General features: G+C 71.2%; 53 protein-coding genes and 1 tRNA gene (2 of these 54 running past the window's edge). 28 read left to right on the forward strand and 26 right to left on the reverse strand.

Features of this window, described 5'->3' with window-relative positions:
• Positions 1 to 760 carry the 5' portion of a purine-nucleoside phosphorylase gene (locus N553_RS0116500; protein ID WP_028047446.1) on the reverse strand. The gene continues 83 nt to the left of window position 1, outside the view, so 760 of the gene's 843 nt are visible here — the first part of the coding sequence; its start codon is at positions 758 to 760; the stop codon falls past the left edge of the window.
• Between the two features lie 54 nt (positions 761 to 814).
• Here N553_RS0116500 and N553_RS0116505 point away from each other — a divergent pair, with 54 nt between their 5' ends.
• Positions 815 to 2,257 (forward strand): NAD(P)H-quinone dehydrogenase, encoded by a 1,443-nt coding sequence (locus tag N553_RS0116505; protein ID WP_028047447.1) that lies wholly within the window; start codon positions 815 to 817, stop codon positions 2,255 to 2,257.
• 19 nt (positions 2,258 to 2,276) lie between these two features.
• Here the strand turns inward: N553_RS0116505 and N553_RS0116510 are convergent, their stop codons facing one another.
• The 10 genes from N553_RS0116510 to N553_RS0116555 form a co-directional block, all read right to left on the reverse strand.
• Entirely contained in the window at positions 2,277 to 4,631 is a 2,355-nt protein-coding gene (locus tag N553_RS0116510) for a glycoside hydrolase family 31 protein (RefSeq protein ID WP_028047448.1), read from the reverse strand.
• Between the two features lie 37 nt (positions 4,632 to 4,668).
• Positions 4,669 to 6,606, reverse strand: a complete 1,938-nt coding sequence (locus N553_RS0116515; protein ID WP_231505302.1) for an endonuclease/exonuclease/phosphatase family protein — start codon at positions 6,604 to 6,606, stop codon at positions 4,669 to 4,671.
• 51 nt (positions 6,607 to 6,657) lie between these two features.
• On the reverse strand, positions 6,658 to 8,037 hold the full coding sequence (efeB, locus tag N553_RS23235) for an iron uptake transporter deferrochelatase/peroxidase subunit (protein ID WP_051640292.1): 1,380 nt from the start codon (positions 8,035 to 8,037) through the stop codon (positions 6,658 to 6,660).
• A gap of 37 nt (positions 8,038 to 8,074) precedes the next feature.
• Positions 8,075 to 9,277, reverse strand: coding sequence for an iron uptake system protein EfeO (gene efeO, locus N553_RS0116525; RefSeq protein ID WP_028047450.1), 1,203 nt, complete (start codon positions 9,275 to 9,277; stop codon positions 8,075 to 8,077).
• 38 nt (positions 9,278 to 9,315) lie between these two features.
• A complete protein-coding gene (efeU, locus tag N553_RS0116530; protein WP_028047451.1) occupies positions 9,316 to 10,191 on the reverse strand; it encodes an iron uptake transporter permease EfeU in 876 nt (291 codons plus the stop codon).
• A 113-nt stretch (positions 10,192 to 10,304) separates the two neighbouring features.
• Positions 10,305 to 10,790 (reverse strand): NUDIX domain-containing protein, encoded by a 486-nt coding sequence (locus tag N553_RS0116535; RefSeq protein ID WP_028047452.1) that lies wholly within the window; start codon positions 10,788 to 10,790, stop codon positions 10,305 to 10,307.
• Between the two features lie 15 nt (positions 10,791 to 10,805).
• Positions 10,806 to 12,599 carry a biotin carboxylase N-terminal domain-containing protein gene (locus tag N553_RS0116540; RefSeq protein ID WP_028047453.1) on the reverse strand — a complete coding sequence of 598 codons (1,794 nt, stop codon included), beginning with the start codon at positions 12,597 to 12,599 and terminating at the stop codon, positions 10,806 to 10,808.
• Between the two features lie 166 nt (positions 12,600 to 12,765).
• Positions 12,766 to 13,407 carry a nucleoside triphosphate pyrophosphatase gene (locus N553_RS0116545; protein ID WP_028047454.1) on the reverse strand — a complete coding sequence of 214 codons (642 nt, stop codon included), beginning with the start codon at positions 13,405 to 13,407 and terminating at the stop codon, positions 12,766 to 12,768.
• Positions 13,408 to 13,431: 24 nt separating this feature from the next.
• Entirely contained in the window at positions 13,432 to 14,556 is a 1,125-nt protein-coding gene (locus N553_RS0116550; protein ID WP_231505303.1) for a LacI family DNA-binding transcriptional regulator, read from the reverse strand.
• A gap of 53 nt (positions 14,557 to 14,609) precedes the next feature.
• Complete coding sequence (locus N553_RS0116555; protein ID WP_156043872.1) at positions 14,610 to 14,825, reverse strand: hypothetical protein; 216 nt, start codon at positions 14,823 to 14,825, stop codon at positions 14,610 to 14,612.
• Between the two features lie 217 nt (positions 14,826 to 15,042).
• On the opposite strand from N553_RS0116555, the gene N553_RS0116560 reads away from it, so the two are divergent.
• Positions 15,043 to 15,759, forward strand: coding sequence for a vitamin K epoxide reductase family protein (locus N553_RS0116560; RefSeq protein WP_081844725.1), 717 nt, complete (start codon positions 15,043 to 15,045; stop codon positions 15,757 to 15,759).
• A gap of 12 nt (positions 15,760 to 15,771) precedes the next feature.
• Here the strand turns inward: N553_RS0116560 and N553_RS0116565 are convergent, their stop codons facing one another.
• Genes N553_RS0116565 through N553_RS0116580 form a run of 4 tightly spaced genes read right to left on the reverse strand, consistent with a single transcriptional unit; the run spans position 15,772 to position 19,941 of the window.
• Positions 15,772 to 17,484 carry a DUF885 domain-containing protein gene (locus N553_RS0116565; RefSeq protein ID WP_028047458.1) on the reverse strand — a complete coding sequence of 571 codons (1,713 nt, stop codon included), beginning with the start codon at positions 17,482 to 17,484 and terminating at the stop codon, positions 15,772 to 15,774.
• Between the two features lie 50 nt (positions 17,485 to 17,534).
• Entirely contained in the window at positions 17,535 to 17,774 is a 240-nt protein-coding gene (locus N553_RS0116570) for an acyl-CoA carboxylase subunit epsilon (RefSeq protein ID WP_028047459.1), read from the reverse strand.
• Positions 17,771 to 18,343, reverse strand: a complete 573-nt coding sequence (locus N553_RS0116575; RefSeq protein WP_028047460.1) for a hypothetical protein — start codon at positions 18,341 to 18,343, stop codon at positions 17,771 to 17,773. The genes N553_RS0116570 and N553_RS0116575 overlap by 4 nt, the downstream gene beginning before the upstream one ends.
• The gene (locus tag N553_RS0116580) at positions 18,340 to 19,941 is read right to left on the reverse strand and encodes an acyl-CoA carboxylase subunit beta (protein ID WP_051640268.1); all 1,602 of its coding nucleotides are present in this window, start codon (positions 19,939 to 19,941) and stop codon (positions 18,340 to 18,342) included. Before N553_RS0116580 ends, N553_RS0116575 begins: the two co-directional genes overlap by 4 nt.
• 103 nt (positions 19,942 to 20,044) lie before the next feature.
• Between N553_RS0116580 and N553_RS0116585 the strand changes: the two genes are divergently transcribed.
• From N553_RS0116585 to N553_RS0116595, 3 genes are all read left to right on the forward strand, one after another.
• Positions 20,045 to 20,908 (forward strand): biotin--[acetyl-CoA-carboxylase] ligase, encoded by an 864-nt coding sequence (locus N553_RS0116585; RefSeq protein WP_028047462.1) that lies wholly within the window; start codon positions 20,045 to 20,047, stop codon positions 20,906 to 20,908.
• 14 nt (positions 20,909 to 20,922) lie between these two features.
• Complete coding sequence (locus tag N553_RS0116590; RefSeq protein WP_231505304.1) at positions 20,923 to 22,002, forward strand: adenylate/guanylate cyclase domain-containing protein; 1,080 nt, start codon at positions 20,923 to 20,925, stop codon at positions 22,000 to 22,002.
• Positions 22,003 to 22,093: 91 nt separating this feature from the next.
• The gene (locus tag N553_RS0116595) at positions 22,094 to 22,678 is read left to right on the forward strand and encodes a DUF2867 domain-containing protein (RefSeq protein ID WP_034622938.1); all 585 of its coding nucleotides are present in this window, start codon (positions 22,094 to 22,096) and stop codon (positions 22,676 to 22,678) included.
• Positions 22,679 to 22,741: 63 nt separating this feature from the next.
• Here N553_RS0116595 and N553_RS0116600 read toward each other — a convergent pair whose 3' ends face one another.
• Positions 22,742 to 23,476, reverse strand: coding sequence for an SOS response-associated peptidase (locus N553_RS0116600; protein ID WP_028047465.1), 735 nt, complete (start codon positions 23,474 to 23,476; stop codon positions 22,742 to 22,744).
• Positions 23,477 to 23,597: 121 nt separating this feature from the next.
• On the opposite strand from N553_RS0116600, the gene N553_RS23240 reads away from it, so the two are divergent.
• Positions 23,598 to 24,890 (forward strand): multidrug effflux MFS transporter, encoded by a 1,293-nt coding sequence (locus N553_RS23240; protein WP_051640269.1) that lies wholly within the window; start codon positions 23,598 to 23,600, stop codon positions 24,888 to 24,890.
• A gap of 262 nt (positions 24,891 to 25,152) precedes the next feature.
• The gene (locus N553_RS0116610; RefSeq protein ID WP_028047466.1) at positions 25,153 to 28,233 is read left to right on the forward strand and encodes an Ig-like domain-containing protein; all 3,081 of its coding nucleotides are present in this window, start codon (positions 25,153 to 25,155) and stop codon (positions 28,231 to 28,233) included.
• Here N553_RS0116610 and N553_RS0116615 read toward each other — a convergent pair.
• From N553_RS0116615 to adhE, 4 genes are all read right to left on the reverse strand, one after another.
• Positions 28,224 to 29,471 carry a pyridoxal phosphate-dependent aminotransferase gene (locus N553_RS0116615; RefSeq protein WP_028047467.1) on the reverse strand — a complete coding sequence of 416 codons (1,248 nt, stop codon included), beginning with the start codon at positions 29,469 to 29,471 and terminating at the stop codon, positions 28,224 to 28,226. The two genes, N553_RS0116610 and N553_RS0116615, sit on opposite strands and share 10 nt — an antisense overlap.
• Positions 29,472 to 29,563: 92 nt before the next feature.
• Positions 29,564 to 29,692 carry a hypothetical protein gene (locus N553_RS0116620; protein ID WP_028047468.1) on the reverse strand — a complete coding sequence of 43 codons (129 nt, stop codon included), beginning with the start codon at positions 29,690 to 29,692 and terminating at the stop codon, positions 29,564 to 29,566.
• Between the two features lie 152 nt (positions 29,693 to 29,844).
• Positions 29,845 to 30,342, reverse strand: a complete 498-nt coding sequence (locus N553_RS0116625; RefSeq protein ID WP_028047469.1) for a hypothetical protein — start codon at positions 30,340 to 30,342, stop codon at positions 29,845 to 29,847.
• Between the two features lie 159 nt (positions 30,343 to 30,501).
• Positions 30,502 to 33,312: a bifunctional acetaldehyde-CoA/alcohol dehydrogenase gene (gene adhE, locus N553_RS23245; protein ID WP_255347031.1), complete on the reverse strand. Its 2,811-nt coding sequence runs from the start codon at positions 33,310 to 33,312 to the stop codon at positions 30,502 to 30,504.
• Between the two features lie 184 nt (positions 33,313 to 33,496).
• On the opposite strand from adhE, the gene N553_RS0116635 reads away from it, so the two are divergent.
• The 8 genes from N553_RS0116635 to N553_RS0116670 all read left to right on the forward strand — a co-directional run bounded on the left by N553_RS0116635 (position 33,497) and on the right by N553_RS0116670 (position 39,102).
• On the forward strand, positions 33,497 to 34,087 hold the full coding sequence (locus tag N553_RS0116635) for an isochorismatase family protein (protein WP_028047470.1): 591 nt from the start codon (positions 33,497 to 33,499) through the stop codon (positions 34,085 to 34,087).
• Between the two features lie 18 nt (positions 34,088 to 34,105).
• Positions 34,106 to 34,774, forward strand: a complete 669-nt coding sequence (locus N553_RS0116640; protein WP_028047471.1) for an AIM24 family protein — start codon at positions 34,106 to 34,108, stop codon at positions 34,772 to 34,774.
• Between the two features lie 99 nt (positions 34,775 to 34,873).
• Complete coding sequence (locus N553_RS0116645) at positions 34,874 to 35,362, forward strand: toxin-antitoxin system HicB family antitoxin (protein ID WP_028047472.1); 489 nt, start codon at positions 34,874 to 34,876, stop codon at positions 35,360 to 35,362.
• Positions 35,363 to 35,443: 81 nt separating this feature from the next.
• Positions 35,444 to 36,289: a DUF4097 family beta strand repeat-containing protein gene (locus N553_RS0116650; RefSeq protein ID WP_028047473.1), complete on the forward strand. Its 846-nt coding sequence runs from the start codon at positions 35,444 to 35,446 to the stop codon at positions 36,287 to 36,289.
• Between the two features lie 34 nt (positions 36,290 to 36,323).
• Positions 36,324 to 37,112, forward strand: a complete 789-nt coding sequence (locus N553_RS0116655; RefSeq protein WP_028047474.1) for an ABC transporter ATP-binding protein — start codon at positions 36,324 to 36,326, stop codon at positions 37,110 to 37,112.
• The gene (locus tag N553_RS0116660; protein ID WP_028047475.1) at positions 37,109 to 37,873 is read left to right on the forward strand and encodes an ABC transporter permease; all 765 of its coding nucleotides are present in this window, start codon (positions 37,109 to 37,111) and stop codon (positions 37,871 to 37,873) included. The genes N553_RS0116655 and N553_RS0116660 overlap by 4 nt, the downstream gene beginning before the upstream one ends.
• Positions 37,874 to 37,974: 101 nt before the next feature.
• The gene (locus N553_RS0116665) at positions 37,975 to 38,646 is read left to right on the forward strand and encodes an ArsR family transcriptional regulator (protein WP_028047476.1); all 672 of its coding nucleotides are present in this window, start codon (positions 37,975 to 37,977) and stop codon (positions 38,644 to 38,646) included.
• 30 nt (positions 38,647 to 38,676) lie between these two features.
• Positions 38,677 to 39,102 carry an arsenate reductase ArsC gene (locus tag N553_RS0116670; RefSeq protein ID WP_028047477.1) on the forward strand — a complete coding sequence of 142 codons (426 nt, stop codon included), beginning with the start codon at positions 38,677 to 38,679 and terminating at the stop codon, positions 39,100 to 39,102.
• Positions 39,103 to 39,129: 27 nt separating this feature from the next.
• On the opposite strand, the gene arsM is transcribed toward N553_RS0116670, so the two are convergent.
• Positions 39,130 to 39,882, reverse strand: coding sequence for an arsenite methyltransferase (arsM, locus tag N553_RS0116675; protein WP_028047478.1), 753 nt, complete (start codon positions 39,880 to 39,882; stop codon positions 39,130 to 39,132).
• A 100-nt stretch (positions 39,883 to 39,982) separates the two neighbouring features.
• Between arsM and N553_RS0116680 the strand changes: the two genes are divergently transcribed.
• From N553_RS0116680 to N553_RS23250, 4 genes are all read left to right on the forward strand, one after another.
• Positions 39,983 to 40,348: a metalloregulator ArsR/SmtB family transcription factor gene (locus N553_RS0116680; RefSeq protein WP_028047479.1), complete on the forward strand. Its 366-nt coding sequence runs from the start codon at positions 39,983 to 39,985 to the stop codon at positions 40,346 to 40,348.
• Complete coding sequence (locus N553_RS0116685) at positions 40,345 to 40,845, forward strand: GNAT family N-acetyltransferase (RefSeq protein ID WP_028047480.1); 501 nt, start codon at positions 40,345 to 40,347, stop codon at positions 40,843 to 40,845. Before N553_RS0116680 ends, N553_RS0116685 begins: the two co-directional genes overlap by 4 nt.
• 174 nt (positions 40,846 to 41,019) lie before the next feature.
• Positions 41,020 to 41,733 (forward strand): hypothetical protein, encoded by a 714-nt coding sequence (locus N553_RS0116690; RefSeq protein WP_028047481.1) that lies wholly within the window; start codon positions 41,020 to 41,022, stop codon positions 41,731 to 41,733.
• Between the two features lie 73 nt (positions 41,734 to 41,806).
• Positions 41,807 to 42,577: a L,D-transpeptidase family protein gene (locus N553_RS23250; protein ID WP_034622944.1), complete on the forward strand. Its 771-nt coding sequence runs from the start codon at positions 41,807 to 41,809 to the stop codon at positions 42,575 to 42,577.
• Positions 42,578 to 42,955: 378 nt separating this feature from the next.
• Here N553_RS23250 and N553_RS0116700 read toward each other — a convergent pair whose 3' ends face one another.
• The gene (locus N553_RS0116700; protein WP_028047482.1) at positions 42,956 to 43,918 is read right to left on the reverse strand and encodes a right-handed parallel beta-helix repeat-containing protein; all 963 of its coding nucleotides are present in this window, start codon (positions 43,916 to 43,918) and stop codon (positions 42,956 to 42,958) included.
• Positions 43,919 to 44,298: 380 nt separating this feature from the next.
• The gene (locus tag N553_RS0116705; RefSeq protein WP_028047483.1) at positions 44,299 to 45,723 is read right to left on the reverse strand and encodes a PLP-dependent aminotransferase family protein; all 1,425 of its coding nucleotides are present in this window, start codon (positions 45,721 to 45,723) and stop codon (positions 44,299 to 44,301) included.
• Between the two features lie 81 nt (positions 45,724 to 45,804).
• On the opposite strand from N553_RS0116705, the gene N553_RS0116710 reads away from it, so the two are divergent.
• From N553_RS0116710 to cydB, 6 genes are all read left to right on the forward strand, one after another.
• Positions 45,805 to 46,791, forward strand: coding sequence for an aldo/keto reductase (locus tag N553_RS0116710; RefSeq protein ID WP_028047484.1), 987 nt, complete (start codon positions 45,805 to 45,807; stop codon positions 46,789 to 46,791).
• A 9-nt stretch (positions 46,792 to 46,800) separates the two neighbouring features.
• Positions 46,801 to 46,938, forward strand: a complete 138-nt coding sequence (locus N553_RS25155) for a hypothetical protein (protein WP_156043873.1) — start codon at positions 46,801 to 46,803, stop codon at positions 46,936 to 46,938.
• Positions 46,935 to 47,543, forward strand: coding sequence for a DUF5709 domain-containing protein (locus tag N553_RS23255; protein ID WP_197030107.1), 609 nt, complete (start codon positions 46,935 to 46,937; stop codon positions 47,541 to 47,543). Before N553_RS25155 ends, N553_RS23255 begins: the two co-directional genes overlap by 4 nt.
• A 176-nt stretch (positions 47,544 to 47,719) precedes the next feature.
• Complete coding sequence (locus tag N553_RS0116725) at positions 47,720 to 48,094, forward strand: hypothetical protein (protein WP_156043874.1); 375 nt, start codon at positions 47,720 to 47,722, stop codon at positions 48,092 to 48,094.
• Between the two features lie 179 nt (positions 48,095 to 48,273).
• Positions 48,274 to 49,674, forward strand: coding sequence for a cytochrome ubiquinol oxidase subunit I (locus N553_RS0116730; RefSeq protein WP_028047486.1), 1,401 nt, complete (start codon positions 48,274 to 48,276; stop codon positions 49,672 to 49,674).
• Positions 49,675 to 49,686: 12 nt separating this feature from the next.
• Positions 49,687 to 50,742, forward strand: coding sequence for a cytochrome d ubiquinol oxidase subunit II (gene cydB, locus N553_RS23260; RefSeq protein WP_051640270.1), 1,056 nt, complete (start codon positions 49,687 to 49,689; stop codon positions 50,740 to 50,742).
• A 136-nt stretch (positions 50,743 to 50,878) separates the two neighbouring features.
• On the opposite strand, the gene N553_RS23265 is transcribed toward cydB, so the two are convergent.
• From N553_RS23265 to N553_RS0116750, 3 genes are all read right to left on the reverse strand, one after another.
• Entirely contained in the window at positions 50,879 to 52,168 is a 1,290-nt protein-coding gene (locus N553_RS23265; RefSeq protein WP_051640271.1) for a YibE/F family protein, read from the reverse strand.
• 127 nt (positions 52,169 to 52,295) lie between these two features.
• Positions 52,296 to 52,371, reverse strand: a tRNA-Arg gene (locus N553_RS0116745).
• Between the two features lie 75 nt (positions 52,372 to 52,446).
• A complete protein-coding gene (locus N553_RS0116750) occupies positions 52,447 to 53,103 on the reverse strand; it encodes a FadR/GntR family transcriptional regulator (RefSeq protein WP_028047487.1) in 657 nt (218 codons plus the stop codon).
• A gap of 133 nt (positions 53,104 to 53,236) precedes the next feature.
• On the opposite strand from N553_RS0116750, the gene N553_RS23270 reads away from it, so the two are divergent.
• The 3 genes in view from N553_RS23270 to lysA are tightly spaced (at most 42 nt apart) and all read left to right on the forward strand, a layout consistent with a single transcriptional unit that may run on beyond the window.
• Entirely contained in the window at positions 53,237 to 54,514 is a 1,278-nt protein-coding gene (locus N553_RS23270; RefSeq protein ID WP_051640294.1) for an MFS transporter, read from the forward strand.
• Positions 54,515 to 54,556: 42 nt separating this feature from the next.
• Entirely contained in the window at positions 54,557 to 56,236 is a 1,680-nt protein-coding gene (gene argS, locus N553_RS0116760) for an arginine--tRNA ligase (protein WP_028047488.1), read from the forward strand.
• Positions 56,233 to 57,065 carry the 5' portion of a diaminopimelate decarboxylase gene (lysA, locus tag N553_RS0116765; protein WP_028047489.1) on the forward strand. The gene runs 511 nt beyond the window's last position, so the window shows 833 of its 1,344 coding nt (coding positions 1–833); it begins with the start codon at positions 56,233 to 56,235; the stop codon falls past the right edge of the window. Before argS ends, lysA begins: the two co-directional genes overlap by 4 nt.

The following is a 57,065-nucleotide window of genomic DNA, read 5'->3' on the forward strand; positions in this document are numbered from 1 at the left end:
AGAGCGGGTCAGGGCTGATCCCGGCAGCGAGGTTCGTGACCAGCGAGATGCCGAGCACCTCCAACCCGGCGTGCCGGGCCGCGATGGCCTCCAGGCTCGTCGACATGCCGACGAGGTCACCGCCGAGCCTGCCGGCCATCTGCACCTCGGCCGGCGTCTCGTAGTGAGGTCCGGGGAACTGCACGTACACGCCCTGGTCGAGAGTCGGGTCGACCTCGCGAGCGATCGCCCGCAGCCGCGACGAGTACAGGTCCGTCAGGTCGACGAACGTCGCGCCCTCGAGGGGGGACGTCGCGGTGAGGTTGATGTGGTCGCTGATCAGCACCGGGGTACCGGGACCCCACGCGAGGTTCAGCCCGCCGCACCCGTTGGTGAGCACGACGGTCTTCGCGCCGGCGGCGGCCGCAGTACGCACCCCGTGCACCACGCGCCGCACGCCGCGGCCCTCGTACAGGTGCGTCCGGCTGCCGAGAACCAGCGCGTGCGTGGCGGGTGATCCGGACGGTCCTGCGATGCGGATCGAGCGGATCGTCCCCACGTGGCCGACGACCGCGGGTGCCGAGAAGCCCGGCACGTCGTGGCTCGCGAGCTCGGCGACCGTCTCGCCGAGCAGCTCGGCAGCGCCGCCCCAGCCCGAGCCGAGCACGAGCGCGACGTCGTGCGTCGGCACCCCCGTGGCGCGTGCGATGTAGGCCGCCGCGGCACGCGCGACGTCGAACGGGTCGGTGGTCGGGTCGTCCAGGGATGTGACGTCGCTCATGATCGAAGGCTAACGCCCTGGCCAGGATGCGACCGAGCGGCAGAATGGTTCTCCGTGAGCACCCCGTCGCAGGAATCCGCCAACCCCCGAGTCGTCATCATCGGCGGTGGGCCGGGCGGCTACGAGGCGGCGCTCGTCGGCCGCCGGCTCGGGGCGGACGTGACGGTGGTCGAGGCCGCGGGCCTCGGCGGTTCGGCCGTCCTGACGGACGTCGTGCCCTCCAAGACCCTGATCGCGACCGCCGAGTGGATGACCATCGCCGACCGGGCCCCCGAGCTGGGGATCAGGCTCGACGGCACGCCGCTGGACACCAGCGGGCTCGACCTGCTGCGGCACCGCATCGACCTCGCGGCGGTCAACACCCGCGTCAAGGCGCTCGCGGCCGCCCAGTCCGCGGACATCCGCGCCCGGCTCGAACGCGAAGGTGTGCGGATCATCCTCGGCCACGGCAGGCTCGACGGAGCCTCCCGCGTGCTCGTCTCCACCCCTGCCGGTTCCGACGACCTGGCGCTCGACGCGGACGTCGTCCTCGTCGCGACCGGCGCCACGCCGCGCGCGCTGCCCGAGGCCCGGCCCGACGGCGAGCGGATCCTCACCTGGACCCAGCTGTACGACCTGTCCGAGCTGCCCAAGAAGCTCATCGTGGTGGGCTCGGGCGTCACGGGGGCCGAGTTCGCGGGTGCCTACACGTCGCTCGGTGCCGAGGTGGTCCTGGTGTCCAGCCGGGAGCGGGTGCTGCCCGGGGAGGACGCCGACGCGGCGCAGCTGCTCGAGGACGTGTTCAAGACGCGTGGCATGACGGTCATGTCGCGGTCGCGTGCGTCCGGGGCCCGGCGGACCGCCGACGGGGTCGAGGTCACGCTCGCGGACGGGCGGGTCGTCGAGGGCACGCACGTGCTGTTCGCCGTGGGCTCCCTACCGACCTCGCGTGACCTGGGACTGGAGGAGGCCGGCGTCCGGCTGACCGCCTCGGGCCACATCGAGGTGGACAAGGTGTCGCGCACGAACGTGCGCGGCGTCTACGCGGCCGGCGACGTGACCGGTGTCCTGCCGCTCGCCTCGGTCGCGGCCACGCAGGGCCGGTTGGCCATGGCGCACGCGCTCGGGGACGCCGTCGCGCCGCTGTCGGTGCGGGGGGTGTCGTCCAACATCTTCACGCTGCCCGAGATCGCCACCGTCGGGCTGTCCGAGGCGCAGATGCAGGAGAGCGGGCTCAAGTACTCGGTCAGCATGCTGCCGATCGCCCGCAACCCGCGCGCCAAGATGCTGGGCGTCCGCGACGGGTTCATCAAGATCTTCGCCCACGCAGGTTCCGGCGTCGTGGTCGGTGCGGTCATCGTCGGCCCGCGCGCGAGCGAGTCGATCTTCCCGTTGAGCCTCGCGGTCAACTACCGGCTGACCACCGACCAGATCGCCGAGACGTCCACGGTCTACCCGTCGTACTCGGGCACGATCGCCGAGGTCGCGCGGATGCTCCACCACCGCATCGAGGACTGATCGGCTCGGGGTCCGCGGCCTACGCGCGGGCCAGGAGGATCTCACCGACCGCCGTGGCCAGAGCCTGGTCGAGTGCGAGCGACTGCAGGTGCGACACGCGGACGGCCAAAGGTGCGTCCGACGTGGCGATCGCCTGGATGCGGGACTTGAGGTCGTACGCGATCTGAGCCCGGTCGAGCAGGGCGAACAGGCGCGCAGGGACGTCGTTCGGGGAGAGCTCTGGGTGCGACCTCAACCGGACCGTGAGCGCCGATCCCACAGGCACGTCGTCGACCACGACGGACAACCGGCCACCGGCACGGACCACGTGGGCGGGCAGGGCGTCGACCACCGGGTCGTCGCCGTCGAACGACACGAACGTCACCGTCCAGCGTCGGGTGGCCGGCAGGCACTCGGTCGCGCCGGTCGCCGGCGAGATGGTGAGCGTGCCCGTCTCCTGGTCGAACGCGAGCCGCGTCGAGGCGGTGCCGGCGTCCGTGCCGTCGTCCTCGAGCAGCGTGAAGGCGCCGTCCGCGCCCACGACCACGAGCACCTCCAGCCGGGACGGGCTGACGGGGTCGTTGCCGGGAACCTCGTCGCCGTCGAGGACCACGAGCGCTCCGGCGCGGGCCAGCACCGGGATCGTGGCGAGATCACGGTGCAGGATCACCTGCCGCCCACCCTCGTAGGCCAGGCCGGTGAGCACGTCGACCCAGGTACCCGCGGGCAGCCACGCCCGCACCGCGCCGGTGCGGGTGCGGGCGTCGGCGGGCTCGGTGATCGCGGCCACCATGAGCTCGCTGCCGAAGAGGAACTGCCCCGGGGCGTCGTAGGCCTCCGGTGCGTCGGGCCACTCGTGGTAGAGCGGTTCGACCAGGGGCCGCCCCTCGTGCGCGGCTCGGTGGTTCATGGAGTGCAGGTAGGGGACGAGCCGGTGCCGGAGCCGCAGGTGCGCGGTCATGGCCGCGCGGGCGGCCGGCTCGAAGGTCCACGGCTCCTTCGTGGTGAAGGCGTCCGCCGAGGAGTGCAGGCGCAGGATCGGGGAGAACACGCCGAGCTGGACCCAGCGGGTGGCCAGCTCGTCATCCTTGGACCCGAACATGTGGCCGCCGATGTCGTGGCTCCACCAGCCGTAGCCGATGTTGGCGGCGGTGGCGGTGAAGTACGGCTGGAACGCGAGCGACGCCCAGGAGATCAGGGTGTCGCCCGAGAAGCCGACGGGGTAGCGGTGGCTGCCGGGGCCGGCGTACCGGGAGAAGGTCAACGGCCGTCGCCCGTCACGTGCGGAGTCGAGGAAGTGGAAGTGGTTCAGCATCCACAGCGGGTCGATGCCCACGACGCGCGAGTGCGGTCCCGACTGCCAGTCGAGCCACCAGAAGTCCACGCCGTCGGCCTCCAGGCCGCGGTGCAGCACGTCGAAGTAGGCGTCGAGGAACGCGCGGTCGGTCACGTCGAACGAGATGGGGTCGCCGGACTCCACGGACCGACCGAGTGCCCGGGCCATCTCCGGGTAGGCGTCCTCGTGCGCGCGTACGCCGTCGGCCGGGTGGACGTTGAGCGTCACGCGCAGGCCGCGATCGTGCAGCGAACCGAGGAAGGCGCCAGGGTCGGGGAAGAGCTCGCGGTTCCAGGTGTAGCCCGTCCAGCCGCTGCCGATCGCCGGGTCGACGTCGGTGACGTGCCAGTCCATGTCGAGGACCGCGACGGAGAACGGGATGCCCTCTGCCGCGAACCGGTCCAGCAGGGCGGCGTAGCTCTCGGCCGTGTAGCGGTGGAAGCGGCTCCACCAGTTCCCTAGGGCCCAGCGCGGCAGCACGGGCGCAGGACCGGAGACCGCGTAGAAGGCCTGCAGCGCCGCTCGGTAGTCGTGGCCGTACGCGAACAGGTAGAGGTCGGTGCGTGAGCCGTCGCGGGGGGCCACCCAGCCGTCCGCCTCCAGCAGCATGGAGCGGGAGTCGTCCAGGACGGCGAAACCGTCCCGCGAGACCACACCGGGCTCGAGCGGGATCGCACCGTCCGCCAGGTCGAGGGTCCGAGCCGTGCCACCGAGGCCGTCGCCGTCCTCGCCGTACCGCCAGACCGAGTGGTACGCGCTGATACCTCCGCGCACCGAGACGCTGAGCCCGCTGGTGCTGAACGGTCCCCGGTCGTAGACGAGGTGCAACCGGTCGGTCAGCACCTCCAGGTGGGTCGGCGTCGAGATCACCCGGAACTCGGGCACGGGCAGCTCGCGGTTCAGCGCGAACGTCGACGCGCGGTCCTCGAAGCCGCCGTCGGGGGAGTGCTCCAGGCGCAGCAGACCGTCGGCGAGGACGCTGATGCGGAAGTTCTCCCCGACGACGGTCGCGCGCTGGTCCGCCACGGGGCGCGACGGCAGGGGCTGTCGTGAGCTCATGGGACCCAGGATCCTCTCGAGAGGGACGGATCGTCGGTCAGCCGTGGGGCGTGAGCCGTGCGACGACCGGGAGGTGGTCGGACTCGGTCTGGCCGAGGAGGACATCGGCCGAGTCGAAGGTCACGCCCTGCCCGAAGACCCAGTCGATGCGTCGGGTCGGGTCCAGGCTCGTGGACGTCTTCGCGTCCGGGTCGCCGACGGCGTCGATCGCACTCTGCCAGCCGGCGTCCGTGAGGAACGTGATCTCCGGGGAGCCGGGAGTCGCGTTGAGGTCTCCTGCCAGCACGGCCGGCGGAACCACGGGCTCGGCCGACGCGAGCGTCTCCAGCTGCTCGAGCCGGGTGGCGGTGTTCGACGCGCGGTGCTGCAGATGCACCGACGTGACCCGGATCGACTGGCCCGAGGCCGTGGTGACCGTGGTCGCCAGCGCGGAGCGGTCCTGCGGCCCGTCTCCGTAGGGCAGGTCGTGGATCGCCACCTCGGTCAGGGCTGAGCGGGACAGCACCGCGTTGCCGAGCTGGCGGTCCGCTGCGGGTGCGAACCGGACCGTCATGCCCAGCCGGCGGGACAGCCAGGTCGCCATGTCGGCGCCGCCGCCGAGGAGCCACCCGCGCTCCACCTCCTGCAGCGTGACGACGTCGGGGTGCTGCGCCTCGATCGTCGACGCGATCCCTTCGAGGTCGACACCGGTCAAGGGCGAGACCCCGTAGTGCAGGTTCCAGTCGACGACCGTCAGGGTCTCGTCGGCGCTGCGCTCGGGTACGGACGGCGTCGAGAGCGCGACGAGCCCGATCGAGGCCATCACCAGCGCGGGCAGCAGGAGAAGTCGGACGGAGGCCATGCTGCGCGGCAGCCGGTCGGAGCGACCCACCAGCGGAGTCCGGCGGCGCAGACCCGCCAGGCCCAGCCCGGCCGCGGTCAGCACGAGCACCCAGGCGTTGTCGACGTGCAGGGGCACGTCGTAGTCGAGCATGTACACCAGCAGCGGTCCGATGGTCAGCACACCGACCGCGACGGTCACCGCCGCGGTGCGGGGGATGCCGCGGGGAGCCGGGCGGTGGGCGCTCAGCGCACCGGCGAGGACGACGCCGACCGCCAGGACCAGCACGGCGAGTGCCGCCAGCGCCCAGAATCCGCTGGTCCAGAGGGCACCGGCGACGCCCAGGACGACGAGGACGGCCGCTCCCACGCGCCAGGGAGCCGACCACTGCGCAGGACGCAGGAGCAGCCCGGCGCCGAGGAAGTTCGCCGCGACCAGCACGATCCCGGCAGTGCGCAGCGACGAGCCGGCCTGCGACGCGGCGAAGGCGGGGTTCGCGACGAGCATCGCCGCGATGGCCAGGAACGCTCCGAGCGCCCAGAGGCGTCGGGGGCGTCCTGTGGGCTGGGTGCCGGGCGTGGTGAACGCCGCGAGCCCGCGCGCCGTGCCGATCACCAGCAGCCCGAGCGCCACGGCCACGATCCACCCCGACCACCCGGGCTGCCAGAGTGCGTCCCACGTCCCGAGCAGGAGCTGCAGCCCGACGGAGAGCCCGCACCCGATCATGAGTCCGACGGCAGCCTGTCGACCGCCCGCGGGGCGTCCCGCGACGAAGGTGACGGCCAGGGTGAGCACGCCTACCGCCACGGCGACGGTGACCAGGCCGACGACGTTCAGCGCCAGCCCGTCCAGGCCTTGGATGACGACTCGCAGGACCGCGAGGGCCGCGGAGCCGACCAGCAGCGCGCGGGCGTCGGGGGTGCCGCCCGAGCACCGGCAGGCCACCAGGACGACCGCCGCGACGAGGCCCGCGCCCGCGTAGGCACCCAGGGAGGCGACCGCCACGTCCAGCGTGCCGGCGGCGAACGCCCGGTCCAGCAGCGGACCGCTCGCCCGGATCATGTCGATGGCCATGACCGTCACGAGCGCGACGAGCCACACCCGCGTGGGCGTCCCGGCGTCGAGCGGGGTGCGCGCGGGCTGCTCAGTCGTCACGCGCGGCAGAGTACCGCTGCGGCGTCGTCAGGCGAGGCGGCCGACCTCCGGTCAGGCGAACAGCGCCTGACCGATGTACGGGCTCTTCGGGGTGGTGACGGGCGTGCCGTCGGTGCCCAGGACGAGCGTGCCGTCGGGGATCCCGGCCGGCACCGCGAAGAGCCCGGACGCCGTGTGCGTGAGGTACTCCATCAGCCCGTCGTGGCTCGAGAGCGACGTCTGCATCGGGATGTAGTGCGTGCGGGGGTCCTTCACGAACGCGAGGAAGAACAGGCCCGCGTCGAGCCGGCCGAGGCTGTCGTTGCCGTCGGTGAAGTTGTACCCGCGGCGCAGCATCCGCACGCCGTCGTTCTGGGTGGGGTGCGCGAGACGGACGTGGGAGTCCACGGCGATCAGCGGCTTGCCGTCGCCGCCCGTCGCGGCGAAGTCGGGCTCGGTGAACTCGGTGCCGCCGGACAGCGGTGCGCCCGCACCCTTGGTGCGCCCGACCAGACCTTCCTGCTCGCGCAGCGACGTGCGGTCCCATGTCTCGATCCGCATGCGGATGCGGCGTGCGACGAGGAACGACCCGCCGGCGAGCCACTCCGAGGAGGGGGTCAGGTCCTCGGCAGGCACCCAGACGTGCTTCTCGAGGTCGGCGGTCTCCTCGGCCTTGACGTTGGCCGTTCCGTCCTTGAACCCGAACAGGTTCCGCGGTGTCAGCTGTGCTGTGCTCGTCGAGGAGGTCCGGCCGTAGCCGAGCTGCGTCCACCGGATCGTCGCGGTGCCGAACGCGGCGCGGGACAGGTTCCGGATGGCGTGGACCGCGATCTGCGGGTCGTCGGCGCAGGCCTGGACGATGAGGTCGCCGTCGCTGCGGGCGGGGTCCAGGTCGTCTGCCGCGAAGTGCGGCAGGTCGACGAGGCCCTCGGGCAGCCGGTCGGCGAGGCCGAACCGGTCCTGGCCGGGCGTACCGTCGGGCGAGGTGGTGCCGACGAACATCGAGCGGCCGAACCCGATCGTGATGGTCAGGCCGGCGGGCAGCAGGTCCGCGGCCTCGCCGGTGTCGTCCGGCGGTGCGTCGTAGGGGCCGGACGCGGGCCCGAACGGTCCCGCGGACATGCCCTGGGTGAGCCTGGCCGCGATGGTGGTCCACGTCTGCAGCAGGGTGATCAGCTCGTCGCGCGACGTGGTCGTCAGGTCGAACGCGGCGAGGTAGAGCCGGTCCTGCGCAGGCGTGACGATCCCGGCCTGGTGCACCCCCGTGAAGGGGTAGGTGCCTGCCACCGCTGATGGTGCGGCGGCAGCGGGCGCCGTCGCGCGGCCGGCGCCGAAGCCGGTCGCGGCGGCGAGCCCCACGGCGAGCCCGCCGCTCAGCCCGAGGAACCCTCGCCGCGAGAGGCGGGAGCGCTCCGGCTGGTCGGCGACCTCCTGAGAGGTCCCGTCCGGGATGGTCGGTGGGTCCGTGGGCGCTGACACAGGAGTCCTGTCAGCTGTTGGTGACGGTCGTGGTCAGCGTGGAGAGCGGCTCGGCGAGAGCGTCGACCGCGGCGGCGAGGGCCTTGACCTGAGCGTCCGACAGCTGGTCGTAGGACGTGAAGCCGGACTCGACGGAACCCTGCTCGGTGAGGAGGGTCTGCAGCTCGGCGAACCGGCTCTCGAGCTCCTTGGCCAGGTCGGCGTCCTGCGCCTCGACCACGTCGGCCAAGACCTCGTAGCCCACGCGGGCGCCGTCGACGTTGGCCTGGAAGTCCCAGAGGTCGGTGTGCGACCAGATCTCCTCCTCGCCGGTGACCTTGCCGGTCGCGACCTCGTCGAGGAGCTCCTTCGCGCCGTTCGCGATCTGGAAGGCCTCGAACGTGAAGCCGGGGGCGTTGACCTCGTCGACGAGCTTCTGGGTGTTGGCGACCATGTCGGAGGCGACCTGCGCGCGCTGCTCCGGAGTCAGCGGCACGTACGCGACACCCTTGTTGGCGTCGGGCTGCGGCTGCCACAGGTCCTTCTCGGCCATGTGCCACCCGCTCCAGGTGGCGCCGTCCTCGACGTCGGCCTCACGCAGGTCCAGCAGCGGGTCCAGGTCGCCGAACGACTCGGCGACGGGCTCGACCCGCTCCCAGTGCACGCGCGTGTCGGCGTACAGCTCCCGCGCCCTCTCGTCGTCGCCCGACGTGTACGCGTCCGCGAACTCCTGCGTGCCGGTGATCAGCGCGCCGACCTGGTCCTTGACGTACGCGACGTACTGGGCCTCGGCTGCGGCGAGCTGGTCGGCGGTGTCGCCGGTGGGTCCCACCGCGTTGCCGGAGTCCGTGACGGTGAACTCGGCCCGGATGCCGTCCCCCACCATGCCCGGCTTGCACGCGGTGTAGTAGGTGCCGGGCTCGACCTGCGCGACGAGGTCGCGGCTGAGGCCAGGACCGACGTTCTCGACCTCGGCGATGACCCGCAGACCGTCCGAGTCGAGCAGGTAGAACTCCGTCACGTCGTCGCCCGCGTTCGTGACCGCGAAGGTCACCGTCCCGGACGGGATGGACGTCGTGGAGACGTCGCACGCGTCGGCCGTGGACGAGACGGAGATCGCTCCGGCCGACGAGGTTGGCGTCGAGCCGGCCGCGTCGTTCGAGACGCAGCCCGCGGCGAGCGGCAGGACCAGCGCGGCGAGGGCGGACGAGAGCAGGACGGGACGGCGGGACATAGGTCTCCTCTGAGACGTGCGACGCGTGAGCGCGAGGGTCAGGCGGCGGTGGCCGAGACGACGGGGGTGGGCTGCGCGGGGCGGGACGGCGCGTGCCCCCAGGTGGAACGCACGAAGAAGTACATCGTCGGGACGATGTAGGCGATCCACGCGAACGCCTGGAGCCAGGTGGTGGCGGGGGAGAAGTTGAAGACGCCCTTGAGGATCGAGCCGTACCAGCTGCTCGGCGGGACGGTCGAGGAGACGTCGAACGCGAGGTTGTTCAGGCCGGGCAGGATCCCTGCCTCCTGCAGGTCGTGGACGCCGTACGACAGCACGCCGGCTGCGACGACGATCAGGAACAGCCCGGTCCAGGCGAAGAAGGTCCGCAGGTTCAGCTTGAGCGCGCCGCGGTAGACCAGCCAGCCGAGCACGACGGCGGTGGCCAGCCCGAGGGCGGCACCGATCAGGGGCGCGGCGTTCGGGGTGCTGCCAGGGACGTTGCCGCTGGTCGCCTGGGCGCCTGCCCACAGGAAGAGGGCGGTCTCGAGCCCTTCACGGCCCACGGCGAGCAGGGCGACGACGAGCACGGCCTTGTGGCCCGACCCGATGGTGTCGTCGAGCTTGTGGTGCAGCCCGGCCTTCATGAAGCGGGCCGTCTTGGCCATCCAGAAGATCATCCAGGTGATCAGACCCACCGCGGCGATCGACAGGATGCCGCCGATGGCCTCCTGGGCCTCGAACGACAGCCCCTGCGGGCCGAACGTCAGCAGCGCTCCGAAGCCGAGGGAGACGAGCACAGCGATCCCGACGCCTGCCCACAGTGCGGGGAGCTGGTCGCGCCGCTCCGTCTTGACGAGGTACGCCACGAGGATGCTGACGACCAGCGCGGCTTCGAGGCCCTCGCGCAGACCGATGAGGTAGTTGGCGACCATGTGCACTTCCGTCGGGGGACCGTGAGGACAGGCTTACCTCACTGGTTGGCGACGATACCTCTTAGGGTCGCCTCAGTGCGACCCTCGTCCGGAGCCTTCTCCTGTGAGCCCGCTCACGGGTCGAGCTGCCTGCGCAGGGCCGGCCACGCGTCGCCGAACGCCGGCAGCAGCGGCAGGGCCGCGACGTCGTCGAGCGACACCCAGCGCAGCTCGAGGCTCTCGGCGTCCGTCACGGCGGGGTCCACGGGCACGACCTCGTCGGCGATCACGGTCGTGTAGGACCAGTCGGGGTGCGCCAGGACGGACTCGCTGCGCAGGCGCACGCTCGCACGGTCGATCCCCGCCTCCTCGGCGGCCTCACGCAGAGCGGCGTCCGCCGCGTTCTCGCCGGGCATCCGGGCGCCCCCCGGGACGCCCCACGTGCCGCCGTGGTGGCTCCACTCCACGCGGTGCTGAAGGACCACAGCGGTGGCGCCGCCGTCGTCGTCGCGCCGCACGAGCAGGAGGCCCGCTGCGCCGTACAGGCCCCAGTGGCGCAGCCCGCAGCCGCACTCGACCCAGCCGTCGCCGGGTTGGCGTGGTCGTGTCGGCGGCTGCACGTCAGGTCGGGGAGCTCAGTCGACGATCTCGCAGATGGCGGTACCGGCACTGACGCTGGACCCGACACCGGCAGACAAGGACGTCACGACGCCGGCGCGGTGCGCGAGGAGCGGCTGCTCCATCTTCATGGCCTCGAGGACGACGACCAGATCGCCCTCGGCCACCTGTGCGCCCTCGGCGACGGCGACCTTGACGATCGTGCCCTGCATGGGCGAGGAGAGCGTGGTGCCGCTCGCGGAGCTGGTCTTCGCGGTGCGCCGGACCGGGCGACGAGCACTCGGCGCGGCGCGGCCCGCGGGACCACGGCCGAGGCCCAGGGCCAGGGCCGCGGGCAGGACGACCTCGATGCGCTTGCCGCCCACCTCGACGACGACCCGCTCGAGGACGACCGGCTCCTCGTCGTCCTCCTTCGGCTGCGCGGGCGCCGACGCGCTGAGTGCGGCGACCGTCTCCGCGAACTCGGTCTCGATCCAGCGGGTGTGGATCGTGAACGCCTCGTCCGGGTCCGCGGGTGCGAACGCCTTCGCGTCCAGCACGGCACGGTGGAACGGGACGACCGTCGGGATGCCGACGACCTCGAGCTCGGCGAGCGCGCGTCGGGCGCGGGCCAGCGCCTGCGGCCGGTCGGCGCCGGTGACGATGAGCTTGGCGATCATCGAGTCGAACAGGCCGGAGACGCTGTCCCCCTCGACCACGCCGGAGTCCACGCGGACGCCGGGGCCGGTGGGCAGCCGCAGCGTGGTGATCTTGCCCGGGGCGGGGAGGAAGCCCGCAGCGGGGTCCTCGCCGTTGATGCGGAACTCGATCGAGTGCCCGCGGGTCTCCACGTGGTCGTACCCGAGGGGTTCGCCGGCCGCGATCCGCAGCTGCTCGCGGACGAGGTCGACGCCGCTGACCTCCTCGGTCACGGGGTGCTCGACCTGCAGCCGCGTGTTGACCTCGAGGAAGGAGATCGTGCCGTCGGCCGCGACGAGGAACTCGCACGTGCCCGCACCGACGTACCCCGCCTCGCGCAGGATCGCCTTGGAGGACTCGACGAGCTGCTCGTTCTGCGCAGCGGTGAGGAACGGTGCGGGCGCCTCTTCGACCAGCTTCTGGTGGCGGCGCTGCAGCGAGCAGTCGCGGGTCGAGACCACGACGACCGTGCCGTGCTCGTCGGCGAGACACTGCGTCTCGACGTGCCGCGGACGGTCCAGGTAGCGCTCGACGAAGCACTCGCCGCGACCGAACGCCGCGACGGCCTCGCGGACCGCCGACTCGAACATCTCGTCGATCTCGTCGACGGTGCGGGCGACCTTCAGACCGCGGCCGCCACCGCCGAACGCTGCCTTGATCGCGATCGGCATGCCGTGCTCGGCGGCGAACGCGTGGATCTCGGCGACGCCCTCGACCGGGTCGGGCGTACCGGCCACCAGCGGCGCGCCGGCGCGCTGGGCGATGTGCCGCGCGCTGACCTTGTCGCCCAGCGACTCGATGGCGGAGGGCGGGGGACCGATCCACGTGAGCCCGGCGTCGATGACCGCCTGCGCGAACGCGGCGTTCTCGGCGAGGAAGCCGTAGCCGGGGTGCACGGCGTCCGCACCCGACCGGCGGGCCACGTCGAGCAGCTTGGCGATGTCGAGGTAGGTCTCCGCAGCCCGGGACCCGCCCAGCGCGAAGGCCTCGTCCGCGATGCGGACGTGCACGGACTCCCGGTCGGGGTCGGCGTAGACGGCGACGGAGCCGATCGACGCGTCGCGACAGGCACGGGCGATGCGGACGGCGATCTCACCGCGGTTGGCGATGAGGACCTTGGAGATGACGGGCACGGCTCACCGTAACGCGGAGGCGGCCCTGGACCCCTGCCCTGAGCGCGCGCCCCGCCAAGATTGCGGAACCGGCCAAGGCTCGAGGGGACGATCTTGTAGGGATCCGACGACGACGAGCGTGTGGGCGCGTCCCTCGGTGCTCCCGGTTGTGGTCACCGGACAAGAATCAGGCGGTCCGCCACAGGTCGGGGATGGTGACGCCGACCGCTGCGAGCAGCTCACGCAGGAGCGGCAGGCTGAGTCCGACGACTCCGTGGTGGTCACCCTCGATGCGCTCGACGAACGGTCCGCCGAGACCGTCGACCGTGAACGCCCCGGCCACGGCGAGCGGTTCGCCGGTCGCGACGTAGGCATCGATCTCGTCGTCGGACAGCTCGGCGAAGGTGACGGTGGTCGACGACGTCGCGCCGAGCATCGTCGGTGTCGCACGCTCGTCCATGAGCCAGTGCCCGGTGTGCAGGACGCCCGTCCGTCCCCGCATCGCCTTCCAACGGGTCGTCGCCTCGGCGGCGTCGGCCGGCTTGCCGTAGATCTCACCGTCCAGCTCGAGCATCGAGTCGCAGCCCAGCAGCAGGAGGTCGTCCGCGTCCTCGAGGTCCTCGGGCAGGTTCCGCGACACGTCCTCGACCTTGGCCTGGGCGAGCAGCAGCACAGCGTCGGCGGGCTCGAGAGCGCCGAACCGGTCCTCGGCGGCGGCCAGTGCGGCCTGCTCGTCGAGATGGGAGACGGCGACGAGCGGGTCGATGCCTGCCGCGACGAGCGTGGCGCGGCGGGCGGGCGAGGCGGAGGCGAGCAGCAGACGGGTCACGGGACGCGAGCCTATGCCGTCGGTTCAGGGCGCTGGGGGCGCCGTGCTCTCGCGGACGACGAGGGTCACCGGGACCATGTGCTGCGCCGAGTCCGGCGGGTTGCCCGCCCGGTTGCTGGCGATCGACCGGGTGAGCGCGCCGGCAGCAGCCTTTCCCTTGGCCTCGAAGTCCTGGTGGACCGTGGTCAGGCTCGGTCGCAGCCGACGGGCCAGGGGGGCGTCGTCGTACCCGACCACCGAGAGGTCCTCCGGGACGCGCAGTCCCCGCTCCTCGGCGGCGTGCACGACCGCGGCGGCCATGAGGTCGGAGAAGCACAGGACGGCGGTCGGCGGCGTGTCACCGGCGAGCAGCGCCCGGGCCGCCTCGGAGGCGTGCGGCTCCATGTTGTCGACGAGCTCATACGTCACCGGTGTGACGCCGCCCGCGGCCAGCGTCTCGACCCATCCACGCTGGCGCTCGCGGGCGACGAAGCCGCTCGCCGCCGTCGCGGCGTCCGGCGCCCACCCCGGTGGCACCTCGGAGTTCATGGTGAACGTCGCGACGTGTCGGTGCCCGAGGTCCAGCAGGTGCTGCGCCGCGAGGCGTGCGCCCTCGCGCTCGTCGAGGACGACGCTCGCGGCGCCGGGTCGGGGGTCGCCGTCGACGAAGACGAGCGGGAGCCTGCGCCGCACGAGCCAGTCGACGGCGGGGTAGTCGGCGGCGCAGCCGTAGACGAGCGCGGCGTCCATGGGGATGTCGCGCGCGGGGATCATCCCCTCGGCGCCGGCGGCGGGCAGCAGCACGACCGCGAGCCCGGTGGGGGCGAGCTCCTCGGCGACCGCACCGAAGAACGCCGCGGCGATGGGGTCACGGAACGCGGCGCCGACGGACTCCGTCAGCAGCACGCCGACGGCGCCGGTGGTGCCCCGCGCGAGCGCGCGTGCGGACGGGTCCGGCCCGACGTAGCCGAGCTCCGCTGCGGCGTCGAGGATCGTGCGACGCATCTCGGCCGACAGCTGGTCCGGCCGGGAGAACGCGTTGGAGACCGTCATCCGGCTGACGCCGACGCGGTCCGCGATGGTCTGCAGAGTCACGCGTGCCACGAGCGCACCGCCGTCCCGGTCGGTGTCCACCCGTGCGGCTGACCGCTCGCGGCCGTCTGCGGGCACGCCGACACCCTGTTCCGCTCCATGCGGGACAGGGTAGGTCGCCGGGGTGCTCGTCATCTCGTCGCCGTGCCGCCCCGTGGTGCGGCGTCCGGGGTGATCGCGTCGGCGACCTGGTGCAGCAGTCCCGCCACCGACCTGCGGGTGCGGGCGGCGGGCGCCCGGCGCTGCGGGGTCGCGACGACCGGCGCTTGGGGCCAGGCGCTGTGCGCGTCCTGGTAGGCGGCGCGTGGTCCGAAGAGGAGCCCGAGCTGGGGTCCGTCCATGGACATGGTGTTCTCCTTACTCGTGAGTCATTCTCGTTCTGTACCGCTACAGTAACCCCATGCGGCTATACCGGTCAAGACGAAAAGGACGGGACGTCGGACCCGGTCCTGGCGCACATCTGCGCAGTGCAGAATGGAGCCGCACGGGTCGGGTCACGGCGGGCGGTACCGCCGGCTCGGCCGGGCCGACGGAGACGTCGCCCCGAGGGCGCGAGGAGAGCAGATGGTTGACGCGGCAGGAGCGTCGTCCAGAGGCCTGGACGGTGGCGTCCATGACCCCGAGACGGACCTCGACGAGATCGACGACGACCTCGACGACTACGTCGACCCCGACCCGGAGCTCCGCCAACCGCCCACCCTCGCCTGGCGGCGGCGGACAGCGATCGAGATGGTCATCTCCGGCGCCCTGGGCCTGCTCGCCTCCTTCGTCCTGTCGATCGACGCGCTGAAGCTCGCTGCGGACCCGAACGCCACCCTCAGCTGCAGCATCAACCAGGTCATCAACTGCGGAACCGTCGCGTTGCGGCCGGAGGCCCACATCCTCGGCGAGTTCTTCCCCAACGCGTTCCTGGGCATCGCCGCCGAGTCCGTCGTCATCACGATCGCCGTCGCGATGATCGGGGGCGTCATCTTCCCGCGCTGGTACATGCTCACCGCCCAGGCCATCTACACGATCGGTCTGGCCTTCGCCTGGTACCTGTTCGGCGTCTCGTACTTCGTGATCCACGCCCTGTGCCCGTGGTGCCTGCTGATCACCGCGACGACGACCCTGGTGTGGGCGGGCCTCACGCGGATCAACGTGCGAGAAGGCGCGATCGACCTCGGCGTGGGCGCACGGCGGTTCGTGGCGAACGGCAACGACTGGTTCGTCACGGTGGCGGTGCTCGTCTTCATGGTCGCCGCGATCCTGCTCAGGTACGGGTCACAGCTCATCGCCTGAGCCCCCGCGCGGTCAGACGGCGAACGCCTGCTTCAGCACGTCCAAGGGGAGTGCGCCCATGCCCAGCGCCCGGGCATGGAACGCGCGGATGTCGAACTCCTGGCCAGCAGCGGCGGCGTTCGCGGCCGCCTCGTCGCGCGTCTGCTCCCACAGGCGCTGGCCGATCTTGTACGACGGCGCCTGCCCCGGCCAGCCGAGGTACCGGTTCCACTCGAACCGGATGAACGCCTCCGGCATGTTGACGTTCGCCTTGAGGAACTCCCACCCCTTGTCGGCGTCCCACGTCCCGCCGCCCCACTCCTGCGGTGCCGGCAGGCCCAGGTGGACGCCCAGGTCGAACACCACCCGGGCCGCGCGCATCCGCTGGCCGTCGAGCATCCCCAGCCGGTCGCCCGGGTCGTCGAGGAAACCCAGGTCTGCCATCAGCCGCTCGCTGTAGAGCGCCCAGCCCTCGCCGTACCCGGAGGTCCAGCACGCGAGCCTGCGCCACCGGTTGAGCGTCGCGCGCTCGGCGACCGCCTGGCCCACCTGCAGGTGATGCCCAGGCACTCCCTCGTGGTAGACGGTCGTCTTCTCGCGCCACGTGTTGAACGTGGTGACCTCGGCGGGCACCGACCACCACATCCGACCCGGACGACTGAAGTCCTCGCTCGGCGGCGTGTAGTAGATGCCCCCGTTCTGCACCGGAGCGATCATGCACTCGAGCCGGCGCAGCTCGACGGGGATGTCGAAGTGCGCCCCGTCAAGGGCCTCGATCGCCGCGTCCGACGTCTCCTGCATCCACGCCTGCAGGGCGTCCGTCCCGGTCAGGAGGCGGGACGGGTCTGCGTCCAGCGCCGCGACGGCGTCCGCGACCGTCGCACCCGGTCCGGCGATCTGCGCAGCGACGGCCTCCTGCTCGGCGACCACCCGCGCGAGCTCCTCGAGCCCCCAGCGGTACGTCTCGTCCAGGTCGACCGTGGCGCCGAGGAACTGTCGCGACCAGAGCGCGTACCGCTCCCGACCCGCGGCGTCCGACGCCGGGGCCTGCGGCGCGAGCTCGTCGCGCAGGAAGGCGGCGAGCGTCGCGTACGCCTCCCGGGCGGCCCTCGCGCCGTGCTCCAGCTCGGCGCGCACCAGCGAGCACGTCGCGGACTCGTCGAGCACGGAGTCGACGAGCTCACCGGTGACGAACGTCGTGAAGAACGAGGACTCGGGATCGGCCAGCTCCGCGGCCTGGCGCGTCGCCTCGTCCACCTGCCGACGCGAGGCGATGCCCGACAGGGTGGCGCCGAGCCGCAGGGACTCGATGTAGCCGTTGACCGCGAACGGCATGGCGTTGAGCCGGGCCGCGATGTTCGACCAGCCCTCGACGGTGTCGGTCGGCATGACGTCGAAGATGTCGCGCAGGTTCTGCACCGGTGAGGCGATGTTGTTCAGGTAGCGGTGCTCCTCACCGGCCTCGTACAGCTCGATCGCCAGTCCGAGCCGCTCGCGCATCGCCGCGAGGGTCAGCTCGTCGACGAGGTCGACAGGGGAGGCGCCGTCGAGCTTGGTCAGCGTCGCTCGCGCCAGGGCGACGCGCGCGTCGATCCCGGCAGGTGACAGGTCCGTCATCTCGTGGTCGTGGCCCGCGATCCCGATCGCGGTCGCCGCCAGCGGGTCGAGATCGGCGTACTGCGTGAGGTACTCCTCGGCGATCTCGTCGATCGGCGAGCTCGCGCGCTCCTCGGACCCCGTCGTCATCATCACGCGGCCGAGCGTACTTGCCGGTACGAGATGGTGCAGGTGCGAGGTCAGGCCCGCAGGCTCCATCGCCACGCGTCGGGACCCGGTCGCAACGCGTCACCACGCACGCCGCGCATGGTCCTGCGCCGGTCCGCCCACGGAGCCGAGACCGCGTCGGCGTTCCCCTGCGCGTTCCGTGCACGGTCCGACGCGGCCGCCATCAACCCAGCGACCAGCGCGGCCAGCTCCACGTCGTCGGGGGTGCCCCGCACGACCTGCATCTGGGTGCCTTCACGCGCGTCGCTCACGCGTCGTCCTCGTCCTCTTCCTCGTCCTCGTCGAAATCGAAGGGAGCGCCACGGGAGGCGCCCCACCCGTCCACGACGAAGCCCGCGCCGACCAGCCGCTCGGCCAGCTCCGCGCCGCCCTGCTCGACCAGGTCGAGGACCGAGTCGAGCGACAGGTCGGACGTCCCGACCGGCGGGCCGATGAGAAAGCCGAGGTGGAACGTGTCGACCTCCAGCGGGTCGGGCAGGCCGTCCGCGTCGCCCTCGTCCTCGTCGCCCCACGACATGCCCGTCAGGTCCGCGTGCAGGCCGAGGCGTTCGTGCAGCGTGTCGTAGAGGCGTGCGTTCAGGCTGCCGACCTCCGACTCGAGCGCCAGGATCCGCGGGTCCTCGTCGGCCTCGGTCGAGCCGAACTCGGCGCGGACGCCGACGGCGGTGTCGACGTACCCGTGCAGGGCCGCCGCGAGCTGGTCGACCACCGCGTGCAGGTCGGAGGCGTCGATGCCGTGCAGCGGCGCCGGCCCGTGGACCGAGTCGTCGTGCCCCGCGTCGTCGTGCCCGGCGTGGTCGTGCGCGTCGTCGTGACTCATAGAGGGATGTTCCCGTGCTTCTTCGGGGGCAGCGATGCCCGTTTGGTGCGCAGCAGGCGCAGGGCTTTGGTGACCTCTGCCCGGGTCGTGCTGGGGGCGATCACCGCGTCGACGTAACCGCGCTGGGCGGCGTCCCACGGGTTCACGATCGCCTCCTCGTACTCCGCGGTCAGCCGCCGGCGCTCGGCCTCGACGTCACCGTCGTCGTCGGCCACCTTCTTCAAGGCGCCGCGCTGCAGGATGTTCACCGCGCCGCCGGCGCCCATCACCGCGATCTGGGCGGTGGGCCAGGCGAGGTTGACGTCGGCGCCGAGCTGCTTGGACCCCATGACGATGTACGCGCCACCGTACGCCTTGCGCGTGATGACGGTGACGAGCGGGACGGTGGCCTCGGCGTAGGCGTAGATGAGCTTCGCGCCGCGGCGGATGATGCCGTTCCACTCCTGGTCGGTGCCCGGCAGGAAGCCCGGCACGTCGACGAACGTCAGCACCGGGATGTTGAACGCGTCGCACGTGCGCACGAAGCGGGCGGCTTTCTCGGCGGCGTTGATGTCCAGCGTGCCCGCCATGGACATCGGCTGGTTGGCGACGATCCCGACCGGGTGCCCTTCCACGTGGCCGAACCCGATCAGCACGTTCTGGGCGTACAACGGCATGACCTCAAGAAGTACACCGTCGTCCAGCACGTGCTCGACGACCGTGCGCATGTCGTACGGCTGGTTGTCCGAGTCGGGCAGCAGGCTGTCGAGCACCTCGTCGTCCTCGGAGACCGTGAGGTCCGCGTGGTGCTCGAAGGTCCACGGGTCGGTGAGGTTGTTCTGCGGCAGGTAGGTCAGGAGTGCGCGGACGTAGTCGAACGCGTCGTCCTCGTCGGAACCCATGTAGTGCGCGACGCCCGAACGCGTGTTGTGCGTGGTCGCACCGCCGAGCTCCTCAAACCCGACGTCCTCGCCCGTGACAGCGCGGATCACGTCCGGTCCGGTGATGAACATGTTCGACGTGCCGTCGGCCATGACGATGAAGTCCGTCAGGGCAGGGGAGTACACCGCACCACCGGCCGACGGGCCGAGGATGAGGCTGATCTGGGGGATCACGCCCGACGCGGCGACGTTGCGACGGAAGATCTCGGCGAACTGGGTCAGAGCCGCTACGCCTTCCTGGATGCGTGCGCCGCCGCCGTCGCTGATCCCGATGAGCGGCACGCCGGTGCGCAGCGCGAGGTCCATGACCTTCGTGATCTTCTCGCCGTGCACCTCGCCGAGGCTCCCCCCGAAGACCGTGAAGTCCTGGGAGTAGATGCACACCGGGCGCCCGTCGATCGTGCCGTGGCCTACGACGACCCCGTCGCCGGGAACCTTCTTCTTGTCGAGACCGAAGTTCACGGACCGGTGCTGGACGAACGCGTCGAGCTCGGTGAACGAGTCCTCGTCGAGGAGCTGCTCGATGCGCTCGCGGGCCGACCGCTTCCCGCGCGCGTGCTGCTTGTCGCGTCCGGTCCGCTCGGCCGCCGCCTGTGCGTCGTACCGCGCCTCGAGATCCGCCAGCTTGCCGGCGGTCGTGCGCGGGGCAGCCCCCACGGGGTCCTTGATGTCAGTCACCCGACGAGGCTAGTTGTCGAAGCCCTCCATGCACGTGCAGGCGCATCACGGTGTTCGTCACGTCAGGGTGTCGGGTTCCCACAACGCGCGAGAGCATGGGGCCATGACGATGCCCCGACCAACCCTTCGTGCCGACGAGCTCCGGTCGCTCCTGCTCGCCCCGGTCGGTCCGCTCGCGCGCGTGGAGGTCGTCGGCACCACCGCGTCGACCAACTCCGACGTGGTCGCCGACCTGCGAGCCGACGCGACGTCGTGGCCGGACGGCAGCATCCTCGTCGCCGAGCACCAAGCCGGGGGTCGGGGCCGCGACGGTCGCACTTGGGAAACCCCCGCCGGAACCTCGTTGACCTGCAGCTTCGTGGTTCGGCCGGTCGTCCCGGCGTCGTCGCTCGGCTGGCTCGGATTGCTCGCCGGGCTCGGCGCCGTCAATGCGCTGCGAGCCACCGCGGGAGTCCCTGCCGTGCTGAAGTGGCCCAACGACCTGCTCGTCCCGGCCGAGACCGAGATCGAGGGCTGGGGACCGGTGCGCAAGATCGGCGGCATCCTGGCCGAGGTCGTCCCGATGAGCGACGGGGCGCCGCCGGCCGTGGTCATCGGGATCGGGATCAATGTGAGCCAGACCGCTGACGAGCTGCCGGTGTCCAGTGCGTCGTCGCTCGCCCTCGCCGGTGCCCAGCACGTCGACCGCGAGGGTCTGCTCGTCGCACTGGTGGACGCGCAGATCGAGGTGGCCCGCAGATGGCGTGACGCCGGTGGTCACGTGACCTACTCGGGGCTCGCCGACGAGATCGCGCGCGTGTGCGTCACGCTCGGTGCGACCGTGCGGGTCGAGCTCCCTGGCGGCGCCGAGGTGGCGGGCACAGCGATCCGGCTGGCCGACGACGGCGGACTCGTGGTGCGCGACGGTGCGGGCACGGAGCACCACGTTCTCGCCGGTGACGTGCGTCACGTCCGCACGGCCAGGTGAACTACCCTCGACCCGTGCCGGACGATCGATCGCAGGACCTCGACTTCCTCGAGTCGACGGTGGGGGAGCTGGACGCAGAGCTGCTCGGCGGTCCCCGGACGCTCAGCGCTCGGGACCTGGCAGAGCGAGCCAGGATCGACATCGAGGTCGTCCATGGCTTCTGGACGACCATGGGCCTGCCGCACGCCGACCCGGACGACCACGTCTACACCGAGCGCGACGCCGAGGCGGTGGACCGGGCGGCCGAGCTGGTCCGCGACTACGGCCTGGACCTGCGGACGGTCATCACCGTCACCCGGGCGCTCGGGCACACCTCGGACCGCCTCGCGCTGTGGCAGGTCGAGGCGCTGGTCGAGGACATGGCCGAACGCTACGAGCTCGACGACACGTCGGCGCGGCTGCTCGTGCTGGACCGTCTCGCCGCGCTCGCGCCCGTGCTCGAGGCGCAGCTCGTGCACTCCTACCGGCGCCAGCTCGCGGCGATCGCGGGCCGGTACGCCGCCGAGTTCGGTGAGCAGCGGGCACCCGGTCCGGACAGGTCCGCCCTGCCGCTGGCCCGGGCCGTCGGGTTCGCGGACATGGTCTCCTTCACGCGTCGGACCGCGGGCCTGGGGTCCACCGACCTGTCGCAGTTCGTGCAGCGGTTCGAGACGGCCGCGCGCGACATCGTCTCGGCGGGAGGCGGCCGGGTGGTCAAGACCATCGGCGACGCCGTCCTGTTCGTCGCCGACGACCCCGCCACCGGTGCCCTCATCGGGATCCGGCTCGCCGACGCGCTGGGCAAGGAGCTCGACGTCGACCGCGAGACCACCACCGGGGGTCTGTTCGAGGGTGCCCGCGGTGTGACGCCCGTGCGGGTCGGCCTCGTGTGGGGGCGCGTGCTGTCGCGGTTCGGCGACGTCTTCGGCCCGCACGTGAACCTCGCCGCTCGGCTGACCGACATCGCCGACCCGTCGACCGTCGTCGTCGACGAGTCCACCGCCCAGGCGCTCTCGCGCGACGCCCGCTTCGTGCTCGAGCCGCAACCGCCGCGCGACCTCGCGGGCATCGGCACGGTCACGCCCGTGCGGCTGCGCGGGGCGACGACCAGCTGACCGACCGCCTGAGGGGCACCTGAGAGCGCGAGCCGCCTGCCGGCGGCCGCCGCTACCGTCGAGAGGCGACATCGTCGACGAAGGGCGTCCCATGAGGCTCGCGAACTCCGAGTACACCTCCCGCCCGTGGAGGCTCCACGAGGTCGCGTCGGACTTCCGGGTGGAGGACGTCTGGGAGCTCCCGACGCCCGGCGGTCCGGACGACCTCGACCGGCTGGTGCGCTCGTTCGCCCATGGCGACGGGTCGGTGACCGGTCGCGGCGTCGTCGGTCTCCTGATGGCCGCGCGCTGGAGGCTCGGCTCGATCTTCGGCTGGGACGACCCCTCACACGGCCTGGGGGTGCGTGAGCGCTCTGTGCGGGAGCGGCTGCCGCACGACCTCGCGAACGGTCCTCGGCCCCCGGACTCGCCGACCCTTCCGTTCACGTCGGTCTTCCAGACGCGCGACGAGTTCGTCGCCGAGATCGTGAACCGCACCGTGCACGGCCTCGTCCACCTCGGCTGGGTGGCCGGTGACCACGGCGTCTACCGAGCGCAGATGACCGTCCTGGTCCGTCCCAACGGCGTCGGCGGCCGCGCGTACCTGGCGCTGATCACGCCGTTGCGCCATCTGGTCGTGTACCCGCGGATGATCCGGGCGATCGGTCGCCGCTGGGAGGCGACAACGCCGACCTGACGCGCCGACGTCGTCCCAGCGGTACGCGCCCGGCGCGGCTCGCGCCGTCCGGTGCTCGCGAGGTCAGTCCTGCTCGAGCGGAACCTCCTCGACGAGCGCCGGGCTGTTGTTGGCCACGGAGCCGACCGCGCTCGAGACGGGTGTCGCGACGATCGCCGGTGCCGGTGCCTCCAGCAGCGTGGCCGCCTCGTCGGCCCCGACCGCGGGGTCGAGCCAGGCGTCCCACGCCTCGCGCCTGAGCATGAGCGGCTGCCGGTCGTGGATGTAGGCGAGCTCGTCGGACGCCGGCCGCGTGATGACGGTCGCGCTCACCACCCAGCGCTCGGGGTCGTCGTCGGACTTGCTCGGGTCCTTCCAGAACTCGTACAGCCCCGCGAGCGCCACGACCTCACCGTCGGCGGGGTGCAGGTAGTACGGCTGCTTGCGCTTGCTGGTCGCGCCCGGCTCGGGCTTCTTCCACTCGAAGTACCCGTCGGCCGGGAGCAGCGCGCGTCGGACAGCGAACGGGCGGGCGAACGCCGGCTTGTCCGCGATCGACTCCACCCGGGCGTTGATCATCCGGCTGCCCACCGAGATGTCCTTGGCCCACGACGGGACGAGCCCCCACCGCGCGACGCGCAGCTGGCGGGTGACCTCACCGGTCTCCTTGTCCGCCCGCTCGACGACCATCCGCACGCCGTCCGTGGGCGCGACGTTCCACGACGGACCGAGGAGGCGCACGTCGTCGGCGACCGTCGCGATGGCGAACTCGTCGGCAAGGGCCTGGTCCTCCCGGAAGGAGGCGTATCGACCGCACATGTGCTCAGCCTGCCAGCCGCCACCGACATGTCGCGCCCGAGTTCTGAGGAGTCGAAGCACCGGTGAACATCACATCGAATCGATTCGACAACATGCTCGAGGCAATGGAAGATGGAACGCGATGAGCTTGCGTACCGCCACCCCCGGCACGACCGCACCGACCCCCGCAGCGGCCGGTCCCGACGCACCCCAGCGGACGTACACACCGGACGTCCGCTACGTGCTGCTCCTCGGACTGATGTGTGCGCTGCCGGCCATCTCGACCGACATCTACCTGCCGTCCCTGCCCGAGGTCGCCCGCGACCTGCACACGACCGCGACCATGGCCCAGCTGACCATGACGGCGATGCTCATCGGCGGGGCGGTCGGGCAGCTCGTCATCGGGCCGCTCTCCGACCGGTTCGGCCGACGACCCCCGGTGCTGCTCGGGGTCGCGATGCACGTGGTGACGTCGCTGCTGTGCATGATCGCGCCCGCGATCATCCCGCTCATCGCGCTGCGGACGTTCCAAGGCTTCTTCAACGCCTCAGCGTCCGTGGTGGCCATGGCGATCATCCGCGACCGGTTCGTCGGCTCGGACGCGTCCCGGCTGATGTCGCGGCTCATGCTCGTGATCGGCGTCGCGCCCCTCTTCGCTCCGTCGATCGGCGGGATGATCGCCGGACAGCTGGGCTGGCGGGCGGTCTTCGGTGCGCTCGCCCTGTTCGGCGCGGTGCTCTGGGTCGTCGTGTGGCGGCGAATGCCGGAGACCCTGCCGGCGGAACGACGTCGGGTCGGCGGTCTGCGGACGGCGCTCGCCGGCTACCGCCGGCTCGTCGGGGACCGGGGGTTCGTCGCGCTCGCGATCCTGCCGGGCCTCGGCATCGCGGTCCTGATGGCCTACGTCGTCGGGTCGCCGTTCGTGCTGCTGGAGGGCTACGGGCTGACGTCCAGCCAGTTCGCGCTGCTGTTCGCCGTCAACGGCGTCGGCCTGGTGGCGGGCGCGCAGGTGAACGCCTCCCTGGTGCGCCGGGTGGCGCCGATCCGGATCCTTCGGGTGGTCCTGCCGATCTCGGTCGCGCTCGCGCTCGTGCTGCTCGGCATCGCGCTGACCGGGTGGGGTGGCCTGGCCGCGCTGCTCGTCGTCCTGTGGCTCATCCTGTTCATGGTCAACTTCATCCCGCCCAACGCCTCGGCGCTCGCACTCACGCGGCACGGAGCCATCGCAGGCACCGCGGCGGCAGTCATCGGCGCCACCCAGTCGGGCGTCGCGGGCGTCGTCAGCCCGATCTCGGGCCTGCTCGGGGGAGACGCGGTCGCGATGGCGGCGGTCATGCTGGCATCGGCAGTCGGGGCCCTGCTCGTCCTGGCTGTGGGTACGCGGGCGTACCGACGCGACGGGGCGTGGTCGGGCGGCCTGACCGTCCTGGACTGAGCACCCCCCGACGGGCGTCACGTCTCGCTCGATGGGCGTACGTCGGATCCGCAGCAGCGGCCGTGCGCGGACAGGCAAAAGGCACGAGACCGGACAAGTGGCACGGGTGAACTCGCGGCCGTCGCCCGGATCCACCCGGACGGCGGATGGCGCAGAGCCTGACATTCCGTAGTGTCCGCGCCAATCCGCCCTACCGGACTGTGCGCAGCAAACACGACATCCACGCGCCACGGGTACGGGCGCCTGGAAGGACTCCCCGAACGTGCTCCGTCGTCTCGCGCTCTGCCTTGTCCTGTGCACCCTGGTGCTCGGTGCAGCCACAACCCCCGCGCTCGCGTCAGGCAGTGCCGACCTGTACCCCAGCACCGGTGCTCCGGAGCCTGACTGCACCGGCGCGACGAGCTGCCGGGCGGCCATCGAGTGGCGGACCAACGCCTACGGACCCACGGCAGCCGGTGAGACCCGCATCCAGCGGCGGACCCTGTTCTCCGTGTTCGTGCAGAAGGACGAGCAGATCCTCACGGGCTCGTCGTCGCTCGGCACGGGGGCCGCCGACATCGCGATCTGGGACACCACGGCGACCACGGACCCGACGTCGCCCGTCCCCGTCTTCGACACCGAGGCGACGGTCCTGCCTGCCGTGGTCGACGGCGTGAACGGGTTCTTGTGCTCCGCGCACCAGACGTCGTCGGCGACCGGCGTGATCTCCACCCGGGCGCAGGAGGTGGCCGGAGCGGGAGCCACCGACAACGCCGCCGGATATGAGCCGTGCGTCTACACCGCACCCGAAACCGGCTTGTACCGGGTGGCGTTCTACGGCTCGGCCGGCCCGGGAGCCTCCGCCGACGGGACCCCGGACTCCGCGCTCGCCCCGACCAAGGGGTTCCAGCCCGACGCCGGCTCGTCGGTGAACGCGTGGGACATCACGGTCCGGGCGGCGCACAGCGCCTCGATCCGGGGCGACATCCCGGGGCGCGTGTTCACGTACGTGCTCGCCGGCTTCACGGGCAGCAACCCGCGTCCCGTGACGATGGAGATGTACCTCAACACGCTCGACGGCTACCGCTACCGCGTGAACACCAACGGGTTCGACCCGAACGGCTTCGTGTTCTACGGCAACCGCCAGGGCTTCCTCGACGCGGACGGCAGGACGCCGCTCAACCACGACGTCGTCGGCACGGGCGCCGGCGCGCAGCAGCTTCCCGCGCTCGCAGGTGGCGTGCACCTGGCCGGGCCGGAGTACCCGTTGTCGTTCGAGCCCCTCGCCGAGGAGACGTTGCGCGCCCTGCGCATCCCGCTCGAGCCTGCGCCACCCGTGCTCGGCGCGGTCGACTTCACCGGCGTCGCGACGAAGCACGGCAGCTACGAGGGCCAGGGCGGCACGTTCACGCTCGACGGCACGGCGGGAGGGACCTACGAGATCGTCATCTCCCGCGACGGGAAGAACTTCGACCCGGGCCTGCTCGCCAACCGTGCCCTGCGCGGCGTCGTGGGGCCCGGCGGGGCCACCGTCCGGTGGGACGGCAAGGACAACGCGGGCGTGCGGTTCCCCGCGAGCCTGGTCGACTACGCGGTCCGGTCCGTCGTGCGCGCGGGGGAGTACCACGCGCCGATGCTGGACGTCGAGAGCTCGGTCCACGGCGGCCCGAGCATCACGTTGCTCAACCCCCCGGAAGACACCTGCCCGTTCACCGGTGCACACCCCAAGACGACCCCGTGCACCCGGGTGTTCTTCGACGACCGCGCGTACCGGGCGAGCTCTGGTCAGGCCGTGGGCGACCTCACGACCGGGCTGCTGTGCCCGTCGTTCGCCGGGGCCATGCCGTCGAGCACGTCCGCGTACTATCCGACGGACGGCATCCCCGGCATCGACAGCACGAGCGGCGCGCGCGCGTTCGGTGACACGAAGGGCTCCAACGCCAACTCGCAGTGCCCAGCGACCAACGGAACGCTCGGGGACTCGAAGGGGCTCGACGTCTGGACGTACTTCCCGTCGAAGGAGCTGGGGACCTCGCTCGCCGTCCTGCCCCAGCCGGCACCCCCGACGGCGGTGGACGACTCCGGCAGGACGACCGTCAACACCCCTCTCGTGGTGCCGGCCACGGGCCTCCTGGTCAACGACCGGGGCACGCGGCTCTCCGTGCTCAAGACGCTGACCACGTCGCCATCGCACGGCAAGGTCAAGGTGGAACCGGACGGCGCGTACACCTACGAGCCTGAGCTGGACTACATCGGCCCGGACGTGTTCGAGTACACGATCACCGACGACTTCGGGCAGGTCGACTCCGCACGGGTCGACCTCACCGTGACGCCGGGGGCTGTCGACGACACCTGGACGATCCCGGTCAACACGACCCTGGTCGCCTCGCCCGGCGTCCTGACGAACGACACGGGCTCCCTGCTCGACGCGGCACGCGTCAGCACGCCCGCACACGGCAGCGGGACGTTCCGCGCTGACGGGACGTTCGACTACGTGCCCGCGCACGACTTCTCGGGCATCGACACGTTCACCTACGAGGCTCGCAGCCGCGGCATGTCGGCGGCGGCCACCGTCACGATCGTGGTCACGCCCACGGCGACCGACGACGATGCCGGCACCATCGCGCCGAACCGGCCGCACGTCGTGCCCGGCCGGGGTCTGCTGACCAACGACCACGGGACAAGCCTCGTCGTCACCTCCGTCGGGACGCCCGCGCACGGTTCCGTGGTCGTGAGCCCGACCGGCGGCTACACCTACACGCCGGCACCGGGCTGGGGCGGCACCGACACGTTCACCTACTCCGCGGTCGACGGCTCCGGTCAGCCGGTGTCCGCGACCGTCACCGTCCGGGTGACCGCACCGGTCCAGCTCGCCGCCGCGACCGACGACTCGGCGGACGGTGTGCCCGACCAGCCCGTGACGCTCGCCGAGCTGGTCAACGACGTGCCCGGGGACAACCTGACGTTCGACGTCCCGAGCGTTCGGCTCGTCGACCCTGCCACCGGCCTGCCGGTCGCCGCCGTGACCGTCGCGGGCGAGGGCACCTGGCTCGTCACGCCGTCCGGTGTGCGGTTCACTCCGGTGCCCGGCTTCGTGGGCGCCGCCCACCTCGGCTACAGCGTCTCCAACACGGCCGGGCAGAGCGTCTCGGCGCGGCTGACCGTGACCTACCCGCCGGCACCCCTGATGGCGTTCCCCACGTCCGCGACGCCGCCGGCCGCTGCGACAGCACCGGCCCGGAAGGCGCCGTCGCTGGCGGTCACCGGCTCAGACCCCGCGACCGGGCTGACCCTCGCGTTCACCCTGCTGAGCGTCGGCGTCGCACTGGTGGTTGCGCGTCGTCGGGTACGGGCTCACGCCTGAGCGCCCGGCGTCGGACGCAGGCCGCGCAGCCGTCGTACCGCCTCGTCGAGCACGTCCTCCCGCTTCACGAACGTGAACCGGACCCACGACCGCAGCGCCCGGTCGACGTCCGAACCTGCGTGCGTGAAGGCGCTGACGGGTACGCCGACGACGCCGGCGAGCGCCGGGAGGTCCCGGCACAGCTCGGCACCGTCGGAGTAGCCCAGCGGTGCGGCGTCCGCGAGCACGAAGTACGTGCCCTGCGGGCGTACCACCGTGAACCCCGCGGCGATGAGCCCGTCGCAGAGCAGGTCGCGGCGACGTGACAGCGAGTCCGCCAGCTCGTCGACCCAGACGGCGACCGACGGCTCCGTGAGCGCGAACGCGACAGCCGGCTGGAACGGTGCACCGGAGACGTAGGTGAGGAACTGCTTGACGGTCCGAACCGCGGTGACGAGCCGCTCGGGGCCGGTCACCCAGCCGATCTTCCATCCGGTGAACGAGAACGTCTTGCCGGCCGACGACACCGACAGGGTCCGATCGGCCATGCCGGGAAGCGTGGCGATCGGCACGTGAGCGGGCCGCGCACCGGTGTCGTCGCGCAGCAGGAGGTGCTCGTACACCTCGTCGGTCAGGACGATCGCGTCGTGCTCCTGGGCGAGTCGCGCGATCGCCTCGAGCTCGGTGGTCGTCAGGACGGTGCCCGTCGGGTTGTGCGGCGTGTTGACCAGGACCAGCCGGGTGCGATCCGTGAACGCCGCTGCGAGCGCATCCAGGTCGAGTCGGAAACCCTCCGGCGCCACCCGGAGCGGGGCCGTGGTGTGCGTGGCACCCGCCATCGCGATCACGGCTGCGTAGGAGTCGTAGAACGGCTCCAGGGTGAGGACCTCGTCGCCCGGGCCCGCGAGCGCGAGCACGGCGGCCGCGAGCGCCTCGGTGGCGCCCGCCGTGACCAGGACCTCGGTGTCCGGGTCCCAGCGCAGGCCGTAGTGCGCGAGCTGGTGTGCGGCGACCGCCTGCCGCAGGACGGGGATGCCCGGACCGGGCGGGTACTGGTTCGCGCCGCCCAGGATCGCGTCCGCGGCCGCCTGGGCCACCGACGTCGGACCGTCCACGTCCGGGAAGCCTTGTCCGAGGTTCACCGCCCCGGTCCGGGCTGCGAGGGCGGACATCTCCGCGAACACCGTGGCACGAGGCACCCCGTCGGCACCGAGCAGACCGGTAGCGCGGGCGACGGCCTGCCAACGAGCGTCAGTCATGCGGGTGAGGATAGGCGCTCAGGCCCGAGGTGTTCTGCGCGATCCGTGCGTCGAGGGGGACCCGCCGCAGCGGGCCCGAGGAGCGTGTGCGCTCAGCTCACCAGTCCGGCGGCGGCTGTGAAGCCCGCGGCCGCGACCAGTCCGAGGGACGCCCATGCGGTCACGATCCACCACTCGACGTGGTGGCGTCGCAACTCGCGGTGCGCCTGACGATCTGCCATACCTTCAAGATCGGCAGGAAGGGCGATACGTACAACGTCCCGCGCCGACGGGAGCCGAATTCACCCCTCCGCAGGGCAGCAAACCGCCCGAACCCCGTGATTCCGCCGCTTCTCGAGCCGACGCGCACCGCACCGGCCGCGCGCCGGACGTGTCAGGAGCCTGCGCTGTCGAGGTTGTCGCTGAGCGTGCTCAGCTCCGATGCGAGGGAGTCGAGGGCGTCTGCCGCCGAGCCGGTCGCTGTCGCCTTCGCCGCGTCGACCTCTGCCTGGGCGTCGTCGACCTTCTTCTTCGCGTCGTCGATCGCCTGCTGGGCCTGCTCGCTGCCGTTGGCCTTGGCCTCGTCGAGCGCGGACTGGGCGTCGGTCACCGCCGCGCCGGCATCGCCGACGGCCTTCTGGCCCGCACCGTCGAGCGACTCCAGCTGGGCCGCGAGCTCGTCGATCTTCGCCTTCGCGTCCGTCGCGGTCGCCTTGGCCTCGTCGACCTTGGCCCTCAGGTCGTCGACCGCCTGGCTCACCTGGGATCCTGCGTCCTTCGCCTTCTGGGCCGCGTCATCGATCTCGGACCCGGAGCACGCCGTCAGGCCGAGCGCGAGAGCCCCTGCCACCAGGGGAAGGGCGAGGCGTCGCACAGTCGTGGGGGCAAGCATGCAGAGTTCCTCCGTCGTCACGTCGGACAGGCGTGTGAGCCACGAAGACTATCGCTGTGACGGGCGGGCGCCACCCCGGAAACCCGCCCGTCACAGCTGCTTGCGAACTGGGACCTCGCACGGGGAAGAGCGAGGTCCCAGCTGGTCGGACGGTTCCTGTCAGACGACGGAGGCGACCTTCGGGCGACGTGCGCGGGCGTCCTGGATCGACGTCCCGTAGTACGCCGCGACCATGAGGTCCTTCATGTCGTCGATCATCGGCATGCGCGGGTTGGCGGGTGCGCACTGGTCCTCGTAGGCGCCCATCGCGACCTCGTCGAGCCGGCCGAGGAACGCGCCCTCGTCGACACCCTGCGCCTGGAACGACGCCGGGATCCCGACAGCCGCACGAAGCTCCTCGACGGCCGCCGCGTAGGACTCGACGCCCTGCTCAGGAGTCGCCGCAGGAAGCCCGAGCATCGCGGCGACCTGCTGGAACCGCTCCGGAGCCACGTAGTGCTCGTACTTCGGCCAGCTGGTCAGCTTGGTCGGGATGGTGCCGTTGTAGCGGATGACGTGCGGCAGGAGCGTCGCGTTGGTCCGACCGTGCACCAGGTGGTGCGTCGAGCCGACCACGTGGGCCATCGCGTGCACGATCCCGAGGAACGCGTTGCCGAAGCTCATGCCCGCGATCGTCCCCGCGTTGTGCATCTTCTCCCGTGCGTCCTGGGTGGCGGGGTCGTTCGGGTCCCCGTTCACCGACTGTGCGAGGTTCTCGAAGATCAGGCGGATCGCCTGCAGCGCCATGCCGTCGGTGAAGTCGTTGGCGTAGACGCTGACGTAGGCCTCGGTGGCGTGCGTCAGGGCGTCGAACCCGGAGTCCGCTGCGAGCGACCGGGGCATCCGCGAGGTGAGGACCGGGTCGATGATCGCGACCGACGGGGTCAGCGCGTAGTCGGCGAGCGGGTACTTCTTGCCCGCGTCCGGGTCCGAGATCACCGCGAACGGCGTCACCTCGGCGCCCGTGCCCGACGTGGTCGGGATGCAGACCAGCTGGGCGAGCTCGCCGAGCACCGGGAACTTGAACGCGCGCTTGCGCACGTCGAAGAACTTCTGCTTGAGGTCCGAGAACTCGATCTCGGGGTGCTCGTACAGCAGCCACATCACCTTCGCGGCGTCCATGGGTGAGCCACCGCCGAGCGCGATGATCGTGTCGGGACGGAAGTGGCGCATCTGCGCGGCTCCCGCCTTGACGGTCTTGACGGACGGCTCGGGCTCGACCTGGTCGATGATCTGCAGCGCCACCTTGTTGGAGCGGCGGTTCAGGACGTCGATGATCTTGTCGACGAAGCCCAGGGTCGTCATCGTCGCGTCGGTCACGATGGTGACGCGCTCGACGTCGGGCATGTCGGCGAGGTAGCGGATCGAGTTCGGCTCGAAGTAGGTCTTGGCCGGAACCTTGAACCACTGCAGGTTGTTGTTGCGACGTCCCACGCGCTTGATGTTCAACAGGTTCACCGCCGAGACGTTGTTGGACACGGAGTTGTGGCCGTACGAGCCGCAGCCGAGCGTGAGCGACGGGATGAACGCGTTGTAGATGTCGCCGATGCCGCCGAGCGAGCTCGGCGCGTTGACGATGATCCGGACGGCCTGGACGCGGCTGCCGAACCGCTCGGCGAGTGCCTCGTCACGCGTGTGGATGGCGCCCGAGTGGCCGAGGCCGTCGAACTCCACCATCTGCTCGGCGAGCGTGATGCCGTGCTCGGTGCTCGTGGCGCGCAGCACCGCGAGGACGGGCGCGAGCTTCTCGCGCGTCAGGGGCTCCTGCGGTCCGACGGAGGAGACCTCGGCGAGGATGATCGAGGTGTCGTCGGGGACCGTGAAGCCGGCCTGCGCGGCGATCCACTGCGGCGACTGGCCCACCACGGACGCGTTCAGCTTGGCGCCGGCGCAGTTGATGCTCTCGGCCGTGACGCCGAAGATGAACTGCTCGAGCATCGTCTTCTCGGCGGGCGTGGCCCGGTAGGCGTGGAGGATCGCGAACTCGTCCATCGCCGCGTCGTAGATCTCGTCGTCCAGGATCACGGCCTGCTCCGACGCGCAGACCATGCCGTTGTCGAACGACTTCGACAGGACGATGTCGTTGATCGCGCGCTTGAGCTTGGCCGACTTCTCGACGTAGGCGGGGACGTTGCCCGCGCCGACCCCGAGGGCCGGCTTGCCGCACGAGTAGGCGGCCCGGACCATCGCGTTGCCGCCGGTGGCCAGGATGAGCGCGACGCCCGGGTGGTTCATCAGGGCGCCGGTCGCCTCGATGGACGGCTTCTCGACCCACTGGATGCAGTCCTTGGGGGCGCCGGCGGCGACCGCTGCGTCCCGCACGACGCGGGCGGCCGCCACCGACGAGCTCTGGGCGCTCGGGTGGAACGCGAAGACGATCGGGTTGCGAGTCTTGAGGGCGATGAGCGACTTGAAGATCGTGGTCGACGTCGGGTTGGTCACGGGGGTGACGCCGCAGATGACGCCCACGGGCTCGGCGATCTCCGTGATGCCGGTCAGCTCGTCGTGCGAGATCACTCCGACGGACTTCAGGCCGGCGATCGAGTTGGTCACGTGCTCGCACGCGAAGATGTTCTTGACGGCCTTGTCCTCGAAGACGCCGCGGCGGGTCTCCTTCACCGCTTGCAGAGCGAGGTCGCCGTGCTGCTCGAGGGCCGCGACCGAGGCCTTCTTGACCAGCCGGTCCACGTCCTCCTGCGTGAAGCTCGCGTACTCGGCGAGGGCGGCGTTCGCCCGCGTGACGAGCTCGTCGATCTCGTCGGGCTCAGGAGTCTCGAGCACGCCGACGACCTCTGCGGGCGTGGGTGCTGCGTCGACTGCTGGGGCGTCGGGAGTGGTTGCGTCAGCTGCGGGCGCGTCGGTTGCAGGCTTCTTGGCGGACACCTGCGACGAGTTGTTCTTACGGGTGCTGGCGCGGTCCGTGACAGTCACGGTGAGGCTCCTTGTCGATGCCGGGGGGGCTGGTGACAACGACGTTACGAGCAGGCGGAATCTGGCGATAAAGGCAAAGGTCCCTAGTGAGGGAACGAACTCGATCTGATGCCCTCACGTCGGCCGCCGACGCTCGAGTGGCCGACTGTCCTACGCTCGTGGCGAGCAACGATCGGAGTCCATGATGAGCACCGCGCTGATCGTCGTCGACGTGCAGAACGACTTCTGCGAAGGGGGCGCGCTCGCGGTCGCGGGCGGGGCCGCGGTCGCGGAGTCGATCACCCGGTTCGTCGAGCGCACGTCCGGCATGTACGACGTGGTGGTCGCCACGCGGGACTGGCACGCGGCGCTCCCCGACACGAACGACGGCCACTTCGCCGCCGACGGCCTCCCCGACTACGTGACCACCTGGCCGGTGCACTGCGTCGCCGGGACGGTCGGTGCCGAGTACCACCCGCTCCTGTCGCTGCCCCCGGGCACGGTGCACGTGGTCAAGGGGGAGTCACGGCAGGACTACTCGGGCTTCTCGGGACGGGTCGTCGGCGGGGACGGAGCGGATCTGGCGACCGTGCTGTCGGCACGCGGGGTGACCCGCGTGGAGGTGGTCGGTCTGGCGACCGACCACTGCGTGCGGGCGACCGCGCTCGACGCGTGCGGTGCCGGGTTCGACGTCACGGTGCTCACCGACCTGACGGCGGCCGTCGCGGCGCCCACCGCGGTCGCCGCCCTGACAGACCTCGCGGTCGCCGGGATAGGGCTGGTCCGGTCGGCCTAGCACGGGGATCATGGCGGCATGCGGACCACCCTGAGCACCTACACCGAGCGCGCCACCGAACCGGGGGCCTTCGCGCTGCAGAACGAGCGCATGCTCAAGGTCCAGCTCGCAGGCACGGAAGGTCACTTCCTGGCCAAGCAGGGCTCGATGGTCGCCTACCAGGGTGACGTCGACTTCGACCACCAGGGCAGCGGTGGTGTCGGTCGGATGCTGAAGAAGACGTTCACCGGCGAGGGCATGTCGCTCATGAAGGTCTCCGGCACCGGCGACGTGTTCCTGGCCGAGGAGGCCGACGAGATCTTCCTCGTCCACCTCGAGGGAGAGTCGGTCACGGTCAACGGGCAGAACGTGCTGGCGTTCGAGGCATCGCTCACGTGGGACATCAACCGTGTCGAGGGTGCGTCCGCACTCTCCGGTGGCCTGTTCAACACCACGTTCACGGGGACCGGTGCGCTCGCGGTTACCACGTTCGGCACGCCTGTCGTGCTGCAGGTCGACCAGCCGACGTTCGTGGACATGCAGTCCGCGGTCCTGTGGTCGACGTCGCTCGCGTCCTCGGTCCGCAAGACCGTGAAGGCGTCGGCCATGATCGGTCGGGGCTCGGGCGAGGCCTACCAGCTGGGGTTCTCCGGGCAGGGCATCGTGGTCGTCCAGGCGTCGGAGGGGCACATCCGCCCGTCGAAGTGATGTTCAGATCGAGGTCGTCGCCGGTCGCGACACCACTCTGATGCAAAGTGACACCACTAAGTCTTGACGTGACACCACGGTGGTGTCACGATGGTGCACATGGACCTGGGACCGCACATCACCGACCTGCAGCGCCAGCTCGTCGAGGCTGCAGAGAACGGCACTGAGGACACCCGCGTCGTGGCCGAGCGGCTCGCCGCCGGGCTCGACGCCGCAACCCGCCTCGTGATGCTCGACGTCCTCTCGGCGGCGCTGGGCGAGATCACCCGTGACCTCGCACCCGGTTCGGTCGAGCTGCGACTGCGCGGCCGAGAGGTCGAGTTCGTGGTCGCCCAAGCCGGCCCGGACGGCGACGCCGAGGACGCGAGCCTCGCTCCCGTCGACCTCGACGACGTCAGCACCTCACGCACGACACTCCGTCTTCCCGACGCGCTCAAGGCGAAGGTGGACGAGGCGGCGGCGGCCGACGGGCTGTCCGTGAACACGTGGCTGGTCCGAGCGGTGGCAGCCGCGCTCCAGCCCAAGCAGCGACGATCCGCGCAGCGCACCCTGCGCACAGGCGACAACTTCGCCGGCTGGGCCCGCTAACCCGCCCAGCCCGCCACTTCCACCAGCCACGCGAACCCGCGGGGCCGGACGAGCACACCCTGAAGAAGGAGAGGCGTCAGCATGCCTACCTACAGCACGCCCACACGAATCGACCTCGCCATCAACCTGCAGGTCGGTGAGATCGAGGTCATCGCCAGCGACCGGGACGACACCGTCGTCACGGTCTCGCCGACCAACCCCGCCAAGGCGGTCGACCGCCGCGGCGCCGAGGAGACGAAGGTCGACCTCGACGGTGACCGGCTCACCGTGAAGGGTCCGAGGCCCCGGGTCAGCTGGATCGGCCCCACCGAGTCGGTGGACCTGAGGATCGAGCTGCCGACGGGGTCACGGTTCACCGCCGAGATCGCCGTCGGCGCCGTCCGCACCGTCGGAGGACTCGGTGCCACGCGCGTCAAGAGCTCGATGGGATCCGTCGACGTCGAGGCCTGCGGCGATCTGTGGCTGCGCGCCGGGCACGGCACGGTCACCGTGGGGACCGTCGACGGCGCCGCCGAGATCACGGCTGACCACGGTCAGATCCGGATCGGCACGGTGACCGGCGACGCGGTCCTGAAGGCGTCGCACGGCAGCATCCAGATCGAGCAGTCCGGTGGCGACGTCGACGCGAAGCTCGCCTACGGCGACCTCGACATCGCCCGGGCGCTCGGCTCGGTCACCACGAAGACCTCCTACGGGAGCATCCGGCTCGGCGAGGTGTCGAGCGGTTCCATCCAGGTCGAGAGCGGTTTCGGCCAGGTCGACATCGGTGTCCGTGCCGAGGTCCCCGCCTGGCTGGACCTGACCTCGAAGAGCGGGCACGTCCGCAACCAGCTCGGCGACAACAGGGCTCCCACCGAGTCCGAGCGGTCCGTCGCCGTACGAGCACGCACCCAGTCCGGTGCGATCACCATCCAGCGCGCCCGGTGACTCCGGGACACCACCAGAAGGGACCACACGGCTCATGACCACGACAGCGCCCGCGATCCGGGTGACCAGCATCGAGAAGTCCTACGACGACCTGCACGTCCTGCGCGGCGTGGACTTCGAGGTCGCACCGGGCAGCATCTTCGCCCTCCTCGGCTCGAACGGGGCCGGCAAGACCACCATCGTCAAGATCCTGTCCACCCTGCTCGGGTCGGATTCGGGCGCCGCAACCGTCAACGGGTACGACGTGACGACCGAACCCCTGCAGGTCCGGGAGTCGATCAGCCTGACCGGCCAGTTCGCGGCGGTCGACGAGATCCTCACCGGTCGGGAGAACCTGGTGCTCGTCGCCAAGCTCCGGCACCTGCCGAATCCGCGGCAGGTAGCCGACGAGCTCCTCGAGCGCTTCAACCTGACGGACGCCGGTGCCCGACGGGTCGCCACGTACTCGGGCGGCATGCGCCGTCGGCTCGACATCGCGATGAGCCTGATCGGCCAGCCGAAGGTCCTCTTCCTCGATGAGCCCACGACGGGCCTCGACCCCGAGGCGCGGATCGACGTGTGGCACGTCATCGCTGACCTCGCCAAGAGCGGGACGACCGTCCTGCTCACCACGCAGTACCTCGACGAGGCCGAGCAGCTGGCGGACCGGATCGCCATCCTGCACGAGGGCCGGATCATCGCGAACGGCACGCTCGCCGAGCTCAAGGCGCTCCTGCCCCCCGCCAAGGTCGAGTACGTCGAGAAGCAGCCCACCCTCGAGGAGATCTTCCTCGCCCTCGTCGGCAAGAACGAGGCATCGCAGAACACGGAGGTCCAGTCATGAGCGCCACGCACTTCTTCGGGGACACGGCCGACCTGACGGGCCGCTCCATGCGGCACATCACGCGAAGCGTCGACACGATCATCACCACGGCGGTCACTCCGATCGCGATCATGGTGCTGTTCGTCTACGTGTTCGGCGGCGCGATCGACACCGGCACCGAGAACTACGTCAACTACCTGCTGCCCGGCATCCTGCTGATCGCCATCGCGTCGGGGATCGCCTACACCGCGGTCCGGTTGTTCACGGACCTGCAGAGCGGCATCTTCGAGCGGTTCCACTCGATGCCGATCGCCCGGTCGTCCGTGCTGTGGGCCCACGTGCTGACGTCGATGGTCTCGAACGCGATCACGGTCGTGATCATCGTCCTGGTGGGCCTCGTCATGGGCTTCCGCACGTCGGCGGGTGTGCTCGCCTGGCTCGCGGTCGCCGGGATCCTGGCGCTGTTCACGCTGGCTCTCACCTGGGTCGCGGTCATCGCCGGCCTCTCGGCGAAGTCGGTGGACGGGGCCGCGGGGTTCTCCTACCCGCTGATCTTCCTGCCGTTCATCAGCTCGGCGTTCGTCCCGACGGACACCATGCCCGCGCCCGTGCGGGTGTTCGCCGAGAACCAGCCGGTCACCTCGATCGTCGACGCGATCCAGAGCCTGTTCGCCGGGCAGCCTGTCGGCAGCGACATCTGGGTCGCCCTGGCCTGGTGCGTCGGCATCCTCCTCGTCGGCTACTTCTTCGCCATGCGGGTGTACCGGCGCAAGATCCGCTGACCGGCGTCCGCCCTGCGATCCTCGACCGCCCTCGGCGTTCGAGGATCGCGGTCGTCTGCCGGAGCTTGACCGCCTTGGATCGCTCAGCCAATATTGACTCAATGGACCTTGAGTGGCGGGCGGAGATCGAGCGGCGTGCGGCGCTGCACGCGGTCCTGTCCGACCCCGGGCGGCTCGCTGTCGTCGAGCTGCTCTCGCTGGGGGACCGGTCACCGTCGGAGCTGTCGACGGAGACCGGCATGGCGTCCAACCTGATCGCCCACCATGTCGGGATCCTCGTGGAGCACGGCCTGGTCGGTCGGCGCCGCTCCGAGGGAGACCGCCGCCGCACGTATCTGCACCTGATCCCCGATGTGGCCGTCGTGCCGGCGGGCTGGGCCCTGCCTCGGCCCCGGCGCGTGCTGTTCGTCTGCACGGCAAACTCGGCCCGGTCGCATCTCGCAGTGGCCCTGTGGCGTGGCGCCAGCCACGTCGACGCCGCGTCCGCGGGGACCCACCCGGCGTCCACGGTGTCGCCCAGTGCCGTGGCGGTGGCCGAGCGTCACCACCTGTCGCTGCAGGGCGTCGTCCCTCGGCTGTTCGACGACGTCCGTCGCGACGGCGACCTCGTCGTCACCGTGTGCGACAACGCGCACGAGGAGATGGGCCACCGCGCGGACCTGCACTGGTCTGTTCCGGACCCGGTACGGGTCGGCGACGACGCCGCGTTCGACGCCGCGTTCGACGAGATCGCCCGCCGGGTCGAGGACCTCGCCCCCCGAATTGCTGCCTGACGACGTAAACCGCCCGACCCGAGGAGAACCATGAGCGCCACCGACAAGCCCAGCGTCCTGTTCGTCTGCGTCCACAACGCAGGACGGTCGCAGATGGCGGCCGGGTTCCTGTCCGCCCTGTCCGGCGGTGCCGTCGAGGTCCGCTCCGCCGGGTCGATGCCCGCAGATCAGGTCAACGTCGTCGCCGTCGGTGCCATGGCCGAGGTGGGCATCGACATCAGCGCCGAGCAGCCCAAGGTCCTGACCACCGACGCCGTCCAGGCGTCCGACGTGGTCGTGACCATGGGCTGCGGCGACGCCTGCCCGTACTTCCCGGGCAAGCGCTACGAGGACTGGGTCCTCGAAGACCCGGCCGGCCAGGGGATCGAGTCGGTCCGTCCGATCCGCGACGAGATCCGGGTGCGCATCCTCGACCTGCTGGCCGACCTGGGTGTGACCCCGGTCGCGGCCGCCTAGCGCGTCGGCCGCCACCGGAGGATCGGCTCAGGGGTGCCCCGCAGTGGGTTTGCACGCACGGACGACGGCACCGTGCATGCCGTCCGCGACCTGGTGGGTGAAGGTGACCTCGGCGTCGAGGAACCCGGCGGCCGCCAGACCGGTCAGGTACTCGGAGCGGGACAGGGCGCCCGCGATGCAGCCGACGTAGGAGCCGCGCTCCGCACGCTCCTCGGGCGTCAGGTGGTCCTCGGCGACCACGTCCGAGATGCCAACGCGACCGCCGTCGGCCAGCACGCGGAAGACCTCGGCCAGGACGGCGGGCTTGTCGGGGGAGAGGTTGACCACGCAGTTGGAGATGACGACGTCGACTGAGCCGTCGGCGAACGGCAGCTCCTCGATGGTGCCCTTGCGGAACTCGACGTTCGTGGCGCCCGCCCGGTCGGCGTTGGCGCGTGCGAGCTCGAGCATCTCGTCGGTCATGTCGACGCCGTACGCGAAGCCCGTGGGGCCGACCCGCCGGGCGGACAGCAGCACGTCGATGCCGCCGCCGGAACCGAGGTCGAGCACGCGCTCGCCTGCAGACAGCTCAGCGACGGTCAACGGGTTACCGCAGCCGAGCGAGGCGGCGACCGCCTCGACCGGGAGTCCCGCCACCTCCGTCGCGTCGTACAGCGCAGCCCCGAAGGTCTCGTCGACCTCGGTCGTGGCGCCGCACGAACCACCGCAACACCCCTCGTTCGAGGTCTGCACCGCCGCCAGGGCGTAGCGCTGACGGACCTGCTCGCGGACGTCGTCCATGATGCCTCCTAGATATCGATCGCTGTCGATGTGACAGTGGACCCGAACATCCATCGGTGTCAATATCGACAGCGGTCAATCTCCGCCCCATACTTGCCAGATGGCTCTCGACCTCTTGCCCGTCGTGGCGCCCGCCGCGTGCTGCACGCCCGTCACGAGCGCAGGCATGAGTGAGCAGGACGCCGTCCAGCTGGCGCGCACGCTCAAGGCGCTGGCCGACCCGGCGCGCCTGCGGCTGCTGTCCCTCATCGCCGCGCACGAGGGTGCGGAGGCGTGCGTCTGCGACCTCATCGAGCCGGTCGGTCTGAGCCAGCCGACCGTGTCGCACCACCTGAAGGTCCTGACCGACGCGGGCCTGATCAGCCGCGACAAGCGCGGGGTGTGGGCGTACTTCGCCCTCGTCCCCGGCGCGCTCGAGGCCGTCACCCGTCATCTCGGCGCGCACCTGACCGGAGACCTCGCATGACGGGGTTCACCGTCCGACCGCTGACCTCCGAGCACTGGCCCGAGGTCGAGCGCATCTTTGCCGCGGGCATCGCGACCGGGCACGCCACGTTCGAGGCCGCCCCGCCCACCTGGGCCGCGTTCGATGCCGGGAAGGTCCGGGAGCACCGGTTCGTCGCGGTGGACGACGACGGGCGGGTCCTCGGCTGGGCCGCCGCCTCGGCCGTCTCCGACCGGTGCGCGTATGCGGGCGTCGTCGAGCACTCGGTGTACGTCGACCCGGCGGCGCGCGGCCGCGGCGTCGGGTCGGCTCTCCTCGACGCGCTGCTCGACTCGGCAGCCGCCGGGGGCATTTGGACGGTCCAGGCGGGGATCTTCCCCGAAAACACGGCGAGCATCGCGCTGCACACCGCGGCCGGGTTCCGCCTCGTCGGCACTCGCGAACGCCTCGGGCGGATGACGTACGGTCCGCTGGCCGACCAGTGGCGCGACGTCCTTCTCATGGAGAAGCGCCTCTGACCTGACCGCCATCCATCGTGGCGGAGCATGACCGCGTCGTAAGTCGGTGTGACTGGCCGCTAGGCGGCAAGGGTCAAGTGACGGCATGATCGGGAAGGTGAACCAATCCGGCCAATCCGGACAGCGTGTCCCGGATCTGGCGGGACGGCCGCTACGCGAGGAGTGTCGTCAAGGATGAAGACCAACAAGCTCACAGCGGTCGGCGCGACTCTCGCCCTCGTCGTCGTATCCGTCCTCGGTCTCAGCACCGCAGCTGATGCCGCGTACGTCCCGGTCACGGACATCGTCACCGAGACGACCCCGTACCCCGTCGAGCAGTGGTTCCTCGGCAACCCCGTCGGGCCCGCACTCACCCAGGACGCGACAGGGCTGACGATCCCGGGACAGAACCAGCTCCTCTACGGCCGGGCCATACCCGGGGCCACCGGCGCCGAGTTCCAGGCCTTCATCGAGGGCGTCTCGTTCGTGGGCACAGGTCCGCTGACCTTCCAGGTGACCGTGTACCTCGGCCCCGGGACCGCAGGCTTCACCACCTTGCGGCCGTCCACCACGGGGAGCCCTACGGCGGCCACCACGTGGATCTCCAGCCAGGCGGTTGGCGGTCTCCCCGCAGACACCCCTGTCCCGTTCGCGCAGATCGTCGCAGCGTTCGTCGCGGACAACGCGACGGTGCTGGGTTCTGGTGTGTTCGTCAACCCGGGCGACACCGCGGTGCTGAGCAGCTTCACCTCCGGTGCCGAGACGTGGACGTTCGCCACGCCCGCAGCACCGGTGACCCCGCCGGTGGTGGCGCCGCCCGTCACGCCACCGGTAGCCGCGCCGCCAGCGACGCCGCCAGCAGCACCTGCGGCGACACCGGTCTCCGGCACCGCGTCCTTCACCGGCTGACGGCCACCGACCCGTGTGGCCCGGTCGCGCGAACGACCGGGCCACACGTCCGTCCGCCCCAGGAGACTGCTCCATGCGCTCACCTCTCGCCGACGTCAGGGCGCTGCTCGCAACCGGTGCCCTTCTCGTTGCGCTCGCCGCGTGCAGTGCCGAGCAGCCGGCGACGACGTCCCAGCAGTCCGCGGCACCCACCCACGCGGTCGTCCTGCCCACTGCGGCCGCCACCGCAGAACCGGTACCGGCGCCCGAGCCTGCTCCCGCTCACAGCGTCGCCGAAGCGTCGGTAGCGGTCGTCACCGCGTACGACGCCCCCGACGGTGCTGTGGTCTCCCAGTTCTCCCACCCGATCGCCTCGGGTGCACCGCTCACGTTCTACGTCGAGGAGCAGCAGGGGCAGTGGCTTCGCGTCCGGTTGCCGATGCGGCCGAACGGGACGACCGGATGGGTCCGATCGTCGGACGTCACGGTGAGCCTGCTGCACTACAGCCTGCTCGTCTCGACCGCCGGGCACACCGTCACCCTGGTCAAGGACGGTGTGGTGCAGCAGACCTTCCCCGCGGCGGTCGGCACCGGTGACACCCCGACACCCCTAGGGGACTTCTACCTGACTGAGCTGCTCGCCCCCACGAACGCCGGCTACGGTCCGTACGCGTACGGGATCTCCGCCTTCTCCGACGTCCTGAACGAGTTCGGAGGCGGCCCCGGACAGATCGGCCTGCACGGCACGGACGACACCGACAGCGTCGGGCAGTCAGCCAGCCACGGATGCATCCGCCTGCACAATGCGGACATCACCACGCTCGCGAACCTCCTGCCCCTGGGAACGCCGATCACCATCGAGTGACCGGAGCGCCGGCGAGCGCGCCCGCGGTCGTCGGGTTCGAGCGCAACGGCGACGTAGCGCGTCTCGGCTCGGCCCGGCTCGGCTCACGGATTCGAGCCGACGGAGGCCTCCGCGGCCTCGGGAGCAGCCGAAGGTCCTTCGCCGCGTCGAGGACGACCTGCGGCACATCGGCGGCGCGCGAGGGGTCGGACCCGGACCTCCCAGCACGGATCCGGGCAGGGCCCGAGCTCCCGAGCCGATCGATCCGCCGCCACGCGAGCGGCGACGGATCGATCAGCGCCCTGGCACGTTCGGTTGGCATTCAGATCCGCGGCCGGTCGCGCCGTGCAGTCGCCGGCAGTCGTCGTCGGCGGTGCTGGATGGCGGATCTGACCAGCGTCACGAGCAGACGACTCCCACGCACTGCGGCTGGTTGCCGTTGTGCGAGGCGGTGTTGCCGCCCAGGTCGGTCACACCCGGGGTGTCGATGCCCCACCCCGCGTTGAACCGGGCGTCGTTGCCGCCGACGCTCAGGAGCGCGTCCGCGGGATCGAGCTTCAGGCCGTCTCCGTTGAGGCGGAACGTGTTGTCCTGCACGAAGGACGGGCTCTCCAGCACGGCGACGAGCGAGATCGTGGTCTGGTTCGCCCGGAACGTGTTCGAGGTGACCGTCGACCCCCACCGACCGATCTGGACCGCGGTCGTGTTGGCGACGAACGTCGACCCGGTGATCCCGGCAGCGATGGCGGTGCCGTCCACCGCCACGTCAGAACCGGTGAACGAGCTGTCGGCAACGGTGAACCCGCCGAGGTAACCTTCGCTGGCCACGCCCTGCCGGTTGGCGATGAACGTCGACCGCATGACCTCTGCGGATCCCTCGTTGAGGAGGATCGCTCGGTCGTTCCGCAGGAACCGCGTGTCCGTGATCGTGGCGCCGGCACCGGTGTCTCCGAAGACCCCGACCGTGTTGTCGGCGAAGACCGTGTGGTCGATCTTTGCGGTGGTCACCTCGGCACTCAGACCGACACCGTTGTTCGTGAACGTCGAGCGGCTGACCGTCGCCTTCTTGGCGCCTACGCCAAGCTCGCCGGTCCCGTCGATTCCCGTGCCGTTGTCGCGGAACGACACCCGGTCGACGGTGAGCGGTCCGGGTGAGTCCTCGGTGTCCCAGATGACGAGCGTGCGCAGCGCGGTGTCCCACCCGCTGAGCGTGCCGTTCTTGATGCTTGCCGTGCCGAGGGACGTGACAGCGAGGCCCGTGTCGCCGGCCGTGCCTCGCAGGGTGTGGCCCCGCAGGTCGAGGTCGACGTCGGGACCCAGGACCAGGCCCGGGCCGGCGCAGACGAGGTCGGCCCGCAGCACGGTGTCGACGGTGAGTGTGGAACCGCAGGTGGGTTGGGGTTGTGCAGCGCTCGCAGGAGCGGCAACGAGAACGGTGGCGCTCGTGAGTGCCAAGCAGGACAAGATGACAGGGACGCGCACGGAATCCTCCACGGTGATGTTGGGATGGGTGTCTGACGCACCTGGACCGGAGGGCACGAGGTCGGCCGACTACGCGGGCATCTGCCCCTAGGTCGACAGCAGCACATGCGTCGTGCCGTCGGTTCGGTCCGTCTGGGTATCGCACGTCCACTATGTCCGGTTTGGCGCGTTTGTGCCGATTTGCGCGGGTGAAAAGGCGGGCGAGGCTGGAGCGTGCAGAAGTCGGCGGCGAGGACGTCGACGGGCGACGCTGTGCGTGCTCACGGCGCCGACGCCTCGCCGACGGCCGAGGCCAGGCGCGCCACCGCCTCGTCCAGCCGTGCGTCGACCAGGTTGCCGTACCCGACGACGAGCGCCGGTGGGCCGGCGGTCGTCCCGACGCGATAGCGATCTGCCGGCACCACGCGGACGTCGCGTCGTGCAGCCAGCCGAGCCACGCGGTCCTCGTCGACTCCGACCGGCAGCCCGAGGACGACGTGCAGTCCTGCGGCGAGCCCCGTCACGGGCAGGCCCGGCAGCCACCGCTCGAGAGCCGCCAGCAGCGCCGCCCGCCGGCGCCGGTAGCGGGCGCGGGCGGAACGCAGGTGCCGGTCGTAGGCGCCGTCGGTGAGCAGCGCGGCACAGGTGAGCTGGTGCAGTGAGGGCGGAGCGCTCGCGTCGACGTCGAGACCCGCCCGCGCAGCGGGGACGTCGTCCGGAGGCACGAGCCAGCCGACGCCGAGCCCGGGAGCGAGCGTCTTGCTCCACGAGCCCAGCAGGGCGACGCGGTCCGGCGCGAGCGCGCGCAAGGCCGCGACCGGGCGGCGGTCGTAGCGGAACTCGGCGTCGTAGTCGTCCTCGATGACCACTCCGTCGACCGAGCGAGCCCATCGGACGAGTGCCTCGCGTCGTGCCGGCACGAGCGCGGCCCCGACCGGGAACTGGTGGGAGGGCGTGACCAGCGCTGCGCGAGCACCTGTGCGACCGGCCCTCTCCGCGAGAGCATCGGTGTCCACGCCGTGCTCGTCGACCGGCACCGGCACAGGGCGAAGGCCGGCGACCGCGGCGACGTCGCGCACCCGCGGCCAGCTCGGGTCCTCGACGAGCACGGCGCCGTGGCCCGCGGCGCGTAGGGATCTGGCCAGGCGCGTCATACCGTCGACGGCCCCGTGCGTCACGACGACGGCATCCGCATCGACGAGCACCGCCCGCGTCACGGCAAGTCGATCGGCGAGCGCCTGCCGCAGGGAGGGCACGCCGCGGGGGTCCGGTGCGACGAGGTCGCCAGGGCTCGCGGACGCGACGGCCGTGCGCACCGCCGAGACCCAGGCCGCGCGCGGCAGGTGGCGCAGGTCCGGCACGCCCGGCGCGAGGTCGAACGCGGGCCGCGGGTGGGCAACGGTGTCCGCTGCCCGGGTCGGCGTTGCAGCGGTCCATGACCCGGCGGCGACGCGGGTCCCCGCGCCCGTGCGAGCGTCGAGCACGCCCTCGGCCACCAGCCCGGCGTACGCCTGCGTGACCACCCAGCGCGAGACGCCCAGATCGCGGGCCAGCGCTCTGCTCGGCGGCAGCGGGTCGCCCGCGCGCAGGCGTCCCTCACGGACCGCAGCACGCAGTGCCCGTTCGAGCGCGACGTGGACTGGCTGGCCGCCCTCGACGGTGACGAGCGCGTCACCGACCCACCGATTGGTCTGGTCGTCTGCCACAAGAATGGACCGTACTCCCGGTCCGCTGGCCGCCTAGCGTCGGAATCGCCCACGAACGACAGCCATCACCAGGAGATCACCATGCAGCAGCGCACCATTGGCTCCGGCGCCATCGCGACCGATGTCAGCGTGCTGTGCCTCGGCACCATGCACTTCGGCACGCACACCCCACGCGAGACCGCCTTCGAGGTCCTGGACCGCTTCGTGGACGCCGGCGGCACGTTCCTCGACACCGCGAACAACTACAACGCCTGGGACGCGGGCGGCCACGGGCACGAGAGCGAGGACGTGATCGGCTCCTGGCTGGCGTCGCGCGGGCTACGAGACCGCGTCCGCATCGCGACGAAGTGCGGCGCCGCCAAGAAGGACCCCGCGCTGCCTCTGTCGGGCACCCCGCCCACCAACTACCAGGGCCTGAGCGCCGAGACCATCCACCGCGAGGTCGCCACGAGCCTCCGGCACCTGGGCGTCGACCGGATCGACGTCTACTACGGCCACGTGGACGACCGCGACACCGCCCTGGAGGAGACCGTCGGCGCCTTCGGCAAGCTCGTGGCCGACGGGGTGATCGGTGTGCCGGGCATCTCCAACGTGTCGACATGGCGCGTGGTCGAGGCACGCGAGACCGCCGCCCGGCTCGGCGTCGAGCCGTACGGCGTCGTCCAGCAGCAGGGCGGCTACGTGTACCCGAGCCCGACGCCGTATCGGTTCAACTGGGTGTCCGGCGACCTGCTCGACTACGCCGCGTCCACCGGGACCGACGGGCGCCCGCCGCTCGCCGTGACGGTGTACTCGCCGTTGCACCAGGGGGCGTACACGCGCGCCGACAAGCCGCTGTTCGGCGGTGCCGACCACCCGAGCAGCCGGCGTCGCGTCGAGGTGCTGCGCGAGGTCGCGCGCGAGGCCGGCGCCACGGCGAACCAGGTCGCGCTCGCATGGTTGCTCGGTGGGGCGACTCCCGTCATCCCGATCGTCGGCGCCCACTCGGTCGCGCAGCTCGACGAGTCGTTGGGCGCGCTCGACCTCGTGCTCGACGACGAGCTGCGCGCCCGGCTCGACGAGGTCTGACGGCGTCACGTGCCACTCGAGGAGCCGTCGTGCGTCCTAGGAGTCACGGACGCGACCGGTGTGTCCACGCTGGGCTCCGTCCTGCTGGCGGCCGGCACCCTGCCGTTCCTGCAGAGCATGTCGGTCGGTGGCATCGTGAATCCATGACGGACGAGACACCGGCAACGAGCACGGATCTGGCGCTCGGCTCCGAGGGCGACTCGAACCAGCTGCCTGGCGAGGACACCCTGGCGGAGCCGACGGACGACACGTTGCTGGACGAGGGCTACTCCCCGCCGGACCATCCGCGGCCGAACCGGTTCGGTGAGACGGCGTGGGAGCAGGCGCACGGTGAGACGTTGGCTCAGCGCCTCGAGGAGGAGGAGCCCGAGGTCTGGGAGGACGTGGCACCGGGCGAACCTCGCTTCGCTCCCGACGGGGCGGGTCAGTTGGTCGAGGACGACGAGGCGGTCGCCGCGGGCGGCACCGATGCGTTCGCGATCGAGACCGGCTCCGCCACCGGCACGGTCAGCGCCGAGGAGACTGCGATCCATGTGGTCGACGACGAGGACGTGGTTCTCGACCAGCTCGAGACCGCCGACCCCGGCGACCAGACGTTCGAGGACGAGGACCCGCGCGACGACCAGGACCTCCTGGCCGACGAGCTCGCGGGCGCGGACGGTACCTCGGACCGTGACGTCGTGGGCGCGCTCGGGCTCACCGAGAACCCGTCCGGCACCGACGCGCCCTACCTCGAGGGCGACCACGGCTGAAAAGCCCTCGTGGTGAGCCGGTGCTCCGACGACGCTCGCCAGACGCAGACGGGCTCGGTAGCGGCCTCTGAACTTCGCCCGTCGCGGACGCCCGAATTGACCGGAGATGAGGCATCCTGTGCTCTCAGCCGCGGCCGTAGCGGACCTGGATGTGTGCAACGAGGAGGCCAGGGGCCATGACTTCTGCTCGGAGCGTCATGCTGGATGAGCTGACCGAGCTCGCCCAGGCAACGGTGGCGCAGTTCCCGGGTGCTCCCGGGGTGGAGAGGTTCGACGAGTCGGGGCCGGCGTTGCTGCTCGCCAACGGCTACCGGTGGCACCTGCGGGTCCCGCAGCGGGACGAGCCGGTGGTCGCCAACCTGCTGAACCCTGAGCTCGCCCCGGTGGACGCGATGCCGCGCCTGACCCTCGCAGCCCTGGGCACGGCGCAGCTCCCGGTGAAGATCGCGGCCCTGTCGCTCCTGGCTCAGGACCCGACCGCGCCGTGCGCGACCCTGATCCACCGCGACGTGCTCGCGCGCCTCGAGAAGGACCTGTCCGGTCCCAGCTGACAGCAGCCTGGGGCACCGGTGTCACTCGGCCGTCGACGAAGACGAGGCGACCGGCCCACCCGGAACCCTTTCATCCCGACGGGATGATGCCCGGTCGCCGAGGCCGGTGCGACACTCGGACCGGGGCCGACACCCCCTCTGCGCGCGCAGCCGCAGCACACCGATGTCGGGGAGGTTCGGTGTCCGACCTCGACCTGGCCCGCCTGCAGTTCGCGTCGACGAGCATCTACCACTTCCTGTTCGTGCCCGTCACGATCGGCCTGGGCTTGCTCGTGGCGGTCCTGCACACGATGTGGTTCCGCGGCGGCAACCCGGACCACAAGCGGCTGACGAAGTTCTTCGGGACGCTGCTGCTGATCAACGTGGCTGTCGGCGTGGTGACGGGGCTGATCCAGGAGTTCCAGTTCGGCATGAACTGGTCGGCGTACTCCCGGTACGTCGGGGACGTCTTCGGTGCACCGTTGGCGATGGAGGGTCTCGCCGCGTTCTTCCTGGAGTCGACGTTCATCGGCCTGTGGGTGTTCGGCTGGAACGTGCTGGCCCCGAAGATCCACCTGCTGACCGTGTGGCTCGTCGCAGCGGGCGCCGGTGGGTCGGCGGCGTTCATCATGGCCGCGAACTCGTGGATGCAGCACCCGGTCGGGTACACCGTCGACCAGGCGACCGGCCGGCCGGAGCTGTCGAACATCGGCGCGGTGATGACCAACCCGGTCTTCCTGTGGGGATACGCCCACGTGCTGACCGCGTCGTTCGTGACCGGGTCCGTCCTCATGCTGGCCGTCTCGGCGTGGTACCTGCGACGGGGCAAGCACACGGAGGTGTTCACCCGCTCGGCGAAGGTGTCGCTCGCCGTGCTGCTGCCCTCTGTCTTCCTGGCGCTCGGCATCGGCAGCCACCTCGGCGTGATCGAGGCGACGTACCAGCCCATGAAGATCTCGGCCGCCGAAGGGCAGTGGGAGACGTGCCAGCCGTGCTCGTTCTCCGCCTTCCAGATCGGCGGCGGCAACAACGACCAGAATCCCACCAAGATCATCGAGATACCCCATCTGCTCTCCATCCTCGCCACGGGCACGTGGAACGGTGAGGTGCAGGGCATGAACGAGCTGAACGCCCAGTACCAGGAGGAGTACGGCCCGGGCGACTACGTGCCGAACGTGTTCGTCCAGTACTGGTCCATGCGCGTGATGGCCTACCTGGGATCGCTGGCCGCCCTCGTCGCCGTGTGGGGACTGTGGCTCGTGTGGCGTCGCCGGCTACCCACGGCTCGTGTGTTCCTGTTCGTGGCGACGTGGGCCGTCGCCTTCCCGTTCCTGATGAACACTGCCGGCTGGATGCTCACGGAGAACGGCCGCCAACCCTGGATCGTGCAGGGCCTGATGCTGACCGACGAGGGCGTGTCGACGTCCGTCGGCAGGACCGAGGTGATCATCAGCCTCGTCGTCTTCTACGGCATCTTCCTGCTCCTGGGCGCCGTGAACGTCTTCCTGATGATGCGCTACGCGCGCCGCGGCCTCGAGCTCGAGGAACCCGAGGAGCAGCTCGACGACGACCAGCCCCGAGTCCCCGCCCTGACGTTCTGAGGAGGTGTTCCGATGACCCTGCCCGACCTGTGGTTCCTGATCATCGCGTTCCTCTGGACGGGGTTCTTCGTCCTGGAGGGTTTCGACTTCGGCGTCGGCATCCTCCACAAGGTCGTGGGGCGCACGGACACTGAGCAGCGTGTCGCGATCAACTCCATCGGGCCGTTCTGGGACGGCAACGAGGTGTGGCTGATCGTCGGGGCGGCCGGCATCTTCGCCGCCTTCCCGGGCTGGTACGCCACGTGGTTCTCCGCGATGTACCTCCCGCTCGTGCTGCTCCTGGTCGCCCTCATCGCTCGCGGCGTCTCGTTCGAGTTCCGCGGACGCATGGAGGCGACCCGGTGGCGCCAGACGTGGTCGTGGAGCCTGACCCTGGGCAGCTTGCTGTGCCCGCTCCTCCTCGGCGTCGCACTCGGCAACCTCCTGGCCGGTCTGCCCGTGGACTCCACCGAGGAGTTCACGGGCTCGGTCACCGACTCCGTCACCGGCTACGGCCTGCTCGTCGGGCTCATGCTCACCGCCCTGTGCATCCTGCACGGCGCGACGTTCCTCGCCATGCGCACCACCGGACAGGTGCGGACGCGGGCACAGAGAGCCGCCGCCCTCGCGCTGGTGCCGGCCGTCCTGCTCCTGCTCGCGTTCGCCGTCGCGACGCCCGCGGTGTCGGGTGCTCCGGCGCTGCGCGGAACCGCGCCGGCCGTCCTCGCCGTCGTCGTGGTCCTCGCGGCCGCCCTGCTGGTGCGGGCGCACAGGGACGGCTGGGCCTTCACCGCCACCGCCGTCGCCATCGCCCTGGCGGTCGTGACTCTGTTCGCCAACCTCTACCCGAACGTCCTGGTGTCCAGCACCTCCGCGGCCGACAGCCTGACGGTGACGGGCACCGCGTCCGGGCCGTACGCGCTGAAGGTCATGACGATCGTCGCCCTCGTGCTGGTGCCGGTGATCCTGATCTACCAGGGCTGGTCCTACTTCATCTTCCGCCGCCGGGTAGTCGGCCCGCCGACAGCCGCACCACCGGACCCGACCACGGGTCCGACCGCACCCCTCGACGACGGAGTCCTCACCTGAGCCCGACTCACATCCACCATGTGCTGAATCGTCAACGACGCCTAGGCACAGCTCGATCACGTCCCCGGTGCCGGTCTTCGGCCGTAGCGACACGCTAGGTCGCGCGGTCGAGGTCGCGGTGCAGGACGTCGGGGAGTCAGTGCAGGTGGCTGTGGCCTGAGGTCGTGAGGGTCTCGGCTGGTCGTGACCGTGCGACGACGGCGGCAATCATGGTGGTGAAGGGGATCGCCAGGACGAGCCCGATCGATCCGGCGAGGGTGCGCACGATCTCCTGGGCGAACTGTCCGCCGGTCAGGGTCTGCGCCAGCGGTAACCCATAGATCTGCAGCAGCAGCAGGACCGGCAGGGACGCCCCGGCGTAGGCGAAGGCGATCGTGTAGATGGTCGAGGCGATGTGGTCGCGACCGATCCGCATGCCGCCGTCGAACAGCCCGCGCCAGGAGACCGTCGGGTCGGCACGGCGCAGCTCCCACACGGCCGAGGCCTGAGTGACCGTCACGTCGTTGAGCACACCCAGGCCGGCCAGGACCACCCCGCACAGGAACACGCCGCGCAGTGCGCCCGCGCCGTTGTCGCCGAGCAGGGACGCGAGGCGGAAGTCGTCCTCGGAGGCCACGCCTGACAGGTGTGCGGCATGTGCGCCGAGCGCCCCGAGTCCGCCGATCAGCACAAGACCGGTGAGCGTGCCGAGCAGGGCGGTACTGGTGCGCAGGGAGAACCCGTGCGCCAGGTACAGGACGACGACCATGATGACCGCCGACCCGCACAGGGCCAGGACCACGGCGTTCTCTCCGGCGATGAGGCCGGGCAGGATGTACAGCCAGATCACGACGAACGCGATGACCAGCCCGAGGATCGCGAGCAGCCCACGCCATCGGGCGACCAGGGCGACGAGCAGGACGAACGCGAGGGCGAACGTGGCCAGCGGCACGGTGCGGGCGTAGTCCGACCAGGCCCAGGTCTCCGGGGAGCCGTCGGCCGCGGGATAGTGCTGGACGATGATGCGCGTGCCGGCTGGGACGTCTGCGGGTGTGGTGGTCGCGGTCGCCCAGACCTCGATGTCGGTGCCCCGCTGCGGGCCGGAGGTGACGGTGGCCAGCACCTTGAGGCACTCGACCTTGTCGGGCTCGGTGCCGTCGGGCAGGCGGTCCTCGATGGTCGCGTCGCACTGCTCCTGGTGGGTCCCGGTGACCGTGGCCGCGACGTAGGTGACGCCGTCGTCGCCAAGCCCGGCTGCTTGCATGGAGGGCGCGGTTGTGTGCGGCCAGGTCAGCACCATGCCGACGACCGCGGCTAGCACGAGCGGTCCGATCACGAAGGCGACGACGCGTCCCGCTCGGGGTCCGCGGGGGGACCGGTTCGAGGGCGGTCCGGCGCGGTGACCGGTCGGGGGTACCGGGCTCTGCGCGAGGTCCGAGGTGCTCACCGGACGATTGTGGGACCTGTCGCGCCGGCGACGGGCCGTGTGTCCACGTCCTCGACAGTTTCGCGAGGGCCGGTCGTCGCCCATGTCGACAGGCCAGCGACAAGGCTGGACATTCCTGCAGTCCAGATGGTGCCCGCGAAAGGACTCGAACCTTCGACCTTCTGCTCCGGAGGCAGACGCTCTATCCACTGAGCTACGCGGGCCGGGCACCGTCCGTAGACGATGCGGTGCCCGACACTACCAGCCGACGCCCGGCCGTTCCGAACGGGATCGGGCAGCTACTGGTTCTCGCCGAGCAGGGCGGACAGATAGCGGTTGGTCTCGTCGGCGGCCTGTGCGTGGTCGCCCGCGACGATCGCCTCGACGAGGGCGTCGTGCGAGTCGTGCCCGTGCGTGTCGGTGACGAAGTTGAACCGGATGTTCTCGCCGATCGCGGCCAGGAGGTTCTCGTACAGCTCCGTCAGCACCGGGTTGGCCCCGGCGCGGACCACCGCCCGGTGCAGGGCCAGGTCGGTGGCGACCATCGCGTCCAGGTCGCCGGCCAGGTAGGCCGCCGATCGTTCGTCGCGACGCTCGAGCAACGCCGAGGCCTCGACGGACGTGCGCCGACGGGCGGCGAGCCGGGCAGCCTCGACCTCGAGCGCCCGCCGGACCTCGACCACGTCGCGCTGCCGGGCGTCTGCGATCTGGCGGCCCATCGTCACCGCCAGCTCGGAGCTGGAAAGCACGTAGGTGCCGGAGCCCTGGCGGCGTTCGAGCAGACCAGCGTGCACCAGCGACTGCACCGCCTCGCGCACCGTGTTGCGCCCGACGCCGAGCAGGTCGGCCAGTGCGGGCTCTGGTGGGATGCGCGCGCCGACCGGCCATTCCTGCGTCGCGATCCGGTCCCGGAGCGCCTCGACAGCGGTGTCGATCAGTCCGGTCCGTCGGGGCATCCGGTTAGGCTCCGTGTCCAGGCATGCGGTGCAGTCAACACCGGCTGTGGGGCTGACGCCAGACCCGAGAGGGATGATCAGCCGCCCGTGGCGTGCTGGATCAGGGGTGCTCGAGGTGTCGTCGTCCGTGCCGGTGACCGGACGATCTGTCGCACCGTGGCGTGGACGTCGGGTGGTCCTGGTCGCCATCGTCCTGGTTGCCCTCAACCTGCGGCTGGCGGTCGCCGCGGTCTCCCCGATCTTCAGCTCGCTGCGCGAGACGTTCCCCGTCTCCACGACGCAGGTCGGGCTGCTGGGCACCATCCCGGTCGCGTCGTTCGCCCTGTTCGGCACGCTGGCCGCACCGATCGGGCGCAAGCTCGGGCTGGAGCCGGCGATCATCCTCGCGATGGCGCTCGCGGTCGTCGGCCAGGTGCTGCGGGCCGTCTCGCCCACCATGCCGGTGTTCCTCGGCTGGTCCGTCCTCGCGCTCGGCGGCATGGGCATGGGCAACGTGCTGCTCCCGCCGCTGGTGAAGCGGTACTTCCCTGATCGCATCGGCGCGGTGACCGCGGCGTACTCGGTGGGGCTGACGGTCAGCTCGGCCGTGCCGCCGCTGCTCGCGCTGCCCGTCGCACGCGCGGCCGGGTGGCGGGTGTCCGTGGGCATGTGGGCCGTCGTCGGCCTCGCGGCGATCGTGCCGTGGATCGCCGTGGTGGCGCGTTCCGTCGCCGCCAGGAGCCACCTTCGGGAGATCCTGCGACGAGCGCCGCGCGCGGACCGGCCCGCCCTGCTCGCCCGGTCGGGCGCTGCCGAGTCCCGGCTCGTGTGGCGCTCCCGGCTCGGCTGGGCGCTGGTCCTGACGTTCTTCGCCAACACCACGGGCGTGTACGTGACGTTCGCGTGGCTGCCGCAGATCCTCGCCGACGCCGGCCTGGGCGCAGCGGTCGCGGGCCGCTGGCTCGCGGTGTTCGCGATCCTCGGGCTGCCCGCGGCGCTGTTCGCTCCCGTCCTGACGGCGAGGATGCGCAACCCGTACCCGTTGGTCGCGGGCTTCGTGGCGTGCTGGCTCGTCGGGTACCTCGGGCTCTGGATCTCCCCGGCGCAGGGGACCGCGGTGTGGGTCGTGCTGTGCGGCATCGGGCCGGGGGCGTTCCCGGTCCAGCTCGCCCTGATCGGCCTGCGCACCGGCACGGCCGCCATCGCGTCCGCCCTGTCCGGCATGGTGCAGGGGCTCGGGTACGCGCTCGCGATCGTCGGACCGATCGGCATCGGTCTCCTGCACCAGGCGACCGGCACGTGGGACGCGCCGTTCGTCGTCCTGGTCGCCCTGCTCGTCCTGCTGCTCGTCGCGGCCTGGTTCGCGTGCCTGCCGACTGTCCTGGGCGGAGAGCCCGCTCGACAGCGTGCGGAGGCGCCGCTCGTGCCCTGAACCGCGGTCGGGGCCGTCCGACGGCCTCGGTACCCTTGCCCGGTGACTCCCGCGCAGCTCTCCGAGGCCCTCCGGGCCGCCCTCGTGCACGCCGTCGACGACGGCACGTTCGCCCTCGACCCGACCGCGATCCCCGCGACGGTGCACCTCGAGCGACCGCGGCAGCGCGAGCACGGCGACTGGGCGACCAACGTCGCGATGCAGCTCGCCAAGAAGGCCGGAACCAACCCGCGCGCGTTCGCCGAGGAGCTGGCGCGCCGGCTCGAGGCGACCGAGGGAGTCGCGACCGTGGAAGTCGCCGGACCCGGCTTCCTGAACATCCGGCTCGACGCCGCGTCGGCCGGCGAGCTGGCCCGGTCCATCGTCGAGCTCGGCGCCGCGTACGGGCGGAACGAGACGCTCGCCGGGGTGTCGCTGAATCTGGAGTTCGTCTCGGCCAACCCGACCGGGCCGCTGCACATCGGTGGCGTGCGCTGGGCGGCCGTCGGCGACAGCCTGGCCCGCGTGCTGCAGGCGTCCGGTGCGACGGTCGCCCGCGAGTACTACTTCAACGACCACGGTGCCCAGATCGACCGGTTCTCGCGCTCGTTGCTCGCCCGTGCGCTGGGCCAGCCGGCTCCCGAGGACGGCTACGGCGGGCAGTACATCACCGAGATCGCGGAGCAGGTCGTCGCGGACGCGCTCGCCGCCGGCGAGCCCGACCCCCGGACGCTGCCGACCGAGGACGCCAACGAGGCGTTCCGTGCGCGCGGCGTGGAGCTGATGTTCGCGGAGATCAAGCAGGCGCTGCACGACTTCGGCGTCGACTTCGACGTCTACTTCCACGAGGACTCGCTGCACGAGTCGGGTGCCGTCGAGCACTCCGTGGAGCGGCTGCGTGCGCAGGGCCACATCTTCGAGTCCGACGGGGCGACCTGGCTGCGCACCACCGACTTCGGGGACGACAAGGACCGCGTCGTCATCAAGCGGGACGGCGAGGCCGCCTACATCGCGGGCGACATCGCCTACTACCTGGACAAGCGGGAGCGCGGGTTCGACCGGGTCGTCATCATGCTCGGCGCCGACCACCACGGGTACGTCGCCCGCATGATGGCCGTCTGCGCCGCGTTCGGGGACACGCCTGGGGTCAACCTCGAGATCCTCATCGGCCAGATGGTCAACCTGGTCAAGGACGGCGCGCCGGTGCGGATGAGCAAGCGCGCGGGCACCGTGGTGACCATCGACGACCTCGTCGAGGCGGTCGGCGTGGACGCGGCTCGGTACGCGCTCGCACGCTCGTCGGCCGACTCCAGCATCGACCTGGACCTCGACCTGCTGTCGAGCGCCAAGAACGAGAACCCCGTGTTCTACGTCCAGTACGCGCACGCGCGGTCCGCCTCCGTGGACCGGAACGCCGAGGCCACCGGCGTGCGCCGCGAGGACGGGTTCGACGCCGCGCTGCTCGACCACGAGAGCGACTCGGTCCTGCTGGGCCGCCTCGCCGAGTTCCCGCGGATCGTGGCGCAGGCCGCCGAGCTGCGCGCGCCGCACCGCGTCGCGCGGTACCTCGAGGACCTCGCCGGGGCGTACCACACCTGGTACGGCCAGGTCCGGGTCGCGCCGTTCGGCGACGAGGTGGTCGGCGACGTGCACCGCACGCGCCTGTGGCTCAACGACGCCACCCGCCAGGTGCTGGTGAACGGGCTGGGGCTGCTGGGCGTGGGCGCCCCGGAGCGGATGTGATCGGGGAGCCCTGGTCGACGGGGGTCTCGCGGGGGTCTGACGGTGTGGTGAGCGTCGGGGGAGTGGACGTGCACACGCTCGCCGCCACGCACGGCACCCCGGCGTACGTGCTCGACGAGGCCGACCTGCGGTCGCGGGCCCGCTCCTACCGGCGAGCGTTCGAGACGGCGTTCGCCGAGATCGGCGCGGGCGTCGACGTGTATTACGCGGGCAAGGCGTTCCTGTCCGTCGCGGTCGCCCGCTGGGTGCACGAGGAGGGCCTGAGGGTCGACACCGCCACGGGCGGCGAGCTCGCGGTCGCCCTGCGCGCCGGCGTGCCGGGCGCCGACATCGGCCTGCACGGCAACAACAAGTCCGACTCGGAGATCGCGCGCGCGCTCGACGCGGGGGTCGGACGGATCATCGTCGACTCCCTCGTCGAGATCGAGCGGGTCGCGGACGCTGCGTCTGCCGAGCACCCCGCGCCCGTGATGGTCCGCGTCACCACCGGCGTGCACGCGGGCGGCCACGAGTACATCTCGACCGCGCACGAGGACCAGAAGTTCGGCCTCTCGATCCACGCCGCCAACGGCGACAGCCCGGCGATGCAGGGCCTCCTGAAGGTCCTGTCCCGACCCGAGCTGACGCTGCTCGGCATCCACTCGCACATCGGCTCGCAGATCCTCGACCCGTCGGGCTTCGAGGTCGCGGCGCGCGCGGTGCTGACCTTGCGCGCCCAGCTGGCCGAGCGCACGGGCGTGCTTGTCGAGGAGGTCGACCTCGGCGGCGGCTACGGCATCGCCTACCTGCCCGGCGAGGTCGCGCTCGACCCCGACCGGATCGCCAAGGA

The organism is Cellulomonas sp. URHE0023, from assembly GCF_000688475.1.
Lineage (GTDB): Bacteria > Actinomycetota > Actinomycetes > Actinomycetales > Cellulomonadaceae > Cellulomonas.

Bases quoted from the DNA above. Each gene is read 5' to 3' on its own strand.
- arsM (WP_028047478.1), bottom strand. From the start codon at position 39,882: ATGGACGACGTCCGCGAGCAGGTCCGTCAGCGCTACGCCCTGGCGGCG.
- N553_RS23240 (WP_051640269.1), top strand. From the start codon at position 23,598: ATGAGCTTGCGTACCGCCACCCCCGGCACGACCGCACCGACCCCCGCA.
- cydB (WP_051640270.1), top strand. From the start codon at position 49,687: ATGACCCTGCCCGACCTGTGGTTCCTGATCATCGCGTTCCTCTGGACG.
- N553_RS0116560 (WP_081844725.1), top strand. From the start codon at position 15,043: ATGGTTGACGCGGCAGGAGCGTCGTCCAGAGGCCTGGACGGTGGCGTC.
- N553_RS0116655 (WP_028047474.1), top strand. From the start codon at position 36,324: ATGACCACGACAGCGCCCGCGATCCGGGTGACCAGCATCGAGAAGTCC.
- N553_RS0116585 (WP_028047462.1), top strand. From the start codon at position 20,045: ATGACGATGCCCCGACCAACCCTTCGTGCCGACGAGCTCCGGTCGCTC.
- efeO (WP_028047450.1), bottom strand. From the start codon at position 9,277: ATGTCCCGCCGTCCCGTCCTGCTCTCGTCCGCCCTCGCCGCGCTGGTC.
- N553_RS23255 (WP_197030107.1), top strand. From the start codon at position 46,935: ATGACGGACGAGACACCGGCAACGAGCACGGATCTGGCGCTCGGCTCC.
- N553_RS23250 (WP_034622944.1), top strand. From the start codon at position 41,807: ATGCGCTCACCTCTCGCCGACGTCAGGGCGCTGCTCGCAACCGGTGCC.
- N553_RS0116615 (WP_028047467.1), bottom strand. From the start codon at position 29,471: ATGACTGACGCTCGTTGGCAGGCCGTCGCCCGCGCTACCGGTCTGCTC.
- N553_RS0116575 (WP_028047460.1), bottom strand. From the start codon at position 18,343: ATGAGTCACGACGACGCGCACGACCACGCCGGGCACGACGACGCGGGG.
- N553_RS0116565 (WP_028047458.1), bottom strand. From the start codon at position 17,484: ATGACGACGGGGTCCGAGGAGCGCGCGAGCTCGCCGATCGACGAGATC.
- N553_RS0116620 (WP_028047468.1), bottom strand. From the start codon at position 29,692: ATGGCAGATCGTCAGGCGCACCGCGAGTTGCGACGCCACCACGTCGAG.
- N553_RS0116600 (WP_028047465.1), bottom strand. From the start codon at position 23,476: ATGTGCGGTCGATACGCCTCCTTCCGGGAGGACCAGGCCCTTGCCGAC.
- N553_RS0116680 (WP_028047479.1), top strand. From the start codon at position 39,983: ATGGCTCTCGACCTCTTGCCCGTCGTGGCGCCCGCCGCGTGCTGCACG.
- N553_RS0116670 (WP_028047477.1), top strand. From the start codon at position 38,677: ATGAGCGCCACCGACAAGCCCAGCGTCCTGTTCGTCTGCGTCCACAAC.
- N553_RS0116665 (WP_028047476.1), top strand. From the start codon at position 37,975: ATGGACCTTGAGTGGCGGGCGGAGATCGAGCGGCGTGCGGCGCTGCAC.
- N553_RS0116640 (WP_028047471.1), top strand. From the start codon at position 34,106: ATGCGGACCACCCTGAGCACCTACACCGAGCGCGCCACCGAACCGGGG.
- N553_RS0116710 (WP_028047484.1), top strand. From the start codon at position 45,805: ATGCAGCAGCGCACCATTGGCTCCGGCGCCATCGCGACCGATGTCAGC.
- N553_RS0116685 (WP_028047480.1), top strand. From the start codon at position 40,345: ATGACGGGGTTCACCGTCCGACCGCTGACCTCCGAGCACTGGCCCGAG.
- N553_RS0116510 (WP_028047448.1), bottom strand. From the start codon at position 4,631: ATGAGCTCACGACAGCCCCTGCCGTCGCGCCCCGTGGCGGACCAGCGC.
- N553_RS0116660 (WP_028047475.1), top strand. From the start codon at position 37,109: ATGAGCGCCACGCACTTCTTCGGGGACACGGCCGACCTGACGGGCCGC.
- N553_RS0116650 (WP_028047473.1), top strand. From the start codon at position 35,444: ATGCCTACCTACAGCACGCCCACACGAATCGACCTCGCCATCAACCTG.
- N553_RS0116625 (WP_028047469.1), bottom strand. From the start codon at position 30,342: ATGCTTGCCCCCACGACTGTGCGACGCCTCGCCCTTCCCCTGGTGGCA.
- N553_RS0116555 (WP_156043872.1), bottom strand. From the start codon at position 14,825: ATGTCCATGGACGGACCCCAGCTCGGGCTCCTCTTCGGACCACGCGCC.
- N553_RS0116645 (WP_028047472.1), top strand. From the start codon at position 34,874: ATGGACCTGGGACCGCACATCACCGACCTGCAGCGCCAGCTCGTCGAG.
- N553_RS0116690 (WP_028047481.1), top strand. From the start codon at position 41,020: ATGAAGACCAACAAGCTCACAGCGGTCGGCGCGACTCTCGCCCTCGTC.
- N553_RS0116595 (WP_034622938.1), top strand. From the start codon at position 22,094: ATGAGGCTCGCGAACTCCGAGTACACCTCCCGCCCGTGGAGGCTCCAC.
- N553_RS0116635 (WP_028047470.1), top strand. From the start codon at position 33,497: ATGAGCACCGCGCTGATCGTCGTCGACGTGCAGAACGACTTCTGCGAA.
- efeU (WP_028047451.1), bottom strand. From the start codon at position 10,191: ATGGTCGCCAACTACCTCATCGGTCTGCGCGAGGGCCTCGAAGCCGCG.
- N553_RS0116750 (WP_028047487.1), bottom strand. From the start codon at position 53,103: ATGCCCCGACGGACCGGACTGATCGACACCGCTGTCGAGGCGCTCCGG.
- N553_RS0116725 (WP_156043874.1), top strand. From the start codon at position 47,720: ATGACTTCTGCTCGGAGCGTCATGCTGGATGAGCTGACCGAGCTCGCC.